This is a genomic window from Nocardioides szechwanensis (assembly GCF_900103935.1).
GTDB classification, from domain to species: Bacteria; Actinomycetota; Actinomycetes; order Propionibacteriales; family Nocardioidaceae; genus Nocardioides; species Nocardioides szechwanensis.
In genome coordinates this window covers 55,604-111,592 of the sequence record NZ_FNIC01000003.1, presented here as the reverse complement: position 1 = coordinate 111,592, position 55,989 = coordinate 55,604, and the positions used below count along the sequence as shown (strand labels likewise).

The 55,989-nt window shown below is 67.1% G+C and carries 60 protein-coding genes (2 of these 60 only partly in view); 42 read left to right on the top strand and 18 right to left on the bottom strand.

Annotated elements, in window-relative coordinates:
- On the bottom strand, window positions 1-1,135 hold the 5' portion of the coding sequence (locus BLR90_RS09095) for an NAD(P)-binding domain-containing protein (RefSeq protein WP_091024769.1). It extends 215 nt beyond the left edge of the window; 1,135 of the gene's 1,350 nt are visible here — the first part of the coding sequence; it begins with the start codon at window positions 1,133-1,135; its stop codon lies beyond the left edge, outside the window.
- A gap of 68 nt (window positions 1,136-1,203) precedes the next feature.
- On the opposite strand from BLR90_RS09095, the gene BLR90_RS09090 reads away from it, so the two are divergent.
- Genes BLR90_RS09090 through BLR90_RS09075 form a run of 4 tightly spaced genes read left to right on the top strand, consistent with a single transcriptional unit; the run spans window position 1,204 to window position 3,949 of the window.
- The gene (locus BLR90_RS09090) at window positions 1,204-2,043 is read left to right on the top strand and encodes a helix-turn-helix domain-containing GNAT family N-acetyltransferase (protein WP_245715226.1); all 840 of its coding nucleotides are present in this window, start codon (window positions 1,204-1,206) and stop codon (window positions 2,041-2,043) included.
- A gap of 54 nt (window positions 2,044-2,097) precedes the next feature.
- Window positions 2,098-2,442, top strand: a complete 345-nt coding sequence (locus BLR90_RS09085) for an ArsR/SmtB family transcription factor (protein ID WP_091024765.1) — start codon at window positions 2,098-2,100, stop codon at window positions 2,440-2,442.
- The gene (gene arsB / locus BLR90_RS09080; protein WP_091024763.1) at window positions 2,439-3,515 is read left to right on the top strand and encodes an ACR3 family arsenite efflux transporter; all 1,077 of its coding nucleotides are present in this window, start codon (window positions 2,439-2,441) and stop codon (window positions 3,513-3,515) included. The genes BLR90_RS09085 and arsB overlap by 4 nt, the downstream gene beginning before the upstream one ends.
- A complete protein-coding gene (locus BLR90_RS09075) occupies window positions 3,512-3,949 on the top strand; it encodes an arsenate reductase/protein-tyrosine-phosphatase family protein (protein WP_091024761.1) in 438 nt (145 codons plus the stop codon). The genes arsB and BLR90_RS09075 overlap by 4 nt, the downstream gene beginning before the upstream one ends.
- Before the next feature lie 72 nt (window positions 3,950-4,021).
- On the opposite strand, the gene BLR90_RS09070 is transcribed toward BLR90_RS09075, so the two are convergent.
- From BLR90_RS09070 to BLR90_RS09060, 3 genes are all read right to left on the bottom strand, one after another.
- On the bottom strand, window positions 4,022-5,026 hold the full coding sequence (locus tag BLR90_RS09070) for an inorganic phosphate transporter (RefSeq protein ID WP_091024759.1): 1,005 nt from the start codon (window positions 5,024-5,026) through the stop codon (window positions 4,022-4,024).
- Between the two features lie 6 nt (window positions 5,027-5,032).
- The gene (locus tag BLR90_RS09065; RefSeq protein WP_091024757.1) at window positions 5,033-5,650 is read right to left on the bottom strand and encodes a DUF47 domain-containing protein; all 618 of its coding nucleotides are present in this window, start codon (window positions 5,648-5,650) and stop codon (window positions 5,033-5,035) included.
- 102 nt (window positions 5,651-5,752) lie between these two features.
- The gene (locus tag BLR90_RS09060) at window positions 5,753-7,813 is read right to left on the bottom strand and encodes an RNA degradosome polyphosphate kinase (RefSeq protein WP_170254260.1); all 2,061 of its coding nucleotides are present in this window, start codon (window positions 7,811-7,813) and stop codon (window positions 5,753-5,755) included.
- Window positions 7,814-7,992: 179 nt separating this feature from the next.
- Between BLR90_RS09060 and BLR90_RS09055 the strand changes: the two genes are divergently transcribed.
- Window positions 7,993-9,039, top strand: a complete 1,047-nt coding sequence (locus BLR90_RS09055) for an alpha/beta hydrolase (protein ID WP_245715225.1) — start codon at window positions 7,993-7,995, stop codon at window positions 9,037-9,039.
- A gap of 98 nt (window positions 9,040-9,137) precedes the next feature.
- Here BLR90_RS09055 and BLR90_RS20975 read toward each other — a convergent pair whose 3' ends face one another.
- Together BLR90_RS20975 and BLR90_RS09045 are read right to left on the bottom strand one after the other, a co-directional pair.
- Window positions 9,138-11,717: a coiled-coil domain-containing protein gene (locus tag BLR90_RS20975; RefSeq protein WP_091024753.1), complete on the bottom strand. Its 2,580-nt coding sequence runs from the start codon at window positions 11,715-11,717 to the stop codon at window positions 9,138-9,140.
- Window positions 11,718-11,753: 36 nt separating this feature from the next.
- Window positions 11,754-12,116 carry a DsrE family protein gene (locus tag BLR90_RS09045; RefSeq protein WP_091024751.1) on the bottom strand — a complete coding sequence of 121 codons (363 nt, stop codon included), beginning with the start codon at window positions 12,114-12,116 and terminating at the stop codon, window positions 11,754-11,756.
- A gap of 22 nt (window positions 12,117-12,138) precedes the next feature.
- Here BLR90_RS09045 and BLR90_RS09040 point away from each other — a divergent pair, with 22 nt between their 5' ends.
- Genes BLR90_RS09040 through BLR90_RS09025 form a run of 4 tightly spaced genes read left to right on the top strand, consistent with a single transcriptional unit; the run spans window position 12,139 to window position 14,203 of the window.
- Window positions 12,139-12,633, top strand: coding sequence for a heme-binding beta-barrel domain-containing protein (locus tag BLR90_RS09040; protein WP_091024749.1), 495 nt, complete (start codon window positions 12,139-12,141; stop codon window positions 12,631-12,633).
- Window positions 12,630-13,052: a Fur family transcriptional regulator gene (locus BLR90_RS09035; RefSeq protein WP_245715224.1), complete on the top strand. Its 423-nt coding sequence runs from the start codon at window positions 12,630-12,632 to the stop codon at window positions 13,050-13,052. Before BLR90_RS09040 ends, BLR90_RS09035 begins: the two co-directional genes overlap by 4 nt.
- Window positions 13,049-13,990 carry a CAF17-like 4Fe-4S cluster assembly/insertion protein YgfZ gene (gene ygfZ / locus BLR90_RS09030; protein ID WP_091024745.1) on the top strand — a complete coding sequence of 314 codons (942 nt, stop codon included), beginning with the start codon at window positions 13,049-13,051 and terminating at the stop codon, window positions 13,988-13,990. The genes BLR90_RS09035 and ygfZ overlap by 4 nt, the downstream gene beginning before the upstream one ends.
- Entirely contained in the window at window positions 13,991-14,203 is a 213-nt protein-coding gene (locus tag BLR90_RS09025) for a hypothetical protein (RefSeq protein ID WP_091024743.1), read from the top strand.
- Here BLR90_RS09025 and BLR90_RS09020 read toward each other — a convergent pair.
- The 3 genes from BLR90_RS09020 to BLR90_RS21645 form a co-directional block, all read right to left on the bottom strand.
- On the bottom strand, window positions 14,200-15,309 hold the full coding sequence (locus BLR90_RS09020; RefSeq protein WP_143016167.1) for a hypothetical protein: 1,110 nt from the start codon (window positions 15,307-15,309) through the stop codon (window positions 14,200-14,202). The genes BLR90_RS09025 and BLR90_RS09020 overlap by 4 nt on opposite strands.
- A gap of 217 nt (window positions 15,310-15,526) precedes the next feature.
- Window positions 15,527-15,940: a type II toxin-antitoxin system death-on-curing family toxin gene (locus BLR90_RS09015; protein ID WP_170254249.1), complete on the bottom strand. Its 414-nt coding sequence runs from the start codon at window positions 15,938-15,940 to the stop codon at window positions 15,527-15,529.
- Window positions 15,937-16,071, bottom strand: coding sequence for a hypothetical protein (locus BLR90_RS21645; protein ID WP_281245384.1), 135 nt, complete (start codon window positions 16,069-16,071; stop codon window positions 15,937-15,939). The genes BLR90_RS09015 and BLR90_RS21645 overlap by 4 nt, the downstream gene beginning before the upstream one ends.
- A gap of 193 nt (window positions 16,072-16,264) precedes the next feature.
- Between BLR90_RS21645 and BLR90_RS09010 the strand changes: the two genes are divergently transcribed.
- Window positions 16,265-16,999, top strand: a complete 735-nt coding sequence (locus BLR90_RS09010; protein WP_425433645.1) for an AAA family ATPase — start codon at window positions 16,265-16,267, stop codon at window positions 16,997-16,999.
- A gap of 6 nt (window positions 17,000-17,005) precedes the next feature.
- Here BLR90_RS09010 and mshD read toward each other — a convergent pair whose 3' ends face one another.
- A complete protein-coding gene (gene mshD / locus BLR90_RS09005; RefSeq protein WP_091024738.1) occupies window positions 17,006-17,812 on the bottom strand; it encodes a mycothiol synthase in 807 nt (268 codons plus the stop codon).
- A 161-nt stretch (window positions 17,813-17,973) separates the two neighbouring features.
- On the bottom strand, window positions 17,974-18,714 hold the full coding sequence (locus BLR90_RS09000; protein ID WP_091024736.1) for a winged helix-turn-helix transcriptional regulator: 741 nt from the start codon (window positions 18,712-18,714) through the stop codon (window positions 17,974-17,976).
- A gap of 86 nt (window positions 18,715-18,800) precedes the next feature.
- Between BLR90_RS09000 and BLR90_RS08995 the strand changes: the two genes are divergently transcribed.
- Together BLR90_RS08995 and BLR90_RS08990 are read left to right on the top strand one after the other, a co-directional pair.
- The gene (locus BLR90_RS08995) at window positions 18,801-19,103 is read left to right on the top strand and encodes a MoaD/ThiS family protein (RefSeq protein ID WP_245715223.1); all 303 of its coding nucleotides are present in this window, start codon (window positions 18,801-18,803) and stop codon (window positions 19,101-19,103) included.
- A 100-nt stretch (window positions 19,104-19,203) separates the two neighbouring features.
- Window positions 19,204-19,668, top strand: a complete 465-nt coding sequence (locus tag BLR90_RS08990) for a thioredoxin family protein (protein WP_245715222.1) — start codon at window positions 19,204-19,206, stop codon at window positions 19,666-19,668.
- A 3-nt stretch (window positions 19,669-19,671) separates the two neighbouring features.
- Here BLR90_RS08990 and BLR90_RS08985 read toward each other — a convergent pair whose 3' ends face one another.
- Both BLR90_RS08985 and gmd read right to left on the bottom strand, forming a co-directional pair.
- Window positions 19,672-20,655, bottom strand: coding sequence for a GDP-mannose 4,6-dehydratase (locus BLR90_RS08985; protein WP_170254250.1), 984 nt, complete (start codon window positions 20,653-20,655; stop codon window positions 19,672-19,674).
- Complete coding sequence (gmd, locus tag BLR90_RS08980) at window positions 20,652-21,650, bottom strand: GDP-mannose 4,6-dehydratase (protein ID WP_091024731.1); 999 nt, start codon at window positions 21,648-21,650, stop codon at window positions 20,652-20,654. The genes BLR90_RS08985 and gmd overlap by 4 nt, the downstream gene beginning before the upstream one ends.
- Window positions 21,651-21,719: 69 nt before the next feature.
- Between gmd and BLR90_RS08975 the strand changes: the two genes are divergently transcribed.
- From BLR90_RS08975 to BLR90_RS08875, 21 genes are all read left to right on the top strand, one after another.
- Complete coding sequence (locus tag BLR90_RS08975) at window positions 21,720-22,172, top strand: VanZ family protein (RefSeq protein ID WP_091024729.1); 453 nt, start codon at window positions 21,720-21,722, stop codon at window positions 22,170-22,172.
- Window positions 22,173-22,419: 247 nt separating this feature from the next.
- Complete coding sequence (locus tag BLR90_RS08970) at window positions 22,420-22,905, top strand: DUF4395 domain-containing protein (protein ID WP_091024727.1); 486 nt, start codon at window positions 22,420-22,422, stop codon at window positions 22,903-22,905.
- 11 nt (window positions 22,906-22,916) lie between these two features.
- Entirely contained in the window at window positions 22,917-23,780 is an 864-nt protein-coding gene (locus BLR90_RS08965; RefSeq protein WP_091024725.1) for a sulfurtransferase, read from the top strand.
- On the top strand, window positions 23,780-24,076 hold the full coding sequence (locus tag BLR90_RS08960; protein WP_091024724.1) for a DUF1416 domain-containing protein: 297 nt from the start codon (window positions 23,780-23,782) through the stop codon (window positions 24,074-24,076). Before BLR90_RS08965 ends, BLR90_RS08960 begins: the two co-directional genes overlap by 1 nt.
- Window positions 24,077-24,364: 288 nt before the next feature.
- Window positions 24,365-25,246 carry a beta-keto acid cleavage family enzyme gene (locus BLR90_RS08955; RefSeq protein WP_245715221.1) on the top strand — a complete coding sequence of 294 codons (882 nt, stop codon included), beginning with the start codon at window positions 24,365-24,367 and terminating at the stop codon, window positions 25,244-25,246.
- Window positions 25,247-25,290: 44 nt separating this feature from the next.
- The gene (locus tag BLR90_RS08950) at window positions 25,291-25,503 is read left to right on the top strand and encodes a hypothetical protein (RefSeq protein WP_091024722.1); all 213 of its coding nucleotides are present in this window, start codon (window positions 25,291-25,293) and stop codon (window positions 25,501-25,503) included.
- A gap of 226 nt (window positions 25,504-25,729) precedes the next feature.
- Entirely contained in the window at window positions 25,730-26,131 is a 402-nt protein-coding gene (locus tag BLR90_RS08945; RefSeq protein WP_143016166.1) for a hypothetical protein, read from the top strand.
- Window positions 26,132-26,236: 105 nt separating this feature from the next.
- Window positions 26,237-27,970, top strand: a complete 1,734-nt coding sequence (locus BLR90_RS08940) for a DUF4012 domain-containing protein (protein ID WP_143016165.1) — start codon at window positions 26,237-26,239, stop codon at window positions 27,968-27,970.
- 76 nt (window positions 27,971-28,046) lie between these two features.
- A complete protein-coding gene (locus tag BLR90_RS08935; protein WP_218029352.1) occupies window positions 28,047-29,171 on the top strand; it encodes a DegT/DnrJ/EryC1/StrS family aminotransferase in 1,125 nt (374 codons plus the stop codon).
- Window positions 29,168-29,785 carry a sugar transferase gene (locus BLR90_RS08930; RefSeq protein ID WP_091024715.1) on the top strand — a complete coding sequence of 206 codons (618 nt, stop codon included), beginning with the start codon at window positions 29,168-29,170 and terminating at the stop codon, window positions 29,783-29,785. The genes BLR90_RS08935 and BLR90_RS08930 overlap by 4 nt, the downstream gene beginning before the upstream one ends.
- Complete coding sequence (locus tag BLR90_RS08925; protein WP_091024713.1) at window positions 29,778-31,073, top strand: glycosyltransferase family 4 protein; 1,296 nt, start codon at window positions 29,778-29,780, stop codon at window positions 31,071-31,073. Before BLR90_RS08930 ends, BLR90_RS08925 begins: the two co-directional genes overlap by 8 nt.
- Entirely contained in the window at window positions 31,070-32,113 is a 1,044-nt protein-coding gene (locus BLR90_RS08920; protein WP_091024711.1) for a polysaccharide biosynthesis protein, read from the top strand. Before BLR90_RS08925 ends, BLR90_RS08920 begins: the two co-directional genes overlap by 4 nt.
- The gene (locus BLR90_RS08915; RefSeq protein WP_091024710.1) at window positions 32,110-33,222 is read left to right on the top strand and encodes a polysaccharide biosynthesis C-terminal domain-containing protein; all 1,113 of its coding nucleotides are present in this window, start codon (window positions 32,110-32,112) and stop codon (window positions 33,220-33,222) included. The genes BLR90_RS08920 and BLR90_RS08915 overlap by 4 nt, the downstream gene beginning before the upstream one ends.
- Window positions 33,219-34,343: a non-hydrolyzing UDP-N-acetylglucosamine 2-epimerase gene (gene wecB, locus BLR90_RS08910; protein WP_091024708.1), complete on the top strand. Its 1,125-nt coding sequence runs from the start codon at window positions 33,219-33,221 to the stop codon at window positions 34,341-34,343. Before BLR90_RS08915 ends, wecB begins: the two co-directional genes overlap by 4 nt.
- A gap of 93 nt (window positions 34,344-34,436) precedes the next feature.
- Window positions 34,437-35,459 carry a glycosyltransferase gene (locus BLR90_RS08905; RefSeq protein ID WP_170254251.1) on the top strand — a complete coding sequence of 341 codons (1,023 nt, stop codon included), beginning with the start codon at window positions 34,437-34,439 and terminating at the stop codon, window positions 35,457-35,459.
- A gap of 142 nt (window positions 35,460-35,601) precedes the next feature.
- Window positions 35,602-36,756, top strand: a complete 1,155-nt coding sequence (locus BLR90_RS08900) for a glycosyltransferase family 4 protein (RefSeq protein WP_091024704.1) — start codon at window positions 35,602-35,604, stop codon at window positions 36,754-36,756.
- A gap of 629 nt (window positions 36,757-37,385) precedes the next feature.
- Window positions 37,386-37,955: a glycosyltransferase gene (locus BLR90_RS20970; protein ID WP_176943977.1), complete on the top strand. Its 570-nt coding sequence runs from the start codon at window positions 37,386-37,388 to the stop codon at window positions 37,953-37,955.
- Window positions 37,948-39,210, top strand: a complete 1,263-nt coding sequence (locus tag BLR90_RS08890; RefSeq protein WP_143016164.1) for a hypothetical protein — start codon at window positions 37,948-37,950, stop codon at window positions 39,208-39,210. Before BLR90_RS20970 ends, BLR90_RS08890 begins: the two co-directional genes overlap by 8 nt.
- Before the next feature lie 542 nt (window positions 39,211-39,752).
- Complete coding sequence (locus BLR90_RS20965) at window positions 39,753-40,421, top strand: glycosyltransferase family 4 protein (protein ID WP_170254253.1); 669 nt, start codon at window positions 39,753-39,755, stop codon at window positions 40,419-40,421.
- A gap of 43 nt (window positions 40,422-40,464) precedes the next feature.
- The gene (locus tag BLR90_RS08880; RefSeq protein WP_091024692.1) at window positions 40,465-41,649 is read left to right on the top strand and encodes a polysaccharide pyruvyl transferase family protein; all 1,185 of its coding nucleotides are present in this window, start codon (window positions 40,465-40,467) and stop codon (window positions 41,647-41,649) included.
- 168 nt (window positions 41,650-41,817) lie between these two features.
- Window positions 41,818-43,221 (top strand): oligosaccharide flippase family protein, encoded by a 1,404-nt coding sequence (locus BLR90_RS08875; RefSeq protein ID WP_091024689.1) that lies wholly within the window; start codon window positions 41,818-41,820, stop codon window positions 43,219-43,221.
- A gap of 359 nt (window positions 43,222-43,580) precedes the next feature.
- On the opposite strand, the gene BLR90_RS08870 is transcribed toward BLR90_RS08875, so the two are convergent.
- From BLR90_RS08870 to cysC, 5 genes are all read right to left on the bottom strand, one after another.
- Window positions 43,581-44,879 carry a sulfate adenylyltransferase subunit 1 gene (locus BLR90_RS08870; RefSeq protein WP_245715220.1) on the bottom strand — a complete coding sequence of 433 codons (1,299 nt, stop codon included), beginning with the start codon at window positions 44,877-44,879 and terminating at the stop codon, window positions 43,581-43,583.
- Window positions 44,879-45,793 (bottom strand): sulfate adenylyltransferase subunit CysD, encoded by a 915-nt coding sequence (cysD, locus tag BLR90_RS08865; RefSeq protein ID WP_091024687.1) that lies wholly within the window; start codon window positions 45,791-45,793, stop codon window positions 44,879-44,881. Before cysD ends, BLR90_RS08870 begins: the two co-directional genes overlap by 1 nt.
- A gap of 108 nt (window positions 45,794-45,901) precedes the next feature.
- On the bottom strand, window positions 45,902-47,134 hold the full coding sequence (gene manA / locus BLR90_RS08860; RefSeq protein WP_170254255.1) for a mannose-6-phosphate isomerase, class I: 1,233 nt from the start codon (window positions 47,132-47,134) through the stop codon (window positions 45,902-45,904).
- Between the two features lie 28 nt (window positions 47,135-47,162).
- On the bottom strand, window positions 47,163-48,176 hold the full coding sequence (locus BLR90_RS08855) for a sulfite exporter TauE/SafE family protein (RefSeq protein ID WP_091024683.1): 1,014 nt from the start codon (window positions 48,174-48,176) through the stop codon (window positions 47,163-47,165).
- Window positions 48,173-50,050 (bottom strand): adenylyl-sulfate kinase, encoded by a 1,878-nt coding sequence (gene cysC / locus BLR90_RS08850; RefSeq protein WP_091024681.1) that lies wholly within the window; start codon window positions 50,048-50,050, stop codon window positions 48,173-48,175. Before cysC ends, BLR90_RS08855 begins: the two co-directional genes overlap by 4 nt.
- 96 nt (window positions 50,051-50,146) lie before the next feature.
- Between cysC and BLR90_RS08845 the strand changes: the two genes are divergently transcribed.
- The 9 genes from BLR90_RS08845 to BLR90_RS08805 form a co-directional block, all read left to right on the top strand.
- Entirely contained in the window at window positions 50,147-50,497 is a 351-nt protein-coding gene (locus tag BLR90_RS08845) for a phosphomannose isomerase type II C-terminal cupin domain (RefSeq protein ID WP_091024679.1), read from the top strand.
- Window positions 50,498-50,507: 10 nt separating this feature from the next.
- Complete coding sequence (locus BLR90_RS08840; RefSeq protein ID WP_091024677.1) at window positions 50,508-51,170, top strand: acetyltransferase; 663 nt, start codon at window positions 50,508-50,510, stop codon at window positions 51,168-51,170.
- Complete coding sequence (locus BLR90_RS08835) at window positions 51,167-52,129, top strand: asparaginase (protein WP_091024675.1); 963 nt, start codon at window positions 51,167-51,169, stop codon at window positions 52,127-52,129. Before BLR90_RS08840 ends, BLR90_RS08835 begins: the two co-directional genes overlap by 4 nt.
- 162 nt (window positions 52,130-52,291) lie before the next feature.
- Window positions 52,292-52,669, top strand: coding sequence for a helix-turn-helix domain-containing protein (locus tag BLR90_RS08830; protein WP_091024673.1), 378 nt, complete (start codon window positions 52,292-52,294; stop codon window positions 52,667-52,669).
- Between the two features lie 64 nt (window positions 52,670-52,733).
- A complete protein-coding gene (locus tag BLR90_RS08825) occupies window positions 52,734-53,363 on the top strand; it encodes a hypothetical protein (RefSeq protein ID WP_143016163.1) in 630 nt (209 codons plus the stop codon).
- Window positions 53,364-53,466: 103 nt separating this feature from the next.
- On the top strand, window positions 53,467-53,739 hold the full coding sequence (locus tag BLR90_RS08820) for a DUF2516 family protein (RefSeq protein ID WP_091024669.1): 273 nt from the start codon (window positions 53,467-53,469) through the stop codon (window positions 53,737-53,739).
- 93 nt (window positions 53,740-53,832) lie between these two features.
- Entirely contained in the window at window positions 53,833-54,198 is a 366-nt protein-coding gene (locus tag BLR90_RS08815; RefSeq protein ID WP_091024667.1) for a phosphomannose isomerase type II C-terminal cupin domain, read from the top strand.
- Between the two features lie 118 nt (window positions 54,199-54,316).
- The gene (locus BLR90_RS08810; protein WP_091024665.1) at window positions 54,317-55,705 is read left to right on the top strand and encodes a tyrosine-protein kinase domain-containing protein; all 1,389 of its coding nucleotides are present in this window, start codon (window positions 54,317-54,319) and stop codon (window positions 55,703-55,705) included.
- A gap of 102 nt (window positions 55,706-55,807) precedes the next feature.
- Window positions 55,808-55,989: the 5' end (the start) of a polysaccharide biosynthesis protein gene (locus tag BLR90_RS08805; RefSeq protein ID WP_091024663.1), read on the top strand. The gene runs 1,657 nt beyond the window's last position; the window shows 182 of its 1,839 coding nt (coding positions 1-182); the start codon lies at window positions 55,808-55,810; the stop codon falls past the right edge of the window.

Sequence of the window (55,989 nt, the reverse complement as noted above, 5' to 3'; positions counted from 1 at the left end):
AGGACGGCGCGCGCCCGTAGGACTTCATGCCGGCGAGGTAGAGGCCCGGCTCGGGCTGGGCGAGCTCGGCGGCGCCGTGGGGGTAGACCGTGCCGCACGAGTGGACGTTGGGGTCGATCAGCGGCGCCAGCTGCCTGGGAGCCGACAGCACCGGGTCGAGGTCGAGCCGCACCTCGGAGAGCCAGTCGAGGTCGGGACGGAAGCCGGTCACGACCACCACCTCGTCGACGCCCGCCACGACCGAGCCGTCGACCCCGACGACCCGCAGCATGCCGGGGTGGTCGGGGTCGTCGGTGAGCTCGGCCGTGCGGAAGCCGGTCACCGAGGTCACCGGTCCAGCGGCGACCGCGGCCTGCGCCGCCTTCCCGAGAGCGCCCCGGGCCTCGAGCTGGTCGTTGTCACCGCCCCCGAACGCGTCGGTCGTCTCGCCACGGCGTACGAGCCAGGAGACGCGGGTGCCCGGCACCCGCTCGGCGAGCTGGGTGAGGCCGACGAGGACGTTCTGCGCCGAGGCGCCGGTGCCGGCGACCGCGACGTGGCGGCCACCGAAGCGGGCGGCGGTCTCGGGCGACGTGAAGTCGGGGATCCCGTAGGTGACCTGCTCGGCATGCTCCGCCTCGCCGTACGCCGGCAGCCCGTCGGCGCCCAGGGGGCTGGGGCCGCCCCAGGTGCCGGAGGCGTCGATCACGGTGGACGCAAGCAGCCGCTGGGTCCCCGACGAGGTGGCGACGCGCAGCTCGAACGGCGTCGCCGCGCGCCCGGCGTCGACCATCCGGTCGCGGCCCTGGCGGGTGACAGCGGTGACGCGGTGCCCGAAGCGCACCTCGACCTCGGCCGTGGCGGCCAGGGCGTCGGCCAGGGGGGCAAGGTAGTCGCGCGCCCAGTCCTCGCCGGTGGGGTACGACGTCGGGGCTGGTGTGCTCCAGCCGCGGTCGGACAGCAGGGTCGCTGCGACCGGGTCGACGAGCTCACCCCAGGCGGAGAACAGGCGGACGTGGCCCCACTGGCGCACGGCCGCGCCGGCGGTGGCGCCGGACTCGAGTACGACGGTCGGGAGCCCGCGCGACTGGGCGTGGGCAGCGGCGGCGAGCCCGATCGGGCCGGCACCGACGATGATGAGGGGGTGGTGGGTCATGGCGGAGACTCTATCGATCGATATCGATGAATGCAACCATCGATCAAGATCGATGTATGGTCGACGGTATGACGCAGACCCTGGTCAGCCCCGCCCTGCCCGCTGACGCGGCCACGACGTACGCCGAGTGGTTCGCGACGCTGTCCGACCCGACGCGGGTGCGGCTGCTGCACGCGGTGTCGACGTCGCGCGCAGGCGCGCTGCGGGTCGGTGACCTCGCCACCGCGCTCGGGATCAGCCAGTCGACCACCTCCCACCACGTCCGCCGGTTGGCCGAGGTGGGGTTCGTGACCGTCGACAAGGTCGGCACGTCCTCGGTGGTGACGGTCAACCCCGCCTGCTGCACGGGCCTGCCGCACGCCGCCGACGTCGTCATGGGCACCCTCGCGGAGGTGCCCTGCTGCCCCGAGGACTTGCCCGAGGACGTCACGACCCGGGCGATGGGCGACGTCGACCTCGAGGTGGTCCGCGACATCTACGTCGAGGGGATCGCCACCCGCAACGCCACGTTCGAGACCGACGCGCCGTCCGCCGACGAGCTCGACGGCAAGTGGCTCCCCGGCCACCGCTGGGTGGCCGAGCTCGACGGCGCGGTCGTCGGCTGGGCCACGGCCGCGCCGGTCTCCGCGCGCGCCTGCTACGCCGGCGTGGGGGAGACCTCGGTCTACGTGGCGCAGGCGGCGCGCGGTCGCGGCGTGGGCAAGACGCTGGTCCACCGGCAGGTCACCGAGGCCGACCGGGGCGGGCTCTGGACGCTCCAGACCTCGATCTTCCCGGAGAACCGCGCCTCCATCGCGCTGCACCACTCCGCCGGCTTCCAGACGCTGGCCGTCCGCTCGCGGATCGCCCAGCTCGACGGCGTGTGGCGCGACACGGTGCTGCTCGAGCGTCGCCGCGCGGAGGACTAGGCGAAGACTGCCCCCGGGGTGGCGGAAGGCATCGACGTCTGTCAATATTGATATATGTCGATATCTGACCCGCTGGACTGCTGCACCCCCCTGGCCCGCGAGCCGATGTCGGCCGAGAGCGCCGACCAGGTCGTGCCGATGCTCAAGGCGCTGGCCGACCCGGTCCGCCTGCGGCTGATGTCGATGGTGCTCTCGCGCGTCGGCGCCGAGGCCTGCGCGTGCGAGCTGCTGCCGGCCTTCGACCTGTCCCAGCCGACCATCAGCCACCACCTCAAGGTGCTCCACGAGGCCGGGCTCCTCGACCGCGACAAGCGCGGCGTCTGGGTCTACTTCAGCGCCCGCCCCGAGGCGATCGCCGCGCTCGGCACGCTCTTCGACGCAAGCCTGGCCCCGGCGTGAGCACCGCCGTGCGCGACGAGACCGACGTACTCCATCGGCTCTCGACGCTCGACCGCTTCCTGCCGGTCTGGATCGGCGTCGCCATGGCCGTCGGGCTCGTGCTCGGTCGCACCGTGGACGGTCTCGACGACGCGCTGTCCGCGGTCGAGATCGGGTCGGTGAGCCTGCCGATCGCGATCGGCCTCCTGGTGATGATGTATCCCGTTCTGGCCAAGGTGAGGTACGACGAGCTCGGCCACGTCACGGCCGACAAGCGGCTGCTCGTAGCCTCGATCGGGCTCAACTGGGTGCTCGGGCCGGCGCTGATGTTCGCGCTGGCGTGGCTGCTGCTGCCGGACCTGCCGGAGTACCGCACCGGCTTGATCATCGTCGGGCTGGCCCGCTGCATCGCGATGGTGCTGATCTGGAACGACCTCGCCTGCGGCGACCGCGAGGCCGCCGCGATCCTGGTCGCGATCAACTCGGTCTTCCAGATCGTCGCGTTCGCCGCGCTCGGGTGGTTCTACCTCGAGCTGCTGCCGGGCTGGCTGGGCCTCGACACGTCGTCGCTGGACGTGTCCGTGTGGGAGATCGCCCGGTCGGTGCTGATCTTCCTGGGCATCCCGCTGCTCGCCGGCTACCTCACCCGCCGGCTGGGGGAGAAGGCGAAGGGCCGCGAGTGGTACGAGTCGGAGCTCATCGCGCGGATCGGCCCCGCAGCCCTCTACGGGCTGCTGTTCACGATCGTGATCCTCTTCGCGCTCCAGGGCGACACCATCACCAACCGGCCCGGTGACGTCGCTCGGATCGCGCTGCCGCTGCTCGCCTACTTCGCTCTCATGTGGGGGCTGTCGATGCTGCTCGGGCACCGGCTGCGGATGTCCTACGAGCGCACGACCACGCTGGCCTTCACCGCCGCCGGCAACAACTTCGAGCTGGCGATCGCCGTCGCGATCGGCGTCTTCGGCGTCACCAGCGGGCAGGCTCTGGCCGGCGTTGTCGGCCCGCTCATCGAGGTCCCCGTCCTGGTGGGCCTCGTCTACGTCGCGCTCTGGGCGCGGCGCCGCTTCGACTGGAACAGGAGCACGTCATGACCGCCGCCCCGCACGTCCCGGAAGTGCTGTTCGTCTGCGTGCACAACGCAGGCCGCTCGCAGATGGCTGCGGCCCTGCTGGAGCACCACGCCGCCGGCCGGGTCGCCGTACGCTCCGCCGGCTCGGCGCCCGTCGACACCGTCAACCCGGCGGTGGTCGAGGTGATGAACGAGCTCGGCATCGACGTCTCCCGCAACGTCCCCACCAAGCTGCTCACCGAGGACGTCGCCGCCTCCGACGTGGTGATCACGATGGGCTGCGGCGACGCCTGCCCGATCTTCCCGGGCAAGCGCTACGAGGACTGGGCGCTCGAGGACCCCGCCGGCCAGGGCGCCGACGCCGTACGCCCCATCCGGGACGACATCGACCGTCGGGTCCGTGACCTCCTCGCCGACCTCGTGGGCGACGCCACTGACGATGTATCGCCGGGATAGTCCCTAACCCCAGGGCTCATGAGAGCCCTCTTAAGAGCTCTCCCGTTGGGGACTATCCCGACGACGCGAGCTTTAGGGGATGACCTCGATGAGCAGGTGGCTGACCCAGTAGCAGGCGGCGGCGACGAGGCCGGCCATGGGGAAGGTGAGGATCCAGGCCGCGACGATGGACTTGGCAACGCCCCAGCGGACCGCGGAGAAGCGCTTGGTGGCGCCGACCCCCATGACCGCGGACGTGATCGTGTGGGTGGTGGAGATCGGGGCGGACCAGACGAACGCAGTGGTGTAGAGCACGCTGGCCGCGACCGACTCGGCCGCGAAGCCGCGCGCCGGGTCGAGGTGGATGATCCGGCGGCCGAGGGTGCGCATGATCCGCCACCCGCCGGAGTAGGTGCCGAGCGAGATCGCGCCCGCCGCGGCGACGATCACCCAGAGCGGCAACCCGTCGCCCGCGTCGACGTAGTCACCGGCCAGCAGCGCGAGGAAGATGACTCCCATCGTCTTCTGCGCGTCCTGGAGGCCGTGGCCCAACGACATCGCTGCAGCCGACAGGGTCTGCAGGAACCGGAAGTTCCGATTCATCTTGTGCGGGTTCCGCTTCCGGAAGATCCACATGATCGCGAGCATCACACCGAAGCCGGCCGCGAACGCGAACAGCGGCGAGATGATCATCGGGATGACGACCTTCTCCAGCACGGTGTCCCACTTGACCGTGGTCCCGGACGCGATCGCCGCGCCCACCAGGCCACCGATCAGGGCGTGGGAGGACGAGGACGGCAGGCCGTAGTACCAGGTGATGAGGTTCCACGTGATCGCGCCGAGGAGCCCGGACATGATGATCACGAGCCCGTGCGTGCCGATCTCGGGAGAGATCACGCTACCGACGGTGTTGGCGACCTCCTGGCCGAGGAAGGCGCCTACGAAGTTCATGAGCGCGGCCATGATCAGCGCGATCCGCGGGGTGAGGGCCCGGGTCGAGATCGAGGTGGCGATGGCGTTGGCGGCGTCGTGGAAACCGTTGGTGTAGTCGAACGTCAGGGCAACGACGACTACGGCGATGACGAGCGCGAGTTCCACGGTGGGTCAGGACTCCTTGACGGCGATCTGCTCCACGATGTTGGCCACCTTCTCGAAGGCGTCGATCGCGTCCTCGAGTGACTCCACGATGTCCTTCAGCTTGAGCACCTCGATGGTCTTGAGCTCACCGGAGAACAGGTGGGCCAGGATCCGACGGTGGTTCTTGTCGCCGGCGTTCTCGAGCCGGTTGATCTCGATCCAGTACTCGTCGAGCGACTGCATCGAGCGCAGGTTGGGCATCGCGGCCGACGTCAGCTCGGCGCAGCGCTGCAGCACCTCGACCTGGTTGGAGAGCCCGGCCGGGAGCTCCTTCACCTCGTAGATCAGGATCATGTCGACGACCTCGTCCATCATGTCCATGACGTCGTCGAGGCCGGACGCGAGCGAGTAGATGTCCTCGCGGTCGAACGGTGTGACGAAGGTGCTGTTGACCCGCTTGACGATGGCGTGCGTCGTCTCGTCGGCGGCGTGCTCGGCATCGCGCATCCGCTGGCCGACATCGACGGGGTCGGCGCCCTCGCTGAGCATCTCCGCGAGCAGGTCAGCACCCTTGACGAGGTGGTTGGCCGACTCCGTGAAGAGGTCGTAGAAGGACGTGTCGACCGGGCGGAATCGCAAACCCACGGAGAACTCCTGGTGTGGCGGTGACGAACGGCATCATGCTAGGGGGTGCCGGTCGCGACCGCGCAACTCCGGGTCCCGTCGTCGTACGACGCTCCGGGTCGCTCAGCTGCCCGGTCGCCGCCTGCGCTGGCTCTCGATCAGCGCCTCCTGGAGATGCACGGCACCGTCGTTGCGGGTCCAGGTGGCGTCGGCGTGGAGGTCCCAGGCGCTGGTCGTGGGTGCGAACGCGAGGTCGAGCAGCCGCCCGATCGACCGGACGCTCTCCTCGCCCGGCACCCGGACGAGCACCTCGACGCGCCGGTCGAGGTTGCGGTGCATCATGTCGGCAGACCCGATCCAGGCGACGGGAGTCCCGGCGTTCTCGAACCAGAACACCCGGCTGTGCTCGAGGAAGCGTCCCAGGATCGAGCGCACCTCGATGTTGTCCGACAGGCCGGGCACGCCGGGGCGCAGGGCGCAGATGCCGCGCACGAGGAGCTGGACCTTCACGCCTTCCTGCGAGGCGAGGTAGAGCGCGTCGATGAGCTTCTCGTCGACCAGCGAGTTGGCCTTGATCCGGATCCCGGATGGCTCCCCGGCACGGTGGTGCTGGATCTCGGCGTGGATCTGGTCGACCAGCCCGCGCCGCAACGAGTCGGGCGCCACCAGCAGCTCCTCGTAGCTCGCGTTGCGCGACCAGCCGCTGAGGTTGTTGAAGAGGTGGGCGACGTCCTCGCCGATCCGCTCGTTGGTGGTGATGATGCCGAGGTCCTCGTAGGTCCGCGAGGTCTTGGGGTTGTAGTTGCCGGTGCCGATGTGGGTGTAGCGCCGGATCCCCTCGGGCTCGTCGCGCACGACCATGGAGAGCTTGCAGTGGGTCTTGAGACCGACCAGGCCGTAGACCACGTGGCAGCCGGCCTCCTCCAGCTTGCGGGCCCAGCGGATGTTGGCCTGCTCGTCGAAGCGGGCCTTGATCTCGACGATCACCAGCACCTGCTTGCCGGCCTCAGCGGCGTCGACGAGGGCGTCGATGATCGGGGAGTCGCCGGACGTGCGGTAGAGCGTCTGCTTGATCGCGAGCACGTGCGGGTCGGCGGCGGCCTGCTCGAGGAAGCGCTGCACGCTGGTGGCGAACGAGTCGTAGGGGTGGTGCAGGAGGACGTCGTTGCGCCGGGTCGCCTTGAAGACGTCGACCGGCGCGGCCGACTCGACCTCCGCGAGCAGGGCGTGCGTCGTGGGGACGAACGCGGGGTACTTCAGCTCCTCGTGCGACAGGTCGGCGATGCCGTGCAGCCCGCGCAGGTCGAGCGGGCCGGGCAGCTTGAACACCTCGTCCTGGGAGACGCCGAGCTCCGAGATCAGCAGCTCGAGCACCGCGGGGGCGATCGACTCCTCGACCTCGAGCCGCACCGGCGGACCGAACCGGCGCCGCAGCAGCTCCTTCTCGAGCGCGGCCAGCAGGTTCTCGGCGTCGTCCTCCTCGACCTCGAGGTCCTCGTTGCGGGTCACCCGGAAGGTGTGGACCTCCAGCACCTCCATGCCGGGGAACAGCCGCTTCAGGTGGGCGCCGATGACGTCCTCGAGGGGCACGAACCGGGCGTTGCCGAGCGGCACGAAGCGCTCGAAGATCGGCGGCACCTTGACCCGGGCGAAGTGCTCCGTGCCGCTCTTCGGGTTGCGGATCACGACGGCCAGGTTGAGCGACAGCCCGGAGATGTAGGGGAACGGGTGCGCGGGGTCGACGGCCAACGGGGTCAGCACGGGGAAGATCCGGTCCTGGAAGAGGCGCTTGCACTCCTTCTGCTCGTTGCGGTCGAGGTCGTCCCAGCGGACGAGCTCGATCTCGTGCTCCTTCAGGGCCGGGACGATCTCCTCGCGGAACAGCCGCGCGTGGCGCTCGCTCAGCTCGCGGGTGTGGGTCCAGATCGACTCGAGCACCTCGCGGGGCAGCATCCCCGACGCGGCGCGTACGGCGAGCCCGGCGGCGATCCGTCGCTTGAGCCCGGCCACCCGCACCATGAAGAACTCGTCGAGGTTGCTGGTGAAGATCGCCAGGTAGCGGGCCCGCTCGAGCAGCGGCAGCGTGTCGTCCTCAGCGAGCTCGAGCACGCGCTGGTTGAAGCGCAGCCACGAGAGCTCACGGTCGAGGAACCGGTCGGTGTGGCCGGTGATCGACGAGAGCATCGACTCGTCGGGCTCGTAGGTCACGTCGACGTCGTACGGCTCGGCGGGATGCCCGTCGTGGTCGTCACCGTTGAGGGTGACCCCGTCGACGTCGACGGCGTTGGGAACGATCTCGAGAGCCATGCCCGCAGTGTGGCACTGCCCGGTGAACGCGCGGTGTCCTGACGTAGGTTGCTCGCGTGGGTGCGAGTGAGGCGCTGAGCGCCGCCAACGGGGTTGCCGAGGCTGTGCTGCTGCGCGCCGCGATGGGTCTGCCGGAGAGCGTGCAGGCGCGCCTGGCCGGTCGTCCGGTCGTGCTCGACGGGCAGCGGCTGGCGCCCGAGACGCAGCTGATGCTGCGGCTGCAGCGACTCGCGCGGCTTCCCGGTGCCGAGACGCTGCCGATCGCTGAGGGCCGAGCCGCGGTCGCGCACCATGCCGGCCTGGCTGCCGGGCAGCAGCCGATCGGCGCCGTCCGCGACTTCCCCGTCGGCGACCTGCCCGCGCGCCTCTACACGCCCACCGACGTCAGCGGCCCGACGCCGCTGCTGGTGTTCTTCCACGGCGGTGGCTTCATGTACGGCGACCTCGAGTCGCACGACGCCCCGTGCCGGGTGCTCGCCGAGCAGGCCCGGGTGCGGGTGCTGGCCATCGACTACCGGATGGGGCCCGAGGACCCGTTCCCCGCGGCGTACGACGACGCGCTGGCGGCGTACGAGTGGGCGGTCGTCAACGCGGAGTCGCTCGGGTGCGACCCGCAGCGGCTGGCCGTGGGTGGCGACTCGGCCGGCGGCAACCTCGCGGCCGGAGTGGCGCTGGAGGCGGCGCGGCGGGGGTGGCCGCTGGCCTTCCAGCTGCTGGTCTACCCCGCCACCGACTGCGACCGGCAGACCCGCAGCTTCGACATGTTCGGGGAGGGCTTCTACCTGACCCGGGCGTTCATGGACCTCGCCAACGAGTGCTACATCCCGGCCGGGCACGACCTGCACGACCCGCGGCTGTCGCCGCTCTTCGCCGACATCCCCGACGGCGTGGCGCCGGCGTTCGTGGCCACCGCCGGCTTCGACCCGCTGCGTGACGAGGGCGAGGCCTACGCCCACAAGCTCACCGACGCGGGGGCCGACGTCGAGCTCCGGCGCTACCCCGACCAGATCCACGGCTTCTTCAACATCGTGGGCGTCGGTCGTCGCTCTCCCGCCGCGGTCCACGAGATCGCCGCCAAGCTCGGCGACGCCCTGCGCGGCTGAGCTCATCTCCGGGATTGCCGGGATAGTCCCCAACACCAGGGCGAACTTTGAACGATCCACATCGCTCTGGTGTTAGGGACTATCCCGACGGGACGGATCTAGAGGTCGGGGCGGTAGCGGCGTACGGCGGAGACGAACTCCTGCGGGTCGACCATGCGGGAGGTGACCGCGCACGGTGGCAGGCTGCGGCGGACGAACTCGACGCGCCAGTCCCGGTCGCCGGGCTGGCCGTGCATGCGGACGTCGACGCCCTCGTTGCTCAGGTCGAAGCGGTAGAGCCGGCCGTCGGTCTCGATGTCGACGACGCCGCTGTCGATGCTCACGTGGCTGGGGGAGGTACGCGACTGCCAGGCCAAGAACGCCAGCACCAGCGTCAGCCCGGACATGCCCAGCCCCAGGGTTGAGACCAGGTCGCCGTTGACGGCGGTGTACAGCGCGACCCCCGCCGTCACGAGCGCGGCCAGGCCGAGCGCGACGGCCAGGAGGGCCCGGGCGCTCCTGCCCCGGCGCGGTGCGGGCGCGGCGTCGCCGTCGCCGTCGGCCGGCTCCGACATGAGCTTGGTCTGCTTGGCCGGCGCCCTGCTGGCGAGCTGCTGCGTGACATCGGTGAGCTTCTGCTCCGCCTCCAATCGCTCGCGGATGGTCTCCTCGACCAGCTCGGTCTGACGTCGTACGGCGGCCTCGACCGCGCTGCGCTCCATCGCGCGGTTCTCGGCGGCAAGCTCCGCCTCGGCCCGGAGGGTTGCCTGCGAGCGCGCCTGCTCGAGTGCCTCGGTGAGCTCGGCCCGCAGGACCACGGCCTCCTCGGTCGCGCGGGCGAGCTGCTGCTCGGCCTCGAGCCGCTCGGCGGCGGCCTGCAGCGCGAGCTCGGCGTGGGCGCGGGCGTCCTCCTCGGCGACCGCCCGCGCGGCCAGGGCTTCGGCGGCGCGCTGCTCGGCCTCCGCGCGCGCCTCGTGGGCCTCGCTGGCCAGGCGGGCCGACTCGATCGCCGCGGCCTCCGCCGCCTCACGCGCCTCGTGGGCGGCCCGGGCGGCTTCGGCCTGTTCGGCGGCGGCGCTCTCGGCGAGGCTGCGGGCCTCGGCGGCCTCGGTGGCGGCGATGCCCAGGACGCGTCCGGACTCCTCGGCGGCCAGGCGCTCGACGGCGGTGGCCTCGGCGGCCTGCTCCGCAGCCGTGCGTGCTGAGTGGGCCTCGGCGGCGAGGCGGGCGTGCTCGGCGGCGGTCTCGTCGGCGGCTCGGCGGCCGGCGGCGTGCTCGGCGGCGGCGGTGTCGGCCGCGGTGCGTGCTTCGTGGGCCTCGGCGGCCAGCCGGGCGTGCTCGGCGGCTGCCTCGTGAGCGACCCGGGCGGCCTCGGCCTGCTCGGCGGCGGCGCTCTCGGCGAGGGTGCGGGCCTCGGCGGCCTCGGTGGCGGCGACGCCGTGGACGCGTCCGGACTCCTCGGCGGCCAGGCGCTCGACGGCGGTGGCCTCGGCGGCCTGCTCCGCCTGCTCTCGCGCTGAGTGGGCCTCGGCGGCGAGGCGGGCGTGCTCGGCGGCGACCTCGTCGGCAGTACGACGCGCCTCGGCCTGCTCGGCGGCGGCCTGCTCGGCCACGGTGCGGGCCTCGTTGGCGAGGTGGGCGATCTGCGCCGACTCGGCGGCGGCTTCGTTGGCCTGATGGGCGATCTGCGCCGACTCGGCCGCGGCGCTCTCGGCCGACGCACGCCCTTCGGCGGCCTCGGCCGCGGCCAGGGCCTGGAGCCGGCCGCCCTCCTCGGCGCCCAGCCGGGCCTCGCTGGCCGCGAAGGCGGCCTCGGCCCGCTGGGTCGCGGCTTCCTCCGCCGCCAGCCTGGCGGTCATGGCCTCGTCGGCCAGCCGCGCGGACTCCGCGGCAGCCCGGTCGGCCGCCTCGCGCGCGGCCGCCTGCTCGGCGGCAGCCGTCTCGGCGCTCTCCCGGGCGGCCGCCTGCTCGGTGGCGGCCTGCTCCGCGAGGGTCCTGGCCTCGGCGGCTTCGGCGGCGGCGGCCGACTGCTCGCGGGCGATGGCCTCGGCGGCCTCGCGGTCACGCACGGCGACGGCCGCGGCCTCCTCGGCAGCGGCACGGGCGGCGGCGGCCTCCTCGGCGGCCTGCGCCGCGAGCGCGGCGGCCCGCTCCGCCTCGGTCCGTGCCGTCGCGGCCTCCGAGGCCTGCTGGGCCAGCTCGGCAGCGCTGGTCTCGGCGGCCTCACGTCCCTGGGCGGCAGCCGCGGCGGACTCCTCGGCGACCAGCCGGGCAGTCGCGGCCTCCTCCGCGGCAGCGGCGGCGACCCGAGCGGCCTCCTCGGCCTCGCCCCGTCGTACGGCGGACTCGGTGGCGGCCTCCTCGGCCTGGGCCCGCGCGGAGGCGTGCTCGGTGACGACCCGCTCGGCGGCGGCCCGCGCCTCGTGCGCCTCAGCGGCCAGGCGGGCGTGCTCGGCGGCGCCGCGGTCGGCCTGCTCGCGGGCGTTGAGGGCGTCGCGGGCGGTCTCCTCGGCGACCAGCCGCTCGGCGGCCTGCTCGGCCGCGGCCAGCTCGGCGGAGCGGTGCAGCGAGGCAGCCTGAGCCGCTGCGAACGTCATCTCCGCGGCCCGGGCAGCTGCCTGCTCGACGGTCTCGGTCGTCTCGGGGCGGTCCTTGCGGCGCCAACGTCGAGAGACCTCGTCCGGCGGGTGGTTGCTCATCACCGCGAGCCTAGTGGGACAAGGGCCTCCGCGGGATCAGTAGACGATCGCCTGGACGTCGGGAAACAAGATCTCCTCGGCGAAGACCGCCGCCCCGGCGATCCGCACACCTCCAACGAGGTCGTCCTGGGTGAGCCCACGCCGTACGGCGCACTGGGAGCAGACGGTCACCGTCCCGGTGGTCAGCACCACCGCGAGCAGGTCGGCGACCGGCGTGGCGTGCTCGAGGGAGAGGCCGTCCTCGCGCCGCGGCCCGGCCAGCCAGACCGCCTCGCCGGTGAGCCACAGCGACACCGAGGCACCCGAGGCGGCGGCCGCGGCGGCGACCGTGAAGCCCTGGTTGCTGCGCTCGGCGTCGTCTGTCCCGCACGTGACCTTGACGACCAGCGACCGCGACATGAGCACAGACTAGGCTGACGGCGTGGCTTTCGAGATCCCGGACAACCTCCACCCGCAGTGCGGACCCGTGGCGTGGCTGCTGGGCACCTGGGCCGGAAACGGCCACGGCGACTACCCGACGATCGACCCCTTCCAGTTCGGGCAGGAGCTGATCTTCACCCACGACGGCCGCCCGTTCCTGCACTACATGGCGCGCGCCTGGATCGTCGACGAGGCGGGCGAGAAGGTCCGCGACGGGGCGCTCGAGACCGGCTTCCTGCGCTGCCTGCCCGACGGCCAGGTCGAGCTGCTGCTCACCCACAACACGGGTTTCGTGGAGATCTACTACGGCATGGCCGAGGCCGGGAAGCTCGAGGTCAGCACCGACGCCGTCGTACGCAGCCACACGGCGAAGGAGTACGTCGGCGGGCACCGGCTCTACGGCAACGTCGAGGGCGACCTGCTCTACGCCTACGACATGGCCGCGATGGGCGAGGCCCTCCAGCCGCACCTGTGGGCCAGGCTCAAGCGGCGGTGACCGTGGCCGACGACTGGCGGACCCGGCTGCGGGAGAGCGGCCACCGGCTCACCCCGCAGCGCGAGCTCATCCTCGCGGCGGTCGAGGAGCTCGGTCACGCCACTCCGGACCAGGTGCTCGCGCACGTCCGGCAGCAGTCCGAGGCCGTCAACATCTCCACGATCTACCGCACCCTCGAGGTGCTCGAGGGGCTCGGGCTGGTGCGCCACGCGCACCTCAGCGACCGGGCCCCGACGTACCACTCGGTGACCGACCACGAGCACTTCCACCTGGTCTGCCGGAATTGTGGGCGCGTCGAGTCCGTTGGACCAGATGTGCTGACCTCCCTGCGCGACACCCTGCGCGACGACCACGCGTTCGTCGTGGACGTCGGCCACCTCACCGTCTTCGGCACCTGTGCGGGAGGCTGTTCGTCATGACCGGCCCCCTGCTCTCCCCGCTCCTCTCACTGCCCGGCGCGGTAGCCGGCAACGGCATCGACGCCCCGGTCGCGGCCCACTACGGCTCCTTCAACGTCGAGCAGCGCCAGCTCGAGGCCGGCGAGGGCTTCGTCGACCTGTCCCACCGCGACGTGATCCGGATCAGCGGCCCCGACCGGCTGACCTGGCTGCACAACCTCACCACTCAACACTTCACAGACCTCGCCCCCGGTGTCTGGACCCAAGCGCTCGTGCTCAGCCCTCAGGGCCACGTGGAGCACGAGCTCCGCGGTGTCGACGACGGCGAGGCGTTCACGGCGTTCACGGAGCCCGGTGCGAGCGGCCCGTTGGTCGCGTTCCTCGAGCGGATGATCTTCATGATGCGGGTCGAGGTCACCGACGTGACTGCGGAGCTCGCCGTCGCCTGGCGGCCCACCGCCGGCTACCAGCTCGTCCCGCGCGAGCAGCTCGAGGTCTTCGCCGAGGCCGCCGGCCCCGCCTGCGGTCTCTGGGCCTTCGAGGCGCTGCGGATCGCGCGCGGCGAGCCGCGCTTCGGCCTCGACACCGACCACCGCACGATCCCCAACGAGGTCGGCTGGATCGGGCCCGCCGTACACCTCGACAAGGGCTGCTACCGCGGGCAGGAGACGGTCGCGCGCGTCCACACGCTGGGCCGCCCGCCGCGACGGCTGGTGCTGCTCCACCTCGACGGCACCGAGAACCGGCTGCCCACCCGCGAGAGCGACGTCCTGGCCGGCGACAAGGTGGTCGGGTACGTCGGCACCTCCGCACGCCACCACGAGCTCGGCCCGATCGCCCTCGCCCTGGTCAAGCGCAACGTCGCGCTCGACGCCACCCTGACCACGGACTCGATGCCCGCCGCCCAGGAGGTCGTCGTCGACCCCGAGGTGGGCCTGCACGTCCGTCCGCGCCGGTAGATGCCCGGACCTGGTCGCGCCATCGCGATCCTGCTGGCGCTCGTGATCTCGCTGCTCGCCCTGCTGCTTCTCGCGGGCCACGGCCCGTGGTCCGGTCGGACGCTCATCGACTTCGGTGGGCGGCACGGCCTCAACACCGGCGACCTCCCGGTGCTGCTGCTGTGGGCGGTCGGGATGGGCGGCTGCTCCTACTTGCTGTTCCGGAGGCACTAGGCCGCGCTGGACAACTCGGCGACGAGTCGCTGGCACACGACGCCCGCGGGTTCGGCGAGAACGCCGCCGAGCCAGGTGAGCGCGGCCGCATCGGATGGCACCAGCAACCCGTCGAGTGCCTCGACCGTCCCGGGCTCGAGCAGCGCGGCGGCCACGATCGGCGCCGCCGGTACGTCGGTGTCCTCCAGGTCGAGGTCGCCGGCTACGGCCGCAAGCACCAGCGAGAGGTCGGAGTGTCGGCCGTTTCGTACGTGACTGGGCGCGTCGGCGAGGAGGTCGAAGCGGTGCAGCCTCGCCACCAACAAGGAAAGCGTCGGGCCATAGTCGTCGCAGCCCTGGGCTAGCGCGTCGACCCAGTCGGTCGGTGACGCCGCGACTGCCTCTGCCACATCGGGGGGCACGGCCAGCGGCGCGCTCTCGAAGAGGCTCTTACCCCCCGACGCGACCACCCGGCCGATCACGTGGGCGCCGGGCGCGCAGAAGACGGCGCCACCGAGGTTGAGGGTGGTGAGCAGGCGGTCCGCGTCGACGTCGCGCCAGGTGAGGTGGCTGGCTGACTCCTCGACCAGCTCATAGGCGCCCATCGGGGCACCTGCCCACGTCGCGATGCCCTGCGCTCGCGACAGGAGCATGCGGCTGGCGCGACGACGTACGAAGGTGGCCAGCCCGCCGTACTCGTGCAGCGCCAGCTGGCGGTAGACCCAGTCGTGGTCGATCACCTTGGCCCGGGCGTCGATCTCGTCGACCCCCCACAGCGTGCTCGGTCCCCCTCGGGTCTCGACGGCCAGGTCCATGGCCCGGTGCACGTCTCCGGGGGTGCTCTGCGCTGCCTGGGCAACGACCCAGCGCGCCCACACCCAGGCCGGCGCTGCGTCGCCGAGCAGGACCAGCTGGCGGAGCCGACGGGTGCGCTCCGGCCGCCAGAAGACCTTGCCCCGGGAGTCGAGGGGCATGCCCTCGACCACCCGCAGCGCTCCCGCCGCGTCGGCTTGGGTCTCGAGCTCATCGGCCTTGAACATCGGGCCGAGCTCGGGTGGCAACGACGGCTGCGGTCGCGGACCGTGCGAACGAGGGTGGCGGGGCTTGCGGCGTCGTGACTTCGGCATGCAGCCAGTCCAACTCAGCCCCGCGTCGCCCACCAGACCGAAATGGCGATCTGTGGATAACCCCGGTCCGCTTTGCCTCTGCTTCCCAGGGCCTCCCGCTGACCACGGACTCGATCGCTGCCCAGGCGCTGACTTCGCCAGTCCGCGTCGGTCAGCCCGCCGGCGGCGCTGTTGGCCAATTGCGCCTCCGACTTTGCAGGTCGTCCCCCTGAGCCTGTCAGGCCTCGCCGGAGCGATGGTGCAGGTGGGCGACCTGGAACCACTCGGCGATATCTGCCACCTCGAGCGAGTGATCCAGCGCGACCGCCCGCACGAACATGTCCGACTGCACCGTCTCGACGCGACCGATGTCGATGCCGTTGAGCTCGAGCAGGGTGACGGCCGCGACCCACGCGGTGCGCTTGTTCCCGTTCTCGAAGACTTGGCGCGCCGCGATGCCGTGCAGCAGGGCCGCGGCCTTTTCGTACAGCGTGGGGAACGCCTCGTGATCGCCGAAGCCCGACCAAGGTCGCGACAAGGCGGCGTCCAGTCCGGCAGCGTCGAGGAGCACCGAGCTTTCCCCGGTCTCGGCGCAGAGGTCAACGTTCATCTCGACGACGGCTTCGACGTCGAGGCCCTGCGGTTCGCTCACCGGGCGAGGCGCTTGAGCAGCTCCGCGTCACGCTTACGGATCTTCTTCGAGATCTCGCGGACCTTCTCGCGGTCGGCAACCTTCACCGGGGCAGCAATCGACGCCTCGCGGTTGTCTCGCTTGGTCGCCATGCCACGACTGTACTTCGCGGCTCTTCGGATCGCCATCGGGTTCACGGCGACCGGTGCAACACCCTCGCTTTGCCCAACTTGGCGGACCCGAGGTTCTCAGCACGGAGGGTCCGCGCGCCACGTACACGTGGAGCAGGCGCAACAATCTCTTGGTTTACTGACCTTCACGCTCGTCGACCGACCGGGAGAACTCTTGAGCACGATCGAGGCCAGCGAGCTCGCCGACGCGCGCCGGATGCTGTCGGCGGTGGAGGACAGCTTCTCGTCGCGGATCGCGGGGCAGGAGCAGGTCCGGACCGCCCTGATCACAACTGTCCTCGCCGAGGGCCACCTGCTGCTGGAGAGCGTGCCCGGCCTGGCGAAGACCCTGGCCGCGGCGACCCTCGCGAAGTCGATGGCCGCCGTGTTCGCGCGCATCCAGTGCACCCCCGACCTGCTGCCCAGCGACATCATCGGCACCCAGGTCTACGACCCGCGGACCCACGAGTTCGACACCCAGCTCGGCCCGGTGCACGCCAACATCGTGCTGCTCGACGAGATCAACCGGGCGAGCGCCAAGACCCAGTCGGCGATGCTCGAGGCGATGCAGGAGCGGCAGACCTCGATCGCCGGGGTGGTCCACCGACTGCCCGAGCCGTTCATGGTGCTGGCCACGCAGAACCCCATCGAGGAGGAAGGCACCTACGTCCTCCCTGAGGCGCAGATGGACCGCTTCCTGCTCAAGGAGGTCGTCGACTACCCCTCGATGACCGACGAGCTGGACATCCTCGACCGGATCGCCGACGGCACCCTCGGCCCGCACGCCGCCGAGGTGACCCCGGTGCTGAGCACCGCCGACGTGGTCGGGCTGCAGGAGCAGCGCCGGGAGGCGCGGGAGGACTCCCAGGATGACCCCGACCCCGAGGCGTCACCGGTTCCAGAGTGGTGAGGCCGGTCAGCACCGGTACTGCACGTGGGTGTCCGTGGGAGCGTGCGTGAAGCCGAGGCCCGAGTAGACGGCGATGGCGGGGGCGTTGTCCGACTCCACGTAGAGGAGCACCTCGTCGGCGTCGGCGAGGTGGCGCAGCCCCGCGAGCGTGAGCACCTTCCCGAGACCCTGGCCCTGCGCCGCCGGGTCGATGGCGACGACGTACACCTCCGCGAGCTGGGGGGAGTGCCGCTTGGTCCAGTGGAAGCCGCGCAGCGTCCCGTCGCCGGCATCGGCGACGATCAGCCCGGCCGGGTCGAACCACTTCTCGGCCATCCGAGCGGCCAGGTCTTCGGCGTCCATCCGGCCCTGCTCCGGGTGTGCCGCGAAGGCGGCCGCGTTGACGCGCACCACCTCGGACGCATCATCGGGGCGGTATGAGCGCAGCGTCACGGTCCTGGGTACGACGAGCTCGGGCAGCGGCATCGCAGTGGGACGACGCATCACCCACAACGCCCGGATCGACTCGAACCCATGCGTCGCTGCGAGGGCCGCTGCGGCTGGGTGGTCCGCGTGCGACCACGCGAGCAGGGTGCCCTCGGGTGCCTCGGCCAGCGCCTGCCCGAGCAGCGCGCGCCCGATGCCTCGGCCGCGAGCCTCGGGACGGACGACCAGGCTGAGCTCAGGTCCGACGAGAAGCGCGAACCCGTCGTCGTCGTGGAAGCTGCGTACCTGCTCGGGATGGTGGCGCAGCGCCCGCCAGATCGCCTCGTCCACCGGTGCGGCGCCGTCGACGGCCTCGGCCTCGGCCGCGATCTCCTCCACTGCGCGCATCACCCCACCCTAGAAGCAGTGGCCGCCCAACGGTGGTTGAGGTGCGAGCGCAGCGAGCCTCGAAACCACGCCTGAGTGGGTGACGTCCCGCGAGGTGGTGGTTTCGAGGCTCCTCGCTGGCGCTCGTCGCACCTCAACCACCGTTGGAGGCTCATGCAGGCTCAGGCGTCCTGCTGCTCGCGCTGCGCGACGAGCGCGGCGTCGTCCGCGCTCTCCTTCTCCTTGGCCGGCACGACGAAGCGGTAGCCGACGTTGCGCACGGTGCCGATCAGGGTCTCGTTCTCGACGCCGAGCTTGGCGCGCAGGCGACGTACGTGGACGTCGACGGTGCGAGTGCCGCCGAAGTAGTCGTAGCCCCACACCTCCTGGAGCAGCTGCTGGCGGCTGAAGACCCGGCCGGGGTGCTGGGCGAGGAACTTGAGGAGCTCGAACTCCTTGAACGTCAGGTCGAGCGAGCGCCCGCCGATCTTCGCGGTGTAGGTCGCGTCGTCGACGACGACCTCGCCGGAGCGGATCACGTGGGCGTCGGGGTCGGCGGCCTCGCGGCGGGCGTTGAGGCGGCCGATGGCGAGCTTGATCCGGGCCTCGAGCTCGGCGGGACCGCACGTGTGGAGGACGACGTCGTCCATGCCCCAGTCGTGGTTGACGACCGACAGGCCGCCCTCGGTGACGATGAGGAGCACGGGCACGTCGGTGCCGGTGGTGCGGATCAGCCGGCACAGGTCGCGGGCGCCGGCGAGCTCCTGCCGGCCGTCGACCAGGAGGAGGTCGGCCTCGGGCGCCTCGAGCAGCGCACTACCCTCCGCGGGAAGGACCTTCACAGCATGGCCGAGGAGCGAAAGTCCGGGCAGGACCTCGGCCGAAGGCTGCAAGGCACTCGTGAGTAGAAGCAGTGTGCTCACAATGGTCTCCTCCCAGCTAGGGGCGGGGACCGAAACGCAACGCTGGGCTCCGGTCGGGCTAGATCAAGTGAGAAGAGTACCGAAACGTGGGCGACATATCGGAACGATCCAAGTTAATTGAGACGAACGTCATCCGGGTCCGTTACTGGGCCGCCGCGCGCTCGGCCGCCGGCGTCGACGGCGACGAGCTCCCTGTTACCGGCCCGATACCTCTCGCCGAGGTCGTCGACCGGCTCTCCCGCTTGCACCCGGGCACCCGCCTGATCGACGTGATCGGCGTCTGCTCGGTGCTGCTCGGCGACCGCCCGGTCTCCACCGAGGACCCCGCCGAGCTCCTCGTCCCGCCCGGCTCCACCCTGGAGTTCCTACCGCCGTTCGCCGGCGGCTGACGCTCCCAACCCCACCGCTGGTTGAGGTGCGAGGAGCGCCAGCGACGAGCCTCGAAACCCCCGACGGAATGCTGCCCACTTCATGTTTGTTGTCGCCGACGTGCCCCCCGGACTGATCGTGCTGCTCGTCGCTCTCGCCGCGGCTCTCGTCTTCGGGGGCTACCGGGCGGTGACCGACGGCCGCTTCCGCGGCACCCACCGGGTGCGCGATGTCGAGCTCGAGTCCGGCGTTGTGGCCCTCGCCGAGGACGAGCCCACGTCGGTGCTCGCTGACACGGAGTGGTCTGGTCAGCTGGGGGAGCGGGCAACCCTGCTGCAGTTCTCGAGCGCCTTCTGCGCGCCCTGTCGCGCGACCCGACGCATCCTGTCCGAGGTGGCCGAGGTCGTGCCCGGAGTCACCCACATCGAGGTCGACGCGGAGCACCACCTCGATCTCGTACGCCGCGTCGGCGTGATGCGGACCCCGACGACCTTGGTCCTGGACAAGAACGGCGTCGAGGTCACGCGCGCCGCGGGTGCGCCGCGCAAGGAACAGGTACTCCAGGCGCTGGCCCAGACCGAGTAGCAGTCAGTGTGGGTAGAGGTAGTCCGTGGACTCCTCGACGCCGGTCCGCAGTCGTTCCAGGTCGACCGCCACCATGTGCTCGACCACCTGCTCGAAGGTGAGCGTCGGCTCCCAGCCGAGGACCTGTCGGGTCTCCGACGTGTCGGCGTCGAGCGTCGGCGCGTCGGCGGGCCGGACCAGCGCCTGGTCCTGGACGACGTACGACCAGGGGTCGGTGACACCCGCGGCGGAGAAGGCGGTCTCGACGAGGTCGCGCAGGGTGTGCGTGACCCCGGTCGCGACCACCAGGTCGGCAGCGGTGTCGAGCTCGAGCATCCGGGTCATGGCGGCGACGTAGTCGCTGGCCGCTCCCCAGTCGCGCGAGACCTCCAGGTTGCCGAGCGACACGGACTCGCGCTTCCCGAGGGCGATCTCAGCAGCGGCGCGGGTGATCTTCCGGGTCACGAAGCGTTGCGGCCGCAGCGGGCTCTCGTGGTTGTGGAGTACGGCGGTGCAGGCGAAGAGCCCGTGCTCCTCGCGATGCTGGGTGGTCGCGGCGTGGGCGCGCGCCTTCGCCTTGGCGTAAGGGCTGTCGGCCGCCGAACCGTGCTCCTCGGCCGAGCCGGCCTGAAAGAACCGAACGTCATCACCGGTGCGAGCGCGGTGGTCGAGCATCACGTCGAGCATTCGCTCCACCGCCGCACCGTTGACATCGTCGACGAGGTCCGGCTGGTCCCAGCTGGCCCCGACCGACGAAAAGGCGGCGAGGTTGAAGACCCAGTCGGGTCGGCACTCCTCGAGGAGCCTCCGAAAACCGGTGTCGTCTCGGAGGTCGTGCTGCACCAGGTCAACGCCGTCGAGGTAGACCGCCAGGTCCTGCTCGGCGGTCGCGGCCTGCCGCTCGGTGCCGACTACCCGGAAGCCGAGCCCGATCAGCCGGCGCGCGAGGTAGATGCCGTCCTGGCCGGCCACCCCGGTGACCAGCGCCGTGCGCGCCGCAGGACTCACCGCGGGTCGGGTGGCGAGATCTCGGCCAACGCGGCGATGTCCGCATCCACCATCAGCTTGGCCAACGCCTCGACGTCGGTCTGCGCCTTCCAGTCGAGCAGCTCGCGTGCCTTCGACGGATCACCGATGAGGGCGTCGACCTCGGTGGGGCGCTCATACTTGTCGTCGAACATGACGTAGTCGCGCCAGTCGAGGTCGACATGCTGGAACGCGAGCTCGACGAAGTCCCGGACGGTCGTCCCGACGCCGGTTGCCAGCACGTAGTCGGTCGGCTCATCGGCCTGCAGCATCCGCCACATGCCCTCGACGTACTCCTTGGCGTAGCCCCAGTCGCGCACCGCATCGATGTTGCCGAGCATCAGGATGTCCTGGTGGCCACCCTTGATGGCCGCGACCGCTTTGGTGACCTTGCGGGTCAGGAACGTCTCGCCGCGACGGGGGGACTCATGGTTGAAGAGGATCCCGGAGACGGCGTACATGTCGTAGGCCTCGCGGTAGTTGACCGTCATCCAGTGTGCGTAGAGCTTGGCGGCGGCGTACGGCGAGCGTGGGTAGAAGAGGGTCTTCTCGTTCTGCGGGGGCGGCGTCGCGCCGAACATCTCGGAAGTGGAGGCCTGGTAGAAGCGGCAGTCGAGCTTCGCCGCGCGAATCGCCTCGAGCAGCCGCACGGTGCCGATCCCGTCCGCCGAGGCGGTGTACTCCGGCATCTCGAACGAGACGCGCACGTGGCTCTGAGCGGCGAGGTTGTAGACCTCGTCGGGCTGGATCTCGAGCACCAGGTTGACCAGGCTCACCCCGTCGGTCATGTCGCCGTAGTGCAGGAAGAGGCGCTCGCCGGCCTCGGCGTCCAGGTAGATCGGGTCGATCCGCCCGCGGTTGAAGCTCGACGAGCGCCGTACCAGGCCGTGGACCTCGTAGCCCTTCGCGAGCAGGAGCTCGGCGAGGTAGGACCCGTCCTGCCCGGTGATCCCGGTGATGAAAGCGCGCTTGGGCACGTCGATCCCGTCCTGCTCGAAAGTGGGGTTGGTCGAGGATAGTGCGCCGCCCTCTGACACGGTGGGGCCGTGGAGGTCACCCGAGCTCGCCGTCTGATGACGATCGCGCTGACCGCCTACCTCCTCGTCCTCCTCTTCGCACTTCTCACGCCGTCGGCAGCGACGCCGTCGTCGAGCGTCTCCTGGGTCGCTGAGGTGCTGCGGAGCCTGGGGGCTCCTGAGCGGGTCCTCATCCCTGATCGGGTGGAGTTCCTCTGCAACGTCGCGATCCTGGTGCCCGCTTCCGCCCTGGGGTCTCTGCTCTGGCGTGCGGCGACCTGGCGCGACTGGACGGCCTACGGGTTCGTGTTCGCCGGCGCCATCGAGGTGGTCCAGGGGCTGTTGCTCCCAGAGCGGTCGGCAACGTACGTCGACGTCGTCGCCAACACGTTGGGGGCCCTGGTGGGCGCCTTGCTGGTCGCCGCCACCAGATACGTCCGCGGAGAGTCATCTCAACCTTCGGACTGGCCATCCACGATATGAGACACGAATTGGGCGCCCCGTTCCGGGCTCCCTACTCTTGACGACATGTCCTCGACCTGGTTGACGAAGCGGCGCGCAGTGGACCACTGCCGTATGCACTCGTCCCTGTGTCGAATGTCCTGACGGGCCTCGTCCACAACTTCGCTAAGTCTACTGGATCACTTCAGTAATCCTGTGAGTTGGACCGCGCATCTCTGTGCGCGCCGGGCCCTACGCCTTCCCAGCCAGGACACTTCAGGAGACTCGTATGACCACCCAGATCGACTCACAGATCGACTCACGGGGCCCGCAGTTCACCGCCGCCGTCACCGTCGTCGTGCTCGCGGCGGTGCTCGTGACCGCGCCCAGCACGTTCGCCACCGCCCTGCTCGGCGCCCAGGCCGTGCTGTTCGCGATCGGTGCCGGGCTCGGGGTCCAGAGGACGCCGCACGCGTGGGTCTTCCGCTCGTTGGTCCGGCCGCGGCTGACGAAGGCCGCCGAGCTGGAGGACCCGGCGCCCCCGAGGTTCGCGCAGGGGGTCGGCCTGGCCTTCGCTCTCGTCGGCGTCATCGGTCTCGCCGCCGGCGCCACCGTGGTCGGGCTCGTCGCCACCGGCTTCGCCCTCGCCGCCGCCGTGTTGAACGCGGTCTTCAAGTTCTGCCTCGGCTGCGAGCTCTACCTGATCCTCAAGCGCCTCACCGCCACCACCACGACGTCGGGCCCGGTCGCCGCCGGCCAGTCCGCAACCAACTGAAAGGCAACACCATGACCCGCGAGAACTCTCTCGTCTCCGCCCAGTGGGTCGAGGACAACCTCGACAACCCCGACATCGTCCTGATCGAGGTCGACGAGGACACCACGGCCTACGACAAGGGCCACATCAAGAACGCAATCAAGCTCGACTGGACGACCGACCTCCAGGACCAGGTGCGTCGCGACTTCGTCAACAAGCAGCAGTTCGAGGCGCTCCTGTCCGACCGCGGCGTCTCCAACGACCACAAGGTCGTGCTCTACGGCGGAAACAACAACTGGTTCGCCGCCTACGCCTACTGGTACTTCAAGCTCTACGGCCACCAGGACGTCGTGCTGATGGACGGCGGTCGCAAGAAGTGGGAGCTCGACTCCCGCGAGCTCACCGACGAGCTTCCGACCCGTGAGAAGACGACGTACACCGCACAGGACCAGGACACGTCCATCCGTGCCTTCCGCGACGACACCGTGGCGGCCATCGGCGTGCAGAACCTGATCGACGTCCGCAGCCCCGATGAGTACGCCGGTCGCCTCCTCGCGCCCGCCCACCTCCCGCAGGAGCAGGCGCAGCGGGCCGGCCACGTGCCCACGTCGCTCAACGTGCCGTGGAGCAAGAACGCCAACGACGACGGCACCTTCAAGTCCGACGAGGACCTCAAGGCCCTCTACGCCGAGGTCGGCATCGACGACTCCAAGGACACCATCGCCCTGTGCCGCATCGGTGAGCGCTCGTCGCTCACCTGGTTCGTGCTCAAGGAGCTGCTCGGTCACCAGAACGTCAAGAACTACGACGGCTCCTGGACCGAGTACGGCTCCCTCGTCGGCGTCCCGATCGCGCTCGGCGACGAGCCTGGCCAGGCTGACGGGCAGGGTGCCTGATGTGCGGCGCGACTGAGGGCGGCCTGTCCCTCGACGGCGTGGACGTCAAGAAGGAGGCCATCATCCAGGGCCAGGTCCTGCGTGGCTCCGTCCCGGTGGGCAACGCCTACGTGCGCCTGCTCGACCGCACCGGTGAGTTCACCGCCGAGGTGCCCACCTCGGCGACTGGCCACTTCCGATTCTTCGCCGGCGAGGGTGAGTGGACGCTCCGCACTCTCGCTCCCAAGGCCGAGCCGGTCGACAACTTGGTCGTGGCCGCCATCGGATCCGTCGCCGAGGTCACCGTCGCGATCTGACCCACACACATCGCCGGCCCGTCGCTCTGCGGCGGGCCGGTTTGTCTATTGGACCGTCACCCGCTGTGCACCCAATTCACCTGCGGCGCACGCGCTCGAGGCGCTAACCTCAGGACGGTCTAACGGGGGAGTATTAAACGATGGCGCGACGACGCAAGTCCGCGAGTTTGGGTATCGAACGTCGGTGGATCTTGACGGTGCAGGCCGTGGGCCTGTCACTCCTGGGTCTGGTGACTCTCTTCTTGGTCTACAAGGGCATGAACAGGGTCTGACGCACGCTCTGACAGCATGGGCCGCATGCCCGCCGTACCTCCCGAAGCACTGCTGATCACGGTCGCACCCACCGGCGCCGAGACCGCCAAGGCCGACTGCCCCCAGCTCCCGACGACGCTCGAGGAGCTCGTGGCAACCGCCAGGGAGTGCGAGAGCGCCGGGGCGGCGATGATCCACGTGCACGTTCGCGACGCCGACCATCGCCCGACCCTCGACCTCGGCCTGCTGACCGAGACCGTCGATGCCCTGCACGAGAGCACGGACCTAGTCGTCCAGCTCTCCACCGGTGGGTCGGTCCACGACCCGCTCGACAAGCGGCTCAAGGTGCTCGACGCCCGACCCGACTCGTGCAGCCTGACCATGGGCACCACCAACTTCGGCGACGACGTCTTCGCCAACCCCTGGCCGTTCGTGTGCGAGCTCTACCAGCTGAGCCAGGAGCGCGGCATCGTTCCCGAGTTCGAGCTCTTCGACCTCGGGCAGGCGCACGCGCTGACCCGCCTGATCGACCGCTTCGGGCTCCCGTACGGCGGACGCGTGCACTGCGACTTCGTGATGGGCGTTCCCGGCGGGATGCCGGGCACGGCAGACGCTCTCGTCGCCGGCGTCGCGACCCTGCCTCCCGAGGTCACGTCGTGGTCGGCCACGGGGATCGGCCGGAGCACGCTGCCGGTCGCCCTCGCGGCGCTGTCGAAGGGTGGTCACCTGCGGGTGGGCATGGAGGACGTGCTCACCATCAGTCGAGGCGTCCCGGTCGAGAACAACGCGCAGCTTGTCGAGCGGGTGGTGGGTCTCGGCGCGCTGGCCCAGCGGCGGCCGATGACCACCACAGAGGCGCGGGACCTGCTCGGCCTCACCCCTGCCCAGCAGGCGCGACGCGGGAGCACTGACGGGTGACGAGGGCCGGACACCGCACGTCGACGTGGACCTCAACGAACGCCATGCGCTCCAAGCTGTCCTACCTCCGCCACGGCGGCGAGGTCTCGAACCTGCCGGTCGCCGGCCAGAATGTCGACAACGTGGCCCAAGTCCTCGACCTGGCAGGGCGCCCGGCGGACACGCTGAACGCGCCCGTCTCGGGCCGGAGGCCGGTGCGGGTCGAGTGGGTGCTGCGCACCGGAGCCGGCCAGACGGCCGGCACTCATGCGGCGTAAAACCTCGGCCTAGCCCTCGCCAACCGGACAGATCGGTGTCCAGCGCTTGTTCGCGAGAGTGAAACTCTCTCATCAGAAGACGCCCGGGTCGGCCCCCTGCGTGGGCTCCGGATCCAGGTTCTTCATATGTCTCAATTTCGCAACGTGTGATTGACTGTGAACTCACGTACCACGAATTTGGCGCACCCTCCGGCGCCTCAGCGGGAAGACATAGACCATGAAGAAGATGACGACTGGCCTGATGGCCACCATGTTCGCGTCCGCCAGTCTCGTGGGCGTCTCTGGCACGGCGGCTACCGCGGGCCCCTACACGGGAACCGTTCCGACTTCTACAGTCTGCAAGGCACAGAACGTCGAGCGCGGCGACAATGGCCGCATCGCGGTCCGCATCGTCGCTGACGGCAACGCCGAGCCCAGGGGCAACGTTACCGTCCGCGTCGTCAAGAACGTCGGCGACTTCCGCTACATCAACACCAAGGACTACGACGGCGGCGTGATCATCTTCAAGACGCCCGACCTCGACAAGCGTGGCAAGTACCAGGTCACGTGCCGGTTCGACCGCAAGCCCAACTCGGTGTGGAAGGACTCGAACAACACCGACTCCTTCTGGGTCACGCGTCGCAACTGACACTCGCTCTATGACAGGCCCCGCAGCCGAGGCTGCGGGGCCCGTTTGTGTCTGCGGCCGCAAGGGCGTGCCCCGGGTCTCGGGAACTGCTGACAGAATGCCCCGGTGACTCGACGCCGCGTACTACTCGCCCTCGCCGCGGTTGTGGTCCTGGCTTCCGCCTTCGTCTGCTACCAGGCGTGGCAGGTCCAACGGGACCTCACCAAGGCCGAGGCCAGCGTCGACGACCTGACTGCCGCGATCGACTCCGGCGATGCCGCGGCCCGCAAGCAGGCGATCATGGACCTGCAGGATGCCGCCCAGTCCGCCGAGGAGCGCACGGACGGCCCGTTATGGGGGGCGCTGACGAAGCTCCCGGCCTTCGGGGACGACGCCGAGGCGGTCCGCGCCCTGAGCGCCTCGCTCAGCATGGTCGCCACGGACGGTGTCGGTCCGCTGTCCGACAGCATCACTGACCTCGACCGCGTGTCCGTGGGCGGCCGCATCGACATTGACCTCATCGAGGACCTTCAGGACCCGGTCTCGCAGGCACGATCGGCCTTCGAGGCTGCGGCCGCCGAGGTCGACAACATTGACTGCAGTGGGTGCGTCGGTGCGCTCCAGCCACGCTTCGACGAGTACGTCGAGCGGGTGGACGAGGCCGCCTCGGCTCTCGCCTCTACCGAGACCGCCACGCGGGCCCTCCCCGACATGCTGGGCGCCAGTGGCCCTCGTGACTACCTGCTCATCTTCCAGAACAACGCCGAGATCCGCGCCACTGGTGGCATGCCCGGCTCCTGGGCGCAGCTCCACGCCGAGGACGGCGAGTTGGAGATGGTTAAGCAGGGCACAGCCGGTGACTTCCCCATGACCGCCCAGCCGGTCCTCCCGCTGACCGACGAGGAGGTCGCCGTCTACGGCAAGGAGATAAGCACTTACTTCCAGGACCCCGGCTTCACGCCAGACTTCCCTCGCGCTGGTGCCCTGTGGCGAGCCCACTGGGAACGCAAGTTCCCCGATACCCCCATCGACGGAGTCATCGCCCTCGACCCGGTCGCGATGTCCTACCTCATCGACGGCACCGGACCCGTTAGTGTCGGCGGCACCACCCTGACCCGGCAGAACCTGGTCGAAGAGCTGCTGAACCGGCCCTACCTCGAGCTAGACACGAGCGCCCAGGACGAGCTGTTCAAGGAAGCCGCTCGCGAGATCTTCGACGCGATTACCGGTGATCTCCAGTCTCCGGTCGACCTCGTGCGCGGGCTCAGCAAGGCGGCCGAGGAGAGCCGCCTCCTCGTCGCACCGTTTGCCGAGCAGGACGCCGCGGCCCTTGCGGACAGCAACGTGCTCGGCGCCATGGGGGGAGACAGCGAGACGACGCCCTACGTCGACATCGGTCTCAACGACGCCACCGGCTCCAAGATGTCCTACTACCTCCGCTACTGGGCCGACGTTCGAGCGGTGTCCTGCACAGGTGGCACTCAGGAGCTCGAGGCCTCCATGAGCCTGAGCCAGGCCATCGCCCCGGCGGAGGCGGCGAAACTGCCGCCCTCGGTCACTGGCGGGGGCAACTACGGCACGGAGCCAGGTTCTCAGTTGGTGATCGTGCGCCTCTACGGCCCGGCTGGGGGCAAGATCCAAGACATCAAGATCGACGGCAAGGAGATGAAGCCCTCCAGGGATCTACAGCTCGATGGACGTCCCGTCGTGTTCCTGGCGATGATCCTCGAGACGCGCAACGACGTCGTGGTCACCTGGTCGATGACCGCTGGGATAGGCCAGACCGGTGACGGGACGGTTGACGTAACGCCCGGCGTACAGCCGGGAAACAAGAGCTCCAGCTTCGCCAGCGCATGCTGATCCGTACACCCCACGGTGGAAATCCCGCATAGGATAAGGGCGCAATGACGGACCGACCCGAGGGTGAGCGCCAGCGTTGAAGATCTTGCTCTCCCCCCCTGATGTAGGCGACCTCGAGCACGAGTACGTCATGGCGGCTCTGCGCTCTGGCTGGGTCGCTCCTGCTGGGCCGGACCTCGCAGCCTTTGAGCAGGAGGTCGCGGCGCGGGTCGGCGTCACCCACGCGGTCGGTCTTTCGTCGGGGACCGCCGCTCTTCACCTGGCCCTGGTGTCGTGGGGGGTCGGACCTGGTGACGTCGTGCCGGTCTCGACGCTGACCTTTGCCGCCACCGTCAACGCCATCCGCTACGTGGGCGCGACGCCACATTTCGTCGACTGTGACCCTGAGACCGGCAACATGAGTCCGGCCCTTCTCGAGCAGGCACTCTCCGAGCTGGCGGCTTCGGGTCAGAGGGTCCCGGTCGTGATCCCGGTGGACATGTTGGGCAAGTGCGTCGACTACGCGCCGATCGCCGAGGTCACGCAGGCGCACTGCGCGCTGCTTCTTGCAGATGCCGCCGAGTCGTTCGGCGCGACCTACGGCGGGCGCTCGGCGGGCTCCTTCGGCGATGCCTCCGTGCTGTCCTTCAATGGAAACAAGATCATGACCACCTCTGGCGGTGGGATGCTCCTCACGGACGACGAGCGATTGGCGGCGCATGTTCGCAAGCTGTCGACGCAGGCGCGCGAGCCGGTGGCTCACTACGAGCACGCGGAGATCGGCTTCAACTATCGTCTCTCCAACATTCTCGCCGCCCTCGGCCGAGGTCAGCTCACGCGTCTCGACAACATGATCAAGCGGCGTAGAGAGTGGCGTGAGCGCTACCGAGCAAACTTCTCTAAGTCTTTGGGCGTGCGCATCCTCGGCGGTGACGACGATGCCCAAGACAACTGTTGGCTCACAGCCATCGTGGTGGACCCCCTGGTTTCCGGGTGGACGGCAACCGACCTCGGCGCTGCGATGACAGAAGTCGGCGTCGAGACCAGGCCCATCTGGAAGCCGATGCATCTCCAGCCGATCTCCCGCGGCCTGGGGGGGACTTTGGACGGCTCGGCCGAGACCATCTTCGCTCAGGGTCTGACCCTCCCTAGTGGCTCGGCGATGACTGACGAGCAGTTTGCCTCCGTGGAGTCGGTCATCCGCTCCGTGACAGTGTCATGACCGCAGTCCCGTACGACCGTCTGAAGCGCGCCCTTGACGTCCTGATCGGCGGCACGGTCTTGGTGCTGACAATCCCCATTCAGCTGGTCGTCGCGTCACTCGTGCGCCTCAGGCTCGGGGCTCCTGTCTTCTTTCGCCAAGAGCGCCCGGGCAAGGACGAAGAGATCTTCGAGCTGGTCAAGTTCCGCACCATGCTGGCGCCGGACCCGGAGCGCGGCCTCGTCGACGACGCCGACCGCATCACGCGGCTGGGCGCCATGCTGCGCGCCACGAGCCTGGACGAGCTCCCCACGCTGTGGAATGTCGTCAAGGGCGACATGAGCCTGGTTGGCCCACGCCCGTTGCTCGTCCACTACCTCGAGCGCTACTCGCCTACGCAGCGCCGACGCCACGAAGTGCGCCCCGGCATCACCGGCCTGGCACAAGTCAACGGCCGCAACTCCTTGAGTTGGCAGGACAAGTTCGCCCTCGACGTCGAGTATGTCGACCGCCGCTCGTTCGCTCTCGACCTGACGATCCTGTTCGCCACCGTCACCAAGGTGCTCCGCCGGGAAGGGATCTCCGACGGAGAGTCGGCCACCATGGCAGAGTTCATGGGCGACGGTCGTGTCTGACACCAACGTGGCTCGCGGACTGCGGGTGGCCTTCGTGTGCCAGTGGTTCGCCCCGGAACCCGTGAGCCAGCCGACGTGGATCATCGAGGCGCTGGCGGCTCGCGGGGCGGATGTCCGAGTCTTGACAGGCATCCCCAACTACCCGACCGGGCGGGTCGTGCCGGGATATCAAGCGTGGCGGCGGCGTTTCGAGGAGGTTGATGGGTTCTCCGTACAGCGCACACCGCTGTTTCCGAACCACGGCTCATCGGCGCTGCCGCGGATGCTCAACTACCTGTCCTGGGCTGTGAGCAGCACCGTGTTCGGGCAGCGACTTCTTCGGTCCGCGGATGTTGTGCTGGTGTACTCCTCGCCCGCGACGGCGGCCATGTCCGCGATGCGAGCCCGACGACGCGGTACGCCGTACGTCCTCTTGATCCAGGACGTGTGGCCCGACTCCATTTTTGCCTCCGGATTCCTGCCAGGTCTGGCCGGGCGCTTCGCTCGTCGACTGGTGAACCGGTTCGTCGATGCCGCCTACCGCGGTGCGGCACGCATCGTGGTCACATCGCCCGGCATGCGCGACCTGCTCGTCGATCGCGGGGTCCCCGGTGAGCGGGTCAGCGTCATCTTCAACTGGGTCCCTGACGGCGAGGTGGGCACGCCGCCGAGCAGTCCGGGAGCCCTCCGAGACCGGCTGGGGATCCCGGCGGATGCGTTCGTCCTCATGTACGCGGGCAACCACGGTGCCGCGCAGGGTCTTGACGTGGCGATCCGCGCCTGCGCCCAGGTCGGGCCGGGGCGTGAGTGTCACCTGGTCCTTGTCGGCGACGGCGTCGAGAAGGCTGCCCTCGAGGAAGTGGCGCAGCGAGAGGCGCAGGGCCTCGTGCACTTCCTGGGGTCGCGACCACGCAGCGAGATGGCCGAACTGATGAGCCAAGCGGACGCTCAGCTCGTGTCGCTCGTGTCCGCCCCGCTCTTCGCGGTGACGACCCCGAGCAAGCTTCAGTCCGTGCTGCAAGCGGGTCAGCCCGTCCTCGTCAGTGCCGATGGTGACACTGCACGCCTCGTTCAAGAGGGAGGCGCTGGCCGCACTGCCCCCGCCGGCGACGTCGACGTACTGGCACGACAGCTGCGCGCCCTCGCGGACCTCAGCGCACACGAGCTCGACGAGCTTGGGCGAAGGGGTCGCAACCTTTACGAGACCCGGATGGCCGAGAATATAGGCGCAGGGCTGATGATGGACACGCTTCGTGCGGCAGCCCCCAGCCGTGATGCGCAGCCTCGAAAGATAAGGACGAGCAGGTGACCACTTCTGCCCAGGGTCCCGTTCTGGTGACGGGAGGGACGGGATCCTTCGGATCCACCATGGTGCGACGCCTGCTGGCGACTGACATCGAGGAGATCCGTATCCTCAGCCGCGACGAGGCCAAGCAGGACAAGATGCGTCGTGAGCTCGCGGACGGCCGTGTGAAGTTCCATGTAGGGGACGTGCGCGACTCCCGGAGTGTCGAAGACGCGGTCAACGGCGTGCGGCACATCTTCCACGCGGCCGCGCTGAAGCAAGTGCCCAGCTGTGAGTTCTTCCCACAACAGGCGGTCCTCACTAACGTCAATGGCAGTGACAACGTGATCCGAGCCGCTGAGCGTGCCGGCGTCGAGTCGGTGGTCTGCCTGAGCACCGACAAGGCCGTCTACCCGATCAACGCGATGGGCATCTCCAAGGCGATGATGGAGAAGGTGGCACAGGCGCACGCGCGCCACCGCGGCGATGATGGCCCGATCGTCTCCATCACGCGCTACGGCAACGTAATGTACAGCCGCGGCTCGGTCATCCCTGTCTTTGTCGAGCAGCTTCGGACCGGCAAGCCGCTGACGGTCACGGACCCCACTATGACCCGCTTCCTCATGTCGCTCGACGAGTCGGTCGACCTCGTAGAGTACGCCTTCACCGAGGCGAAGCCGGGCGACCTGTTCGTGCGGAAGGCACCTGCCAGCACGGTCAAGGATCTCGCGCTTGCCGTCGCCGCGCTGTTCGGTGTCGAGGACCCCGAGATCCGCATCCTCGGCACCCGGCATGGCGAGAAGCTGTACGAGTCCCTGCTGAGCCGTGAGGAGCTGCAGAAGGCCGACGACCACGGCGACTACTTCCGGGTGCCGCTCGACGCTCGCTCCCTCGAGTACGAGCTGTTCTTCGAAGAGGGCGAGCGCGAGCTCGTCGACCACGACTACACCTCGCACAACACCGAGCGCCTGGACGTCGCCGGGGTCAAAGAGCTGCTGCTCACCCTGCCCCCGATCCAGCGGGAGCTTGCTGCCGCTGGCCGGTCGCCGGAGGGCGCCGCATGAAGGTCGTGATCACTGGAGGACACGGGTTCCTTGGCTGGCACACCGCGTGTCGGCTGCGCGCTCTCCGTGGGGTGGAGGCGAGGCGCCTGGGCCGAGGCGAGCAGGAGGAGCTGCACGCCTCGGTAGCGGAGGCTGACGTAGTGATCCACATCGCCGGGATCAACCGCGCCGCGTCCGATGCAGCGGTCCAGCAGGGCAACGAGGACCTCGCTCGCGAGCTGGCCGCAGCAGTCGTGGCGGCCGGCCGTCCGATCAGGTTGGTCTATGCGAACTCGATCCAGGCAGACCTCGACAATCCGTACGGTGTCGGCAAGGCGGCCGCTGCCTCGATCCTGCGCCAAGCGGCGGGCGAAGTGGGCGGGTCTTTGGCCGACGTTCTCCTTCCCAACCTCTTCGGTGAGCACGGCAAACCCCACTACAACTCTTTCGTGGCGACGTTCTGCCGCGTGGTGGCGGACGGGGGCACGCCGTCGGTCACCGACGACAAGGCCGTGCTCCTTCTCCACGCCCAGTCGGCCGCGCAGCACCTGATCGACGCGATGGAGGGCGCGTGCGACGTACAGCTTCGCCCCGAGGGCGAGCTAAAGAGAGTCTCGGAGGTGCTGAGTCTGCTGCGCGGCTTTCATGAGCTGTACGAACGTGGCGAGACTCCCGCCCTCACGGATCCCTTCCTGGTGGATCTCTTCAATACCTACCGCTCCTACACCTTTCCCCAGATGTTCCCGATGCACCCCCAGGTGCACAGCGACGAGCGCGGCGATCTCGTCGAGACGGGTCGCAGCCACGGGGGGACTGGTCAGGCCTTCGTGTCGACGACCAGGCCGGGGTTCACTCGAGGTGACCACTACCACCTGCACAAAGTGGAGAGATTCTTCGTCGTGCGCGGTGAGGCCGAGATCTCCTTGCGACGACTGCTGCACGAAGAGGTCGTCACGTTCCAGCTAGGTGGCGACCGACCGGGCTTTGTCGACATGCCCACCCTGTGGGTGCACAACATTACGAACGTCGGCGACGAGGAACTGGTGACCATGTTCTGGGCGGACCAATTGCTGGACCCCGTGCGTCCGGACCAATACCCCGAGCAAGTTGGCCGAGAGGGCGCGCGATGAAGGTTCTGACCATTGTTGGCACCAGGCCCGAGATCATCCGTCTATCTCGTGTAGTCCACCGCCTCGACAACACGCCGGGCATGCAGCACGTTCTCGTGCACACTGGACAGAACTACGACTACTTCCTGAACGAGGTGTTCTTTGCAGAGTTAGGGCTTCGCCCTCCCGACCACTTCCTGCAGGTCGACACAAGCAGCTTAGGGGCCGTTCTCGGCGGTGTCCTAACTGGCACTGAAAAAGTTCTGGAAGCAGAGCGACCAGACGCAGTTCTCGTGTTGGGCGACACCAACTCTTGCATCGCTACGGTAATGGCAAAACGAATGCGGATCCCCACCTATCACATGGAGGCAGGTAACCGCTGCTTCGATGAAAATGTTCCTGAGGAGACAAACCGCAAACTCGTAGATCACGTCGCAGATTTCAATCTCGCCTATACTGAGCACGCGCGTCGCAATCTTCTAGCCGAGGGAATCCACCCTCAACGCATCCTGTTGACTGGATCGCCCATGCTTGAAGTGCTCGGGGCGTTCCGCGAACAAATAGCCCGTTCCGACGTGCTGGAGCGGCTGAGTCTCAAGCAAGGAGAGTACTTCCTTGTGAGTGCTCACCGTGAGGAAAACGTGGATTCGCCGGCGCGTCTTCGCATGCTTCTGGACTGCCTCAGGGGGGTTCGCGATGAATTTCAAAAGCGAGTTGTGGTCTCAACACATCCGCGCACACGCAAGCGGATCGAGGCCCTCGAAGGCACCCCCGACATATCGGGAGTAGAATTCATGGAACCCTTCGGCTTCTACGACTACAATAGGCTGCAGTCCTCTGCCGCTTGCGTCCTATCTGACTCAGGTACGATCTCCGAAGAATCCTCCATATTGGGCTTCCCTGCAATTACGTTGCGTGATTCGATCGAGCGGCCCGAGGCTTTGGACAGCGGGTCAATAATTATGACGGGCCTGGAAGTCGCTGATGTTGTCCGCTCTGTCCGTATTGCCTCCGCCGACGGGGCAGTGATGTCGCCACTCCCCGCGGGGTACGAAGTAACCGACACGAGCAATCGTGTGGTCCGCTTCATCGGATCTACGGCGAACCGACACCACCAATGGGCGGGCATTCGAACTTTGTGAACATGGCGCTCGAAGCAAATGTCGCCTTTGCAAGTAGGGGCTTTGATTATGGACTCGCTCGGCAATGTAATTCCCACTCGAGGCACTTCGATCGTGTTCGACGTCGCTGCATCTCATGGGGGTGCCATGTCAGTGCTTAGCGACTTCTACGACGAACTAGTGGCCACGCAGAGACCTGGCAAGGTCTACCTAGTACACAGCACCGGACAGTTCCGATCCACCGAATCCGTACGAGTGCTGAAGTACTCGTGGCCGAAAAGGAACTGGATCTTCAGATTAGCCTTTGACCTGTTCATGGCGCCGATGCTGATAGGCGTTACACGAGCTGAGCGAGTTGTGTCCCTGCAAAACCTGATGGTCCCATTCACTGGGAAACCTCAGACTCTGCTTGTGCACACCCCTCTGCCCTTCGTGGACGTGCGCTTCGCGTTCCGAGAAGCCCCGCTTCTTTGGGTCTATCAAAGGATCATGGCACCCGCCATCCTATACTCAATCCGACATTGCGAACTGACGATAGTCCAGACACGTTGGATGAGGGAGGCGGTTCTAGCAAGAACCGGCGCACCTAGCGAATCTGTACAGGTGATCCCACCCGCGGTGCCGCAGACGAGGACAAAGGGTCGTGATAGCGGCGTTCCTGCTACTGCCCCAACGTTCTTCTACCCCGCGAGCGACGTTGTCTACAAGAATCACGCTCTTGTCGTGGAAGCCGTCGAACAATTGCAGACTATGGGTCTCAGTGGTTTCACAGTGATATTTACGCTGACGGGGAATGAATCCACAAGGATAGTGGAACTAAAACGGAGGTCCGAATCCTTAAGTCTTCCCATCCGTTACGTCGGCACAATGAGCCGAGAGGAAGCGCTCGACAAGATATCGAAATCCGTCCTTGTGTTTCCTTCGTACGTCGAGACGTTTGGCCTACCGCTGCTTGAGGCTAGGCAAGCTGGGTGCCTCATCCTTGCGACTGACCTGCCTTTCGCCCGCGAGGTGCTTGCTGGTTACGAGCGCGCGGAGTATTTCGACCCGTTCAGCGCTGCTTCTCTTCGGGACAGAATGGCGGACATTATCCTGGGCCATTGTCAGACCACAGGGGTCCGTGGGGAGTCGTCTTGACGACGATGGCGGTGCTTCAGTTTCGACGGCGACGACCGTGTCGAGGTTGTGCTCGATATTCATACCAGGCAGTCGAGTATGTGGGCCCATCTGGTCCACGCAGCGCCCTTAGCTTGGGAAAGGGGGTGCGATTGTGAACAGTGTGAGTCCACCACAGCTTGTCTTCTGGCGAGACGCTCCCGTCGACGTCGAGGCCAGTGTTTTTGAGTTCGTGGAGAGCACGTGGGGTGCCAAAGTCACCTTCGTTTGTGAGAATGACTACTCAAGCGAGCGCGCGCAACTTGCGTGGAGAATTCCTGAGCTCAATCAAGTCATTCTTAAGAACTCTCCTGAGCTCCGCCGCAAGGCTGAGCTTCTCATTGCCGAGCCCCACACAATCCACATATTCAACGGATTCCGGGGCGGGAGCCGGACGTCCCTCATGCGGCTGCGTGCGATGGAGGGCGCTCGGTGGGGTATTCTTGCCGAGCGCCCCACCGAGTTTGATTCGACGTTCCTAGGTATTGCCAAGACGCGTGTAAGCCGACAGGTCTACAAGCACTACTGCCGTCAGTTCAGAAATGATTGCTCAGTCTTCTTTGCCATGGGCAGACGAGGCGTTGATACCTACGCCCGCCTCGGGTTTAGCCACCAGTTGCTATTTCCGTTCATGTACGGGATATATGACCACGTTGACCCTCGACCCGAACTGCGGACCGTGCCATCCGACCCGACGCGCTTTATATACGTCGGACGTCTGGACCAAGCCAACAAGGGTGTCGACATGCTCTTGGAGGCGTTCATGGACCAACGTCGCTCGGACTTCAGGCTGGACATCGTGGGTGGGTATGGCGACATGCTCGAAGAAGTCCAGGACGCCGCTCGTCAGGACTCAAGAATCACATTCTTGGGAATCTGGGAGCCGCACGAGGTCGTTCGCAATATGTCGCGATACGACGTCTGCGTGGTTCCTAGTCGCTATGATGGTTGGAACGTGATCGTGAATCAGGCGATCAACGCTGGGCTCGGGTGCATCGTCACAGATGGGGCGACGTCCGACGAACTGGTCGAAGTTTCTGGTGCAGGGATTGTCATCCCGCGCAACGATCAAAGAGCGCTGAATCAGGCCGTTCAGGAAGTCCTCGATGCTCAGCACATGGTTGAGCACTTCAAGCGAGCGGCGCTTGCGTACCGAACAAGTATCTCGCCAGACGTAGTTGGGCAGTACATGATCGACGTACTTCGACACGTGTTCGATCTTGGCGGCGCTGCCGGACGACCGATCTGCCCCTGGTTGGAATGGGGCACAAGCAGGTGAACGTGGTCTTCGTAGGTTCTGTCGTTTCCAGAGAGGCCCAAGAGTCCCTCCGGGCCGCTTCGCCAGCCGGGAACAACTTTCAACTGGGGTTCTTGGGCGGCGCCGCCACACTCGGCGTGCGCCTCACAGTGGTCGCAGTAGAGCCTCATGCAATGGGGAAGCGACCCGGCGATAGGCTCGTCATTCGAGCATCGACCCAGCCTCTCGTTCAAGGCCTAGTTGGGAGGACGGTTGGCTTTGTCAATATCCCCGGCGTTAAACAACTCTGTATCGCGGTCGGAACACTCAGTCGACTTGTGGTTTGGCGATTGCGAGGATGGGAAGATTCTGGCGGAAACACGGTGATTTTGTATAACAGCCTGTCATATCAGTTCCTGCCATGCTATATGGCCAGCCGACTCTTTCGCTGTCAGTTTGGTGTCGTGGTTGCCGATCTTCCTCTAGGCCGGACTCGAAACGCCCTTGGAGGGGTTATCGAGAAGGTTGAACAATGGCTGGAGGTAGGTAGTCTGCGCCACGCTGACTTCCTAGTCCCACTAACCCGTCATACGCAACCGGACCTTGCTCCCAATGTGCCGTCGATTGTCGTTGAGGGCGGTCACTCCGAGATAGATCGGGCGGGTCGCGTCGTGGCACGGGACGCCACGGTCCCTCGCCGTCTGCTCTACGCGGGATCGCTCAACTCTGTTTCTGGCATTGCCTTAGCAATCCAGGCGGTTCGCCTCATTCCGGACGGCGAGGTGGTCCTCCACATCTACGGGTCCGGGACCGCCGAGCAGGTCGCCTCCGTGAGGGCCTACCAATCGGACTCCATCGTCTACCACGGCACTGTCGAGCGCCGGGAGATACTCCAGATCGAATCTGAGGTGGACATGCTTCTCTCTCCAAGGATTCCGGATGAGTTCGTCACACGCTATACGTTTCCGTCCAAACTGCTCGAGTACATGGCATCGGGCACACCAGTCCTGAGCAATTGCCTAGATGGGATCCCTGAGGAGTACCTGGGATACGTAGTAGTACCTGCGAGCCCGACCCCTGAGGCCTGGGCTGCGACAATCCGCGAGGTTTGCTGGGACGAATCCGGCGAGTACGAACGCACGGCGCGACGAGCTCGACGGTTTGTGTTGGAGCAGAAGAGTTGGGCGAAGCAGGCGGCTCGCGTCGTAGAGTTCCTACGGAAGCAGGCACGCGGTGCCTGACACAAGCAGGCGGATGAACGCTCCGCGGTATGTCTTTGTCGTCCTACTTGTCTACCTATCAGGTTCGGCGTTCATGCCTCAATGGTATGCGCCCAAACTCATAGCCATGACCATGTTGGCGCTCGTCCTACTCGCGACGGGACGATCATTCGGTGTTAGGGATGGCCGGGCCGGGCTCGCAGTCTTAATGCTACTGGTCGCCAGCGTGCTGCTCGTCGCGCTGCACACGGGCGATCCCGACCTTGGCCCGTACCTAACCGTTCCTCTGCACCTGACAGTGGGATTCCTTGCCTGCTATATCCTGGAGCCTCGATTCTTCCGGGACGCATACATAAACGTGATGGCCGCCAGTGCGCTTATATCCGTGGCTTTGTACCTTGTCGCCCGTATAGCTCCCTCGGTGATCTCGTTCTTCCCCCTTCGCATGAGCACGGAGTCGTACGACTACTATGACGCTGGCGTCCATGTGTTCCTAGTCTCCAGAGCCGTGGGAGAGCAGGGAATACCGCTTGATAGGAATAGCGGCTTCGCGTGGGAACCCGGCGCATACCAAGTCTTCCTAAACTTGGCGATCCTTCTCTTGGTTCAGCGTCGCGCCCAAACCGTCGAGCGCAGAAAAGACAGAATCGTTGCGCTGGCCCTTGTGGCCGGCGTAGTCACCACGCTCTCGACAGGCGGATACTTGACGATGGCGGTCATCTTGTCTGCGTACTCGCGAGAAGTGTTTGCCATTTTTGGAATGACGCGGCATCTCATACGATACGCCGTGGGCCCAGTCGCCATAGTGGCCGCAGGGCTACTGTTCGCAGCACGGGACGTGGATGCAACCTTCATTGGCGAGAAATTCACGCGTGAATTTAGCAACGGAAGTGTCCTTGCCCTTGAGCGGATCGGGCTTGACCGCGTGGGCTTTGTCGCTAGTGATTTCCAGTCGATATTTGGAGTCGGCTTTACGGCGTGGCTAGACACGGAGTTGTCGTTGTGGAACTCCGTAATTCACTCGGCAGTGACGTTGGGCTTACCGTTCACTCTAGGGCTCGGTGCCCTTTACGTGCGCTACTGCCGACAGTATCGGCATCCGGTGGCCGCCCTGGCACTCATGACTGTGGCGTTTTCAACCGAGGCGCTCTTCTGGCGGATGCTCTTTGCCTACTTGGCCTTCTCGGGGGTCATGTATGCGAGCAGCCATCTCCAGTCGAGGACTCAAGCCACTGAATCCTCTCCGGCATCCCCGCCTCGGGGGACGCAAAAGTGAAGGTTCTCCTTATTCACCACGCCTCTGCCTTAGGCGGCGGGAGCATTAGCCTCCTAGACGTAGTCGCGATGCTCCGTGAAGAGCACGAGGTCATCGTATGTGCCCCGGCCAGCCCGTCTTGGTTGAGCTCTGAACTTGAGAGACGAGGGGTCGAATTCTCGCCGGCCATTCTTCCGTTGCCTATCTACTATCACTACAACGGCACTGCCGGGGCGCCCATATGTTGGCACCTCATGTTGCGGGGGCTACTTACCTATCTCCGTTACCGTAGTGCGTGGATCGAGGTGATTCGTGATTCAGGCGCCCAGATCGTTATCGTCAATTCGGCTGCCTTGTGCCTTTTCGGACCTATCATCCGGGCCGCGGGAGCTAAGCCCATCTGCTTTGTGCGAGAAACTTTCCCACCTAGTTCCCGCTCTGTCAGGACTCGAATCCTCTACCGGGTCCTCGGGCGCCACTTCTCGCGGTCCGTCTTCCTCTCCGAGCGGGACCGCGAGGCTGCTGCCTTGCCGCCATCCCGGGCGGCGGTACTGTTGGATTGCATGCGGCAGGATGAACTCCGGGAGAAAGGTCGTAAGGAGGCGCGCCGCGAGCTCTCGATAGCGGAGAACTACTTCTGGGTCCTATTCACTGGAGGGAACTCGCGTCTCAAAGGTTTTGACACGGCACTGCGGGCTATCGGTCGCACACGGCTTTCTGAGATCCGACTGCTGGCGGTTGGAGTTGGAGGCGACGCCATGACTCCCAACGTGAAGTTGCGCAATTGGGTCGCCGACCCTCGAAATGCCTACTACAGACTTAGGGTGGCTGCTCTGTTGAAGTCGCGGTCCGTTCAAGAGCGAGTGGTGCTGCTCGGTCCGCGAAACGACATGTCCGTTCCCTATTCAGCGTCCGACGTGGTCATTTTTCCATCAAGTCTCGCTCATCAGGCCCGCCCAGTATACGAGGCTGGCTCCTTTGGCCTTCCCATCGTAATATCCGATTTCCCCAGCGCGGCAGAGTTTGTCTTCCCGGGATCAAACGGTTTGTTGATTCCGCCCAGAGACGCTCCTAAACTCGCCGCAGCATTGGACATGCTAGCTTCCCAAAGGGAGTACTGTGCCGCCCTTGGGGCAGAGAATAGACGACAGCACAGCAGCCGCCGTCAATTCTCAGTCATGCAGAGGTTGCTAGTCGAACTCGTCAAGGACGTAGGTGAGGAAGGGCCGTGAGAATGCTCAACTCTGCTCCTGTCCATCCTAGAATGGTAAAGGTGTGAAGATTGTCCTGATCAGCTTCTTTAGAAGCGCGAATCTTGGAGATTTGCTTATTGCGCGTACTCTCGCTGACGCTCTTGAGTTACACGGTGCGACTACACGCTTAAGCTACTCGTCGTCACCATTGCATTCTTCGGACATCGAAAGCATGGGCGCCGACTTCACACCTGTCAACGCATCCGTGTGGCGGAGCGTACTGCGGCGATGGGCAAGCCGCCTGGGGCTTGATCCTCTACTGCGCCGGGCGCGGACACATCCAGCAATCAACCCTTGGCGCGACGATCCTGAGGTGGCGCGTTGTATAGGTGACGCTGACCTGGTGGTCATTGGCGGGGGAAATCTCATCTTTGATGTCGACCCTTGGACGAGGTCCTGGGAGTTCTTTGATTCGGCCCTGAATGCTGCACGTGGGCGGGGCATACCTGTGATAGGAATGTGTTTGGGTATCGGTCCGTTCGCCACGGACGAGCAGAATCTTAACGCCGTTCGTAGCCTGGAAAAGTGTGCTGCTGTCTCATTTCGCGATCGGCGTTCGCTTGAGCTGTACAGGAGGTACTCGAGCGCGGGCAATGCGCATCTGAGTGTCGATCCAGTCTTTACCATGCCGCTGGTGGTGGGAGGCGCTGGTGAGCGTGGGGTCATCGGAGTGAATTTCGTGGATATGCGATTGGCGGGCGCCGGCCCGTGGGTCGCTATGAAGAACCGTAGGCGCTACTGCGAGCTGATCGCTGCGATCCTAAGACGGTTTACGAACGACATCGTGCTGTTCTCCACTGACTTGAACGACTATCCTCTGCTCTTCGACATCGATAGGCGTGTCTCTTCACCCCGTTGTCGGGTGGCGAAGGTAGACGGCAGACACAGTTTGCTCACCCTCTACGCGTCCTTTGATGTAGTTGTCGCCGCTCGTATGCATGCATTAATAACTTCGTATGCTCAATTGATACCCGTGGTTGGCCTCGCATGGCAGTCCAAGGTTCGCGAGTTCTTCGATATAGTGGAGGACGACTCTTCCGTCTTTGAGTGTGATAATCTCCCGGCGGAAATCCCGAACATTTTGGAGAAGATTCACCAGAAAATCGAAGCTAGGCATGAAGAGCGCCGGGAGATGACTATCCGACGTAAGGCAATTGAAGAGCGATTCTTGGTTAATCATGAGCTCGTGGCCTCAGTACAGCTGTAGCGTGGCGTCAACAGCGATCTGGCTCGACCATCGCGTTCAAGGACTATTTGGTGCCCTGGGTGTTTGGGCGGATCGCCGGACTGGGACCGGTTGTGGACAAGTGCCGAGAGGGACGGGCGCTATCGAGAGGGCTGGGCACTATGAGGGTGGATTCACGGGGCCCTGCATATGAATAGGTACCGGCGCCTTGTGGCGAACGTTGGTGTATTCGCTGTCGGCAATGCCAGCGTGCAAATACTCTCCCTCGCAATGTTGCCCTTTTACACTCGTCACCTGTCTACAGGACAATACGGTGCAGTGGATCTTGCCATGACGAGCTTGGCGTTGCTCGTGCCGATAGCATCGGTCAGCATCTATGAGGGTGTGCTGAGGTTCGCGATTGACCCCAACTATTCGCGCCAGCGGGTGCTGTCTACGAGTTTGGCTGTAATGGCGACGGGGGCGGCAGTTGCTGCATTGTTGCTGTGGTTGCTGCGTCTCGGCGGATTCATATGGCTACCCCCCTTTTTTCATTGGGTGCTTTTTGCTCAGATGTTGCAGATCTTCTTGGCTCAATACACCCGCGCGCGGGGGCGCACTGTTCTCTACGCTGTTAGCGGCGTAGTGTTAGCGGGCAGTCTTGCCGTATTCAATATTGCATTGATCGCCGCGTTGGGGATGGGTGTTGATGGATACATGCTGGGGATGTTTGCTGCCAATCTCACCTCGATTTCTGTGCTGATCTGGTTTGATGGGCGCGACCTGCGGCGGCCGAGCAAGGTGAGCCCTGCGCTGGCCGTTGAACTCCTGAGATATTCTTTGCCTCTTGTGCCCAATGCGGCAATGTGGTGGCTTATCAGTGGCTCTTCTCGATTCGTTCTCTTACACTTTGAGGGTTTGAGGGTGGTGGGGTTGTACGCGGTTGCGTCACGGATTCCATCAGTGCTCTCAATGCTCACACTTGTGTTTGGGAGGGCGTGGCAGCAATCCGCGTTCGAAGAAGTGAACTCGGAAACTAGAGCGCGCTTCTACTCGCGGGTCTTTGAATATCTCGTATTGATGTCCTTTCTGGCCACCTCTCTCGTTCTCTTATTCCTCAAGACTGGGTACGAACTCCTAATTGCGCGGGAGTACGCCGAGTCCTGGATCTATGTTCCGGTGCTAATACTTGCCGTCTTGTTTCAGAGTTTTGCGTCCTTCTTCGGCACAAACTATTCGGCGGCGATGAAGACGGGTGGAGCGTTGACTACGTCCATACTGGGAGGGGTCGCGAGCGTCGGCCTCAGTGTCGTACTTGTGCCTCTGTGGGGCGGCATGGGTGCGAGTTCTGGGGTGGCGGGCGGGTTTCTTGTCATGTGGTTGTTGCGTGTCGTAGGGACGCGTTCCTACGTTCAGATTGCAATGCCCTCACTAGCAGTCCGATTGTCCGCTGTGGTCGTAGGAGCCCAGATGGTTTCTCTGTACGTGGGTCTTGATCGACAGATCGAGTTCGTAGTCGGACTATCCCTTTTCGGGCTGCTTGCCGCTCTCAACTGGGGGCATCTTGCGGGTTTGATTCGGTTTCTGGGTCGCCACGATGCCGTCAATCCGTAGTGTGCATAGACGGGCCAGCCTTAAGGGTGGACGTGCGCAGCTACCCATACACGCCAGCGCTTCGAAGTGCCCGCAGCAATCGAGCGCTGGCTCGCTGGCGCATCCCCTACCCTGTAGCTTCCGTGACGCGAACAGCGTGAACGAGTTGGTATGACATGCGAGGCACTCTCTGCGTGCGCTCGCAAGCCCCTGTGCTTGGGCGCATGAGCATGCTCGTACGTCAATACTCCTCCAGAGTCTCGTTCTGTCGCGGCCTATTTGATGCCTTCCGTGAACGGAATGGTCTGGCTCGACGGGACGATCAAGAGAGTGCGCAGCCAGGCAGCAAGTGCCTAGCCAAATGGTGATGGAAGCGACCCTCAACTGGCGTTGTTGATCATGCCGGCGCCGACGGTGATGCCGGTGGCCTCGTCGATCAGGATGAAGGAGCCGGTGGTCCGGTTCTTCGAGTAGGGGTCGCACAGCAGCGGCACGGTGGTGCGCAGCTGGACGCGGCCGATCTCGTTGCGGCCCAGCTCCTTGGTCTCCTGGTCGCGGTGCAGGGTGTTGACGTCCAGGCGGTACTGGATGTCCTTCACCAGCGCGCGGGCCACACGGGTCGTGTGCTTGATCGCCAGCTTCTGACGCGGCTTGAGCGGCGCGTCGGCCATCCAGCAGATCATCGCGTCGATGTCCTGGGACGGCTTGGGAGCGTTGGCAGGGCGCGCGATCATGTCGCCTCGCGACACGTCGACGTCGTCCTCGAGGCGGACGGTCACCGACATCGGAGGGAAGGCCTCGGTGATCTCCTTGTCGAACAGGTCGATGCCGGCGATCTTGGAGGTCATGCCGCTGGGGAGGACGACGACCTCGTCGCCCGGCTTTAGGACGCCACCGGCGACCATGCCGCCGTAGCCGCGGTAGTCGTGGTGCTCGTCGGACTTCGGGCGTACGACGTACTGGACCGGGAACCGGACGTCGACCAGGTCGCGGTCGGAGGCGACGTGGACGTTCTCGAGGTGGTGCATGAGCGTCGGGCCGGAGTACCAGTCCATGTTCTCGGAGCGGTTGACGACGTTGTCGCCGGCGAGCGCCGAGATCGGGATGACCTCGAGGTCAGGGATGTTGAGCTTGGTGGCGAACGTCGTGAACTCGGCCTGGATCTTGTCGTAGATCTCCTGGGAGTAGTCGACGAGGTCCATCTTGTTGACGGCGAGCACCAGGTGCGGCACCCGGAGCAGCGACAGGATCACCGCGTGGCGGCGCGACTGCTCGGTGAGCCCCTGGCGGGCGTCGACGAGCACCAGGCCGAGGTCGGCGGTGGAGGCGCCGGTGACCATGTTGCGGGTGTACTGCACGTGGCCCGGGGTGTCGGCGATGATGAACTTGCGCGCGGGCGTGGCGAAGTAGCGGTAGGCGACGTCGATCGTGATGCCCTGCTCGCGCTCGGAGCGCAGGCCGTCGGTCAGCAGAGCCAGGTCGGTGTAGTCGTAGCCCTTGGAGGCACTGGTGGCCTCGACGGCCTCCAGCTGGTCCTCGAAGATCGACTTGGAGTCGAGCAGCAGGCGCCCGATGAGCGTGGACTTGCCGTCGTCGACAGAGCCGGCGGTGGCGAAGCGGAGCATGTCCATGTTGGCCGTGAGGGACTCGGTGACGGTGGCCTCCGTGGGGGCTGGCATCAGAAGTAGCCTTCCTTCTTGCGGTCTTCCATGGCTGCTTCGGAGAACCGGTCGTCACCGCGGGTCGCGCCCCGCTCGGTGAGCTTGGCGATCGACACCTCGGCGATGATCTCGGGGATGGTGGACGCGGTCGACTCCACGCACCCGGTCAGCGAGATGTCGCCGCAGGTGCGGAAACGCACGGTGCGCTCTTCGACGACCTCGCCCTGACGGAGCGGGTTGAGCGGCGTCTCGCTCATCAACATGCCGTCGCGCTCGAACACGCGGCGCTGGTGGGAGAAGTAGATCGGCGGGATCTCGATGCCCTCGCGGCCGATGTAGTCCCAGACGTCCAGCTCGGTCCAGTTGGAGATCGGGAAGATCCGCATGTGCTCGCCGGCGTGCAGGCGTCCGTTGTAGAGGCTCCACAGCTCGGGGCGCTGCATCTTGGGGTCCCACTGGCCGAACTCGTCGCGGTGGGAGTAGACGCGCTCCTTGGCCCGGGCCTTCTCCTCGTCGCGGCGACCCCCACCGAAGGCGGCAGTGAAGCCGTTCTCCTCGATGGCGTTGAGCAGCACGGCGGTCTGCATCCGGTTGCGGCTGGTCTTGCCGTCGTCGACGACCACGCCGTTGGCGATGGCGTCGTCGATGCTGGCCACGACGAGCTTGACGCCCAGGCGGTTGACCCAGTTGTCGCGGGTGACGAGCACCTCGGGGAAGTCGAGGCCGGTGTCGATCTGAAGCACGGGGAAGGGGATCTTGGCCGGGTAGAAGGCCTTCTCGGCCAGGCGAAGCATCACGATGGAGTCCTTGCCGCCCGAGAACATCAGGACGGGCTTCTCGAACTCGGCGGCGACCTCGCGGAAGATGTGGATCGACTCGGCTTCCAGCTGGTCGAGCTGGCTCAGCCGGTAGTCGGCATGCGTCTGGGTCATGGGAAAACAGGGACCTCTCGGTGGGACAGCAGCCCACATCGTAGCCAGGTCGTCCGGGGAGGACGGAAACGTGACCATTGTCGAGTTGACCACATCACATTATCGGACTCAGGCGGGCACCGAACCGACGGCTATCTCGCCGTCGCCCGTGACGTCGAACGGCCCGTCCTCGTGTGCCACGAAGACCGCATCGCCCCGGACCAGGGTGAGCCGCTGACGCTCGCTCGCCACCTCGACGGTGCCGTCGAGCACCAGCAGCAGCCGTGGGCCCGACGCGGGCAGCCGGCGCAGCGGTGGCCGCCCCACGGTCAGGCTGAACTCCGAGACCGGTGGCTCGATGTGGGTGAAACCGTGACCGCGCTGGATGGACTGCCAGCGCGGCGGCGGGATGGGCGTGAAGTTGGTGACGTGGAGCAGCTCGGCGACGTCGCGGTGCTTGGGCGTGAGCCCGGCGCGCAGGACGTTGTCGGAGGACGCCATGATCTCGACCCCGAAGCCGGAGGTGTAGGCGTGGATCATGCCGGCGTTGACGAACATCGCCTCCCCTGGGGCGAGGACGACGTGGTTGAGCAGGAGCGCGACGAGGACGCCGGGGTCTCGGGGGTACTTCGCGGCCAACCCGCCGAGCAGGGCGAACACCCGGACCGCCTCCCGGTTGACCAGGCGCCGGTCGCGGCCGGACGAGCGGTTCCGCAGGTCGGTACGGCGTCCGCGCGCCTCGGCGTGGGTGGCGGCGTGGCCGACGTCGCGCAGCGTGCGGGCCAGGCCGCGCCCGGACAGGGAGAGGATCTCCGTGGTGGCCGCCTCGAGTGTCTGGTGCGGTGGCCCGTCCTCGAGCCGCCGGGCGAGGTCGTCGGCCCACGGGAGGCTGAGCAGCCGGAGCAGCTCGACCGTGCCCGGCACGTCGCGGAAGCCGGCCATCCCCTCGAAGCGGGTCAGGGCGAAGAGGAGCTCCGGCTTGTGCCACTGGTCCTTGTAGCTGCGGACCGGGGCGTCCACGGGGATGCCCTCGGCGTTCTCTCGGGCGTGGCCGCTCCTGGCCCGCTCGCTGCTGGGGTGGACCTGGAGCGACAGCGGCTCGTCGACCGCCAGCACCTTCATCAGGAACGGCAGCCGGTCGCCGAAGATGTCCGCGACCCGGCTGCCGAGGAGCTGCTGCGGGGCGTCGGCGATCATCTCGCCGAGCGAGGTCCCGTCGGGCAGCCGCGAGGGGTCACCCTCGTGAGCGCCGATCCACAGCTCCGCCTCCGGCCGGCCCGACGGCGTACGCCCCAGGAACTCGGCAAGACGCGTCCTGGAACCCCAGGCGTAGTCGCGCACCGCGTTGCTCAGCAGGAACATGTGCCCCTCGTGTCCCCCGCCAGTGGCACTAGGGAGCGTCGCCGTCGCGGGGCGGCGAAGGTGTGGCCCGGGCATAGCCCATGTCCTCGAGCTCCGCGACCGTAGGTGCCCCGAACATCGGCAGCCCCTGCTCCTTGCGTAGGAGCCCCCAGACGAGGGGGACGAGGACGACCATGATCAGACCGATGACGCCGATCAGGATCGGGTGGGTCTCCTCCACGCCGAGGGGCGCCCAGCCAGCCTTGTCGAGCAGGGCCACGCCCGACATGGTCAGGACGACGACGATCGCGCGCCGGATGAACGACTGCGGCACCCGCGGCGCCAGCTTGCTGCCGATGATCGTGCCGGGCACCGAGCCGAGGACCAGCGGGATCGTCAGGCCCATGTCGAGGCCGTCGTTGACGATGATGTTGGAGATCGCGGCCGCGAGCACGAGGGGGACGGCCTGCACGAGGTCGGTGCCGACCAGCTTCACCGCGGACAACCCGGGGTAGAGCATGAGCAGCGCGACCATGATCACCGAGCCGGAGCCGACACTGGTGATGCCGACGAGCAAACCGCCGAGCGCGCCGACGAGGAACGTCGGCAGCGGCCGGACCCGCGGGTTCGGGTCGCCGCTCTCGCCACCCGCCCGCACACGGCGCAGGTTGATGTAGAGGCGCAGGGCGTAGGTCGCGGCCGCGAGCAGCAGCGCGAAGCCGATGCTCATCTTGAGCACGTCGTCGACGTCCTCCGGGTCGACCACGCCGGCCAGCAGATGCGGTCCGGCCAGCGCCGTCGGGACGGAGCCGAGGACCAGCCACTTGGCCAGGTCGAGGTTGGGCGAGCCCTCGCGCGAGTGCACGATCGCGCCGCCGGTCTTGTAGATCGCCGCAGCCGTGAGGTCTGCGGTGACGATCTTGGCCGTGTCGCCGACGCCCAGGAAGATGAGGGCGGGGGTCATCAGGGCGCCGCCGCCCATCCCGGTCAGGCCGACCACGATCCCGACGAAGAACGCCGCGGCCAGGATCGAGGGGAAGTCGGAGGTGAACCAGTCGCTCATGCCGTGATCCTGTCGGACCCGGTCAGCGCCGGGACCACGACGCGCAGCAGGTCGTCGATCTGCGTCGCGCAGGCCTCGGCGGCCTCCGGTCCGCGCCCGTAGGGGTCGTGCACGTCGAAGCGCGGCTCGGCGGTGCCCCGTCGGTCACCGACGGCCAGGACCAGTTCATGGCCGGCCAGGTCGAAGTTGGCCACGGCTTCCGCGAACTGGCCCAGCGTGAAGACCTTGCGGAACTCGCCCGGGTGGTCGTCGAGGATGAAGCTCCGGTGCGACATCTCGGCGGTGAGGATCAGGTCGGCCTGCTCGATGAGCGCCGCGCTCAGCGGCCGGCTGGTGAACTCGTCGCTCTCGAGCCCTCGCCGTCCCAGCGCCTCGGCCATGACGCCGTCCATCGGGTGGTCGCGGAACCCGTGGGTGCCGGCACTGCGGAACTGGACGCCGGGCTGGTCGGCGCTCGCAGTGCGGGCCGTGATCTCCATGTACGGCGAGCGGCAGATGTTGGCGGTGCAGACGAAGAGCACCTGGAGGGCTGGGCGCTCCTCTGCGGGTGGTTTCGAGGCTCGCTCCGCTCGCACCTCAACCACCGTTGGGTCGCCCTCGTCTTCGCTGGTCGAGGTGCGAGGAGCGCTAGCGACGAGCCTCGAGACCTCGTCAGGGTCAGCGTCCTCGTCGGTCAGGTCGAGGAAGCCGGCCGAGGCCAAGGCGTCCAGGACGTCGTCGAGGGCATCCTCGATCGAACGTCCGGTGGTGTCGACCCGGACATCGGCGTCGTCCGGCTCCTCGTAGGGCGACGAGATGCCGGTGAACTCCGGGATCTCGCCGGCGCGCGCCTTCGCGTAGAGCCCCTTGCGGTCGCGACGCTCGCACTCCTCGAGGGGCGTGGCCACGTGCACGAGGAAGAAGGCGCCCCCAGCCTCCTCGACCATCGCACGGACCTGCTGGCGGGTGGCGTCGAAGGGGGCGATCGGGCTGCACACGGCGAGGCCGCCGTGACGCGAGATCTCGGCGGCCACCCAGCCGATTCGGAGGATGTTGGTCTCACGGTCCTGCTTGGAGAAGGTGAGGCCGGCCGACAGGTTGCGACGTACGACGTCGCCGTCGAGGCTGGTGACGGTGCGCTCGCCCTGCTCGAGCACGCGGTCCATGAGCGCGCGGGCCAGCGTCGACTTGCCACTGCCGGACAGCCCGGTGAAGAACAGCACCAGCCCCTGCTCCTCGGGCGCGGGCCGGTCGGCGGCGACGATCTCGGCGATCTCGAGGGGCAGCTCGCCGGCGTCCTGGAGACCGTGGACCCGGTCGATCCCGGCGTAGTTGGCGACCACCTGGACGCCGAGGGCGTGGTCGACGTCTGCGTCGCCGTGCGAGGCGAGCGGCACGGCCACCACCTCCGCGTCGAGGTGGTCGGCCGCTGTGAGCGTCGCGCGCAGCAGCGCGACCGGCGACAGGGACGGGGTGCCGCGGCCGACGAGGGCGAGCAACACGGCCGGGCCGAGGTCCCGGACCTCGCGCAGCTGGACGTCGGTGAGGGCGTCGGTCACTGGGACGAACGCGCGGCCGGCGTACTGGGCGCGCACGTCGGCGGGGGAGAGGTAGAAGCTGCGGAACGGGCCGTACTGCGCGTGGGTGAGGGGCTCGACCGTCCAGGGGCCGTCTCCGACCGCGACCCGGGCCAGCGGCAGGCCCTCGGGGTCGACCAGCTCGACGGCCCCGGCCCGTGCCGCCTGCTCGAGAACCTCGGGAGGCAGCGTGAGGGTGACCGGGCTGTCCGGCTCGTTGAACGCGCGGATGGGGGACAGGGCTCCGACGCTCAGCAGCTCGAGGTCGTCGAGCTCGCGCTGGGAGGGGCAGTGCTGGGGTACGACAGGGGACGGCACGGGGTCATCCTGCCACCGGTCTCCCGGTCGCCCACACGTGGCGGGCGCAGCGTTGGTAGCGTTTCGACGCGCCGTCCCCCATCCTCTGGAGAATCCGTGACCGAGCTTTCGCAGGACCGCCCCTGGGGCTCCTGGCACGTGATCGAGGACGGCCAGGGCTACAAGGTGAAGCGGATCGTCGTCCACCCCGGGAAACGGCTGTCGTACCAGACCCACCGGCACCGCTCCGAGCACTGGGTCGTCATCTTCGGCGTCGCCACCTGCACCATCGACGACCAGGTCGTGGTCGCCTGGCCCGGCGAGTGCATCGACGTACCGATCGGGGTCGCGCACCGTCTGTCCAACGAGCACTTCGAGGACCTCCAGATCATCGAGGTGCAGCAGGGCGCCTACACCGGCGAGGACGACATCACCCGCCTCGAGGACGACTTCGGGCGCGCTGAGTGAAGGCCCAGCCGTGAGTCAGCAGATGATCGCAAAGCAACGCCTCGCTCTTGTGGGTGGCGGGGGTTTTGGCCGAGAGATCCTCGACATCGTCGATGCGATCAATGCCGTCGCGCCTTCGCGAGCTCACATTGAAGTTGTCGGAGTGTTTGACGACGGGCAGCCCGACAGGAAACTCCTGGCGAGCTACGATGTGGAGCACGCGGGCACCGTGTCGGACCTCTTGGATCTTCCCGATGAAGTCTCCGTGGTTGTGGGAGTCGCCCACCCGTACACGCGTAGCCGGCTCGTGAAGGCAGTCGGCCACCGCGCGCGGCTGACTCTGGTACATCCGACTGCGACCGTGGGGCGCGCTGTAAGGATTGGACGAGGTGCCGTCGTCTGCTCGCACGTCAGTATCGCGAATCATGTGGTCATCGGTGATGACACCCAGATAGGTGCGAACAGCACGATCGGCCACGACTGTCGAGTCGGATCCTGCGTGACCATCAGCCCATTGGTAGCCGTCAGCGGAAACATCAGTCTGGGCAACGGGTCGTTTCTCGGCACCGGCGCCTCGTTCAAGCAGGGGCTTGTGATCGGCGCTAACGCTGTCGTGGGTAGCGGTGCCGCTGTGACACAAGACGTTGAGCCCGACACGACGGTCGTAGGCGTGCCTGCGAAACCGCTCCCATGATGGGCGGGCAGCCGGTCGTCGCCGAGATCGTCAGGTCCGGTTTCGTCGAGGGCCACCACTACGGGTCCGTCGTGGCGCTCGCCGCCGACGGCTCGGTGGACTGGTCCATCGGGGTGGTCGACCAGCCGATGCTGCCGCGCTCCTGCAACAAGCCCCTTCAGGCCCTGGCGATGGTGCGGCTCGGGCTGGACCTGCACGACGACCTGCTGGCGCTGGCCTGCGCCTCGCACTCCGGGGAAACGATGCACGTCAACGGGGTACGACGGATCCTGGCGACCACAGGGCTCGACGAGTCGGCGCTGCAGACCCCGCCCGACTACCCGCTCGACGACGACGCCCGAGCCGCCGCGATCCGCGCCGGCCACGACAAGAGCCCGATCGCCATGAACTGCTCGGGCAAGCACGCCGGGATGCTGGTGACCTGCGCGGTCAACGGCTGGGACCTCGCCACCTACCGCGACCCGGACCACCCGCTCCAGCAGGCGATCCTGGCGACGTTCGCGGAGCTGACCGGTGAGCCCGTGACCACCATCGCCGTCGACGGCTGTGGTGCCCCGCTGCTCTCCACGACGTTGGTCGGACTGGCCCGGGCGTTCCGTGCGCTGGCGGTCGCCACCGAGGGACCCGAGGCGCGGGTGGCCAACGCCATCCGGCGGCACCCGGCATACGTGTCCGGCACCCAGCGCGACGAGCACGCGCTGCTGACCGCGATCCCCGGGGCGATCGGCAAGGCCGGCGCGGAGTCCTGCTACGCCGTCGCGCTGCCGGACGGCCGGGCGTTCGCCCTCAAGACGGACGACGGAGCCCCGCGGGTGCGACCGGTGCTGATGGCGGCTGCGCTGCGCCGCTCCGGCGTGGACGCCGAGCCCGGGGTGGATGGTGACGCGGTGCGACGTACCGGGGTCGCGGAGCTGCTGGGTGGCGGCGTACCTGTCGGCGAGATCCGCGCTGTCTTCTGAGAATTCGTGGTGCGGGATCTCGAGGCTCAGGCGCCAGGGCGCCTTCGCACCTCGATCAGCGGTGGTGGCTGCAAGCAGAGATTCTCAACTGCACAAGGGTTGTGGGACACGTCACCGCGTCACAGTTTGCATTTTGCTAGCAACAGTTAGCACTATGGAGACGTGGTAAAAGGAAAGGTAGGCAAGACCGTCGAGTCACTCGGCGACTACCTGAAGGAGCAGCGGGTCGCGTCCAGGCTCTCGCTCCGGCAGCTGGCCGAGCAGGCTGGCGTGTCCAACCCCTACCTCAGCCAGATCGAACGCGGCCTGCGCAGGCCCTCGGCCGAGGTGCTGCAGCAGATCGCCAAGGCACTGCGAATCTCGGCGGAGCAGCTCTACATCCGCGCCGGGATCCTCAGCCCCGAGGACGGTGTCGGCGGCTCGGTAGAGCTCGCCGTGCTCAACGACGCCGGCCTCACCGAGCGGCAGAAGCAGTCCCTGCTCGATGTCTACTCCTCGTTCCTGGCGCTCAATGCCGGACGCCCGGCGGACGAGAGCTGACCTGCACGACCGCACCATCCCCACCCCCGCAAACCCGATGCACCACCAACTGAAGGAGATCGACATGGCCAAGGCCAAGTTCGACATCAAGACCCTGGAGCTTCCCCCCGTCGCGGCCAAGCCGCTCTACGCCGGCGTCGGCGTCACCGACCTCGCGGTCGAGTACGTGCGTGAGTACGTCGCCGACGTGCAGAAGAAGCTCGTGGGCTACCAGAAGGACGTCCAGAAGACCGTCACTGGCTTCGACTTCGAGCCCAAGGCCCTGCGCAAGCAGGCCGTGACCGTCGTCAACGCGCGCCGTGCGGCTGTCGAGGCCCGCGTCGCGGAGCTCCAGGCCGACGCCCAGGCTCTCCCGACCAAGGTCCAGAGCGCCGTCAACGAGAACGTCTCCACGCTGACCGACACCTACGCCGACCTGGCCAAGCGTGGCGAGGTGCTGGTGACCCGGATCCGCAAGCAGGAGTCGACCAAGGCGACGAAGTCCTCGGCCAAGACCACCACGGCGAAGGCCAAGACCACGAACACCCAGGCCACCAAGGCCACGAAGTCGACGGCCAAGAAGGCCACGACCACCGCGAAGAAGTCCTCGGCCCCCGCGCGCAGCAGCGCCAAGGCCACCGTGACCGCCGCAAAGAAGACCGCGACGAACGCCGCCCAGGCGACGACCGACGCGGCCGAGAAGGTCGGCGACTGAAGAGACCCGGCTGACGGCCAGCTGAGGCTGTTCTGACGCAACACGAGACCCCCGGAGGTATGTGCTCCGGGGGCCTCGCTGTCTCCGGATAAGGTTGGTTCTCATGGGAGTTCTCGAAGGACAGATCGCGCTGCTGGTCGCGCTGGCGATGCTCGCGGTCAAGATCTTCGCGTTCGTCAACGCGCTGACCTTCTCCGCCGAGTCCTACGTCGCCGCCGGCAAGCTCACCAAGCCCGCCTGGTCGATCGGCCTCGGCCTCGGCGTGGTGCTCCAGCTGATCCTGCTCGGCAGCATCCTCAACCTGGCCTTCACGATCGCCGCGATCGTCTTTCTGGTCGATGTCCGCCCGGCACTCGCGGGGTTAAAGCGTCGGTAACAGTTGGGTATTTGGCTGTCGCCGGCCGGGCAGTTCCCCTAGCCTCTGAGATCTCGGGTTTTCGTCTCGGACCTACTTGCTGGGGGGCAAACCATGATCGGCGACTTCGACGAGCGGCCCTGGGGGGCGTGGCAGGTCCTGGACGAGGGCGAGGGCTTCAAGGTCAAGCGGATCGTCGTCAAGGCACATCAGCGGCTGTCGTACCAGACTCACGAGCACCGCGCCGAGCACTGGTCGATCGTCAGTGGTCGGGCCACCTGCGTCGTCGACGGCGAGACCGTGCTGGCCGGACCGGGTGAGTCGGTCGACGTCGAGATCGGCCAAGCGCACCGGATTACCAATAGGGAGGACTACCCGCTCATCCTCATCGAGGTGCAGCGCGGTGCCTACTGCGGCGAGGACGACATCTGCCGGCTGGAGGACGACTACGGTCGCGCCTCGGTGGCCGTCTCCGCCTGACGTCGCCCTCTTCGACCTCCAGTCGGGGCCCGCCTGTTGGTTTCGGCCGACCCGTGACCTGCCGTTACAGTGACCTTCGCGCCGCGCGTGGGGAGCGCCACGACAGGACGGGACGATCTTGGAACTGAAGGACTACTGGCAGACGATCCGTCGTCGCTGGAAGCTGATCGTCGTGGTCTTCCTGGTGTGCGTGGGCGCCGCCGGCTTTGTGACCTGGCAGGCGACGCCGCTCTACTCCTCGTCAGCCCGGATCTTCGTCTCCACCACGCCCTCCGACACCAGTGACGCACTCGCGGGCAACACGTTCGCGACGCAGCGCGCGGCGTCGTACGTCGACCTGGTCGGCACGCGCAAGCTGGCGGAGAGCGTGGCTAGCGACCTCGGCGGGTCTGCCACCAACGACCCGCAGGACTTGCGCGATGCCATCTCGGCCGAGGTTGTTCCTGAGACCGTCAACATCGTGATCACCGCCACCGATCCCGATCCATCCAAGGCCCGCGACGTCGCCCAGGCCTACGCCGAAGCCATGAGCGACTTGGTGGCGGACCTCGAGACGCCTCCCGGCAAGTCGAACGCACTCATCACAGCGTCGATCGTTGACAACGCCGAGGTCTCGTCGTCTCCGGTGAGCCCGCAGCCGCTCCGCAACGTCGGCTTGGGAGCGATCCTGGGCCTGCTTCTGGGCATGGGGCTGGCGGTGCTGCGCGAGCTGATGGACACCACTCTGAAATCGGCCGAGGACATCGGCCACGTCACGGCTGCTCCACTCCTAGGGCACATCAACCGCGACCCGGCCGCTGTGAAGAAGCTGCCGGTGAAGGCGCTCGCCGAGTCGACACCATGGGCGGAGGCGTTCCGCGTGCTGCGGACCAACATGCAGTACGTCGACGTCGACAACGAGCGCCGGGTCTTCGTGGTGTCGAGCTCTTTGCCCGCGGAGGGCAAGACGACGACGGCGGTCAACCTCGCCATCACCCTGGCGATGACGGGCGAGCGCGTCGCGCTCGTCGAATGCGACCTGCGGCGCCCCCTGATCGCCCGCCGGCTCGGGCTCGACGACGCCGTCGGCACGACCAGCGTGCTGATCGGCAAGGTCTCGCTGAACGACGCCCTCCAGACGTACGAAGGAACGGACCTCGAGGTCCTCGCGTGTGGCCCCCTGCCGCCCAACCCCTCGGAGCTGCTCCAGTCGCAGGCAATGGGACTCCTCATCAAGGACCTGCGAGAGCGCTTCGACATCGTCATCCTCGATGCGCCGCCTCTCCTGCCCGTGACCGATGCCGCCCTGCTGTCGGCCCAGGCCGACGGCATGCTGGCGGTCGTTCGGCACGGGAAGACGACGAAGGACCAGCTCGGTCACGCCCTGGAGCGGGTCGAGCAGGTCGACGCCAAGTGTGTCGGGGTGGTCGTCAACCTGGCACCTGCGAAGAAGAACCGCGGCTACGGGTATGGCTACGGCTACTCCTACGCGCCGGCGAAGGCGGAGTCTCGGAAGCGTCGGAACTAGGCTTCGGCTGGTGTGCTTGTCCGGCTTTGCGTGAAGGGGCCTCAGCCGTTCAGATCTCCGCGATACTGCTGTCCTACCACCGAGAGTTGGAGCCTGGTTGTCGTGAGCAACGTCGTTGCGCTTGCCCGTCGCTTCCGGGTCCTGTTGGCGGCCGGGCTAGATGTCGCGGCCTGGATGTTCGCGTACCTGGCGTTTGCATGGCTACGGTTCGACACCGAAACCGTGGGCGTGCCCTGGGTGACCGTCACGGCCGTCGGCGCCGGGACGGCGCTGCTCTTCCTCGG

What these genes read in the sequence shown, in the direction of transcription:
- BLR90_RS09085 (WP_091024765.1), top strand. Translation starts at nt 2,098, where the DNA reads ATGTCGATATCTGACCCGCTGGACTGCTGCACCCCCCTGGCCCGCGAG.
- BLR90_RS08815 (WP_091024667.1), top strand. Translation starts at nt 53,833, where the DNA reads ATGATCGGCGACTTCGACGAGCGGCCCTGGGGGGCGTGGCAGGTCCTG.
- BLR90_RS09045 (WP_091024751.1), bottom strand. Translation starts at nt 12,116, where the DNA reads ATGTCGCGGTCGCTGGTCGTCAAGGTCACGTGCGGGACAGACGACGCC.
- BLR90_RS09020 (WP_143016167.1), bottom strand. Translation starts at nt 15,309, where the DNA reads ATGCCGAAGTCACGACGCCGCAAGCCCCGCCACCCTCGTTCGCACGGT.
- BLR90_RS08970 (WP_091024727.1), top strand. Translation starts at nt 22,420, where the DNA reads ATGACCACCCAGATCGACTCACAGATCGACTCACGGGGCCCGCAGTTC.
- BLR90_RS09025 (WP_091024743.1), top strand. Translation starts at nt 13,991, where the DNA reads ATGCCCGGACCTGGTCGCGCCATCGCGATCCTGCTGGCGCTCGTGATC.
- BLR90_RS08930 (WP_091024715.1), top strand. Translation starts at nt 29,168, where the DNA reads ATGACCGCAGTCCCGTACGACCGTCTGAAGCGCGCCCTTGACGTCCTG.
- BLR90_RS09060 (WP_170254260.1), bottom strand. Translation starts at nt 7,813, where the DNA reads ATGCTCTCGTCGATCACCGGCCACACCGACCGGTTCCTCGACCGTGAG.
- BLR90_RS08875 (WP_091024689.1), top strand. Translation starts at nt 41,818, where the DNA reads ATGAATAGGTACCGGCGCCTTGTGGCGAACGTTGGTGTATTCGCTGTC.
- BLR90_RS09090 (WP_245715226.1), top strand. Translation starts at nt 1,204, where the DNA reads ATGACGCAGACCCTGGTCAGCCCCGCCCTGCCCGCTGACGCGGCCACG.
- BLR90_RS08835 (WP_091024675.1), top strand. Translation starts at nt 51,167, where the DNA reads ATGATGGGCGGGCAGCCGGTCGTCGCCGAGATCGTCAGGTCCGGTTTC.
- BLR90_RS08955 (WP_245715221.1), top strand. Translation starts at nt 24,365, where the DNA reads ATGGGCCGCATGCCCGCCGTACCTCCCGAAGCACTGCTGATCACGGTC.
- BLR90_RS08870 (WP_245715220.1), bottom strand. Translation starts at nt 44,879, where the DNA reads ATGCCAGCCCCCACGGAGGCCACCGTCACCGAGTCCCTCACGGCCAAC.
- BLR90_RS08820 (WP_091024669.1), top strand. Translation starts at nt 53,467, where the DNA reads ATGGGAGTTCTCGAAGGACAGATCGCGCTGCTGGTCGCGCTGGCGATG.
- cysD (WP_091024687.1), bottom strand. Translation starts at nt 45,793, where the DNA reads ATGACCCAGACGCATGCCGACTACCGGCTGAGCCAGCTCGACCAGCTG.
- BLR90_RS20965 (WP_170254253.1), top strand. Translation starts at nt 39,753, where the DNA reads ATGCGGCAGGATGAACTCCGGGAGAAAGGTCGTAAGGAGGCGCGCCGC.
- BLR90_RS08960 (WP_091024724.1), top strand. Translation starts at nt 23,780, where the DNA reads ATGTGCGGCGCGACTGAGGGCGGCCTGTCCCTCGACGGCGTGGACGTC.
- mshD (WP_091024738.1), bottom strand. Translation starts at nt 17,812, where the DNA reads ATGCGCGCAGTGGAGGAGATCGCGGCCGAGGCCGAGGCCGTCGACGGC.
- BLR90_RS08915 (WP_091024710.1), top strand. Translation starts at nt 32,110, where the DNA reads ATGAAGGTCGTGATCACTGGAGGACACGGGTTCCTTGGCTGGCACACC.
- BLR90_RS20975 (WP_091024753.1), bottom strand. Translation starts at nt 11,717, where the DNA reads ATGAGCAACCACCCGCCGGACGAGGTCTCTCGACGTTGGCGCCGCAAG.
- BLR90_RS08825 (WP_143016163.1), top strand. Translation starts at nt 52,734, where the DNA reads ATGGCCAAGGCCAAGTTCGACATCAAGACCCTGGAGCTTCCCCCCGTC.
- BLR90_RS08965 (WP_091024725.1), top strand. Translation starts at nt 22,917, where the DNA reads ATGACCCGCGAGAACTCTCTCGTCTCCGCCCAGTGGGTCGAGGACAAC.
- manA (WP_170254255.1), bottom strand. Translation starts at nt 47,134, where the DNA reads ATGTTCCTGCTGAGCAACGCGGTGCGCGACTACGCCTGGGGTTCCAGG.
- BLR90_RS08950 (WP_091024722.1), top strand. Translation starts at nt 25,291, where the DNA reads ATGCGCTCCAAGCTGTCCTACCTCCGCCACGGCGGCGAGGTCTCGAAC.
- wecB (WP_091024708.1), top strand. Translation starts at nt 33,219, where the DNA reads ATGAAGGTTCTGACCATTGTTGGCACCAGGCCCGAGATCATCCGTCTA.
- BLR90_RS09075 (WP_091024761.1), top strand. Translation starts at nt 3,512, where the DNA reads ATGACCGCCGCCCCGCACGTCCCGGAAGTGCTGTTCGTCTGCGTGCAC.
- BLR90_RS08855 (WP_091024683.1), bottom strand. Translation starts at nt 48,176, where the DNA reads ATGAGCGACTGGTTCACCTCCGACTTCCCCTCGATCCTGGCCGCGGCG.
- BLR90_RS21645 (WP_281245384.1), bottom strand. Translation starts at nt 16,071, where the DNA reads ATGGCGACCAAGCGAGACAACCGCGAGGCGTCGATTGCTGCCCCGGTG.
- BLR90_RS08945 (WP_143016166.1), top strand. Translation starts at nt 25,730, where the DNA reads ATGACGACTGGCCTGATGGCCACCATGTTCGCGTCCGCCAGTCTCGTG.
- ygfZ (WP_091024745.1), top strand. Translation starts at nt 13,049, where the DNA reads ATGACCGGCCCCCTGCTCTCCCCGCTCCTCTCACTGCCCGGCGCGGTA.